We start from the raw sequence: 57,671 nt of genomic DNA, 5'->3' as shown, positions 1-57,671 counted from the left end.
TCAATAGCAGCAACGCGGTAGCCATCCTCAGTCGCACCACCCAGGGCCAGGTGAACTGTATCCACATCCTGGGCAAGCTGTTCTTCAACCGCAAAAGGCAGCGCCTGGCGTATAAACCGGGCCTGTCTGGCCGGAATGTCCGCAAAACAGAACAGGGCTTCGTCACCGGGTATCAGCCCGATCAGACGAACCCCTTCAAGGGAATTCCGGCTGAGCGCGTCCTCGATACTCTCCCTGGTCTCATCCTGGCCACTGGCCTGCAGTTCACCACTGGCATCGAGCAATACCCAGTCCAGCCGCAACTCTCCAGCGGTAGGGTCTGCACTGCCGGGCAACGGCCTGGCATAAAGATGGTATGACATAGCGTGCGTCCTTGTTCTATTCCTCGGACACCCCGAAGGGCTCCTTGGTTATTCTGTGCTTCTGACCGGTATCACGATGGACCACCGACAGCTCGCCTTCGCTGCTCCGGTACAGGGTGCTGACCAGGTTCACTACGCGGTCATCCCGGGTTATCCGGGAGACTACTTCGAAAAACTCAGAACGCACCTTCAGGCCCTGGGGTCTTAGCCCCAGGCCGGCGAACTCGGGCAAGGCGGTAAAGTCACCCGTCGTCAGGAACCGCTCCTCTTCCCGTCTTTCCACGACAGCCTTGGCCTGGGCATCGGTGATCTCCTGATGCAGAGAGCGGATGACCGGGACTGAGGCCATGTTAACATTGATACCGGTTCCCGAAACCGGAAGTGCCGCAACATGTGGACGTAGCAACTGGTAGGCCTCTTCGGTCATGCCTTCGATCAGACGCAACTCGGTCACACTGGCGAAGGGCTGGTTGCCCGCCCGGTACGCCGGGTCTTTCATCAGGTACTGGCCGTCTTCTGCCCCATAGGCCGAGACTGGCTCTTCGTCAGGGTCCACCCAGTCCACCAGGGCGTCCACATGAACGTCGGTAACCCCCAGAACCATCAGTAGGCGCATCAACCGGTCACGGGTCAGTTGATCAATAGCCCCGGCGGGATTCACCAGATCATTGAGATTGATTCGGCCGGACAGGTCATCCACCTGGACCTCCGCCACCCCACCTTCATCCAGTGGCAGCACGGCGGCATAACGCCACCAGACTTCATCAGGACTGTCCACCAGTTCGTTATTCTCCCGGTCGGTCCTGAGATCCTGAAAGAGGACCTGCTTGGCAAAAGCTTCCGCCCCCAGGGCCACGTTATAGCCCTGGGTCTGGGCCAGAAAATGCCCGGCACGGAATACCCTGACGCCCTGCTGCTTGACCATGCCCGCTGCCATCATCACCACCAGCGCCATGGACAGCAATACCATGATCAGCGCCATACCACGCTGGCACCGACCCGGACCAGTGATGGCCCCTGCTGGCCTCATGCCCCCCCTCCCTGATTCCCGGGTGGCGCCAACCCCTGCCCGGTCCCGGCGTCAGAATCATCCCCGTCGTCGTCCTGGTCGCCCTCACCGTTCTCATCCTCTTCCTCATCGGGCTGATTGCCCTGGGTAATGGCCGTTTGCACCGCAGAGACGTCGAACTCAGGCATGAGAAAAAGGCGTGTCAGTTCACCAAAACGCTCGTGCTCCAGGGTCACTTCCACCGCCATGGGTAGCGGAATGACCGGAGCGCCAGGCCCACCGGGAGTTCCCTGGTTCGTCGGAGGCCAGTCTTCCTGCCAGTCCCGGTTCTCGTCCAGAAAGCGAACGGTGAAAGCCGTCACCCGCTCAAGCAGCAACTGGTCCCGGCTTTCGTCTTCCTGGGCCTGGTCAAGCATGACCCAGTAACGACGGCGCACTTCATCCCCGGTGAACTCCCAGGCACTTCGCTGTAATTCACTGCGTTGCTTGCCCAGCGGGTTACGCCACCCCTGGCGGGTTACGCTGAGCACGAAGGATTCCCCGACGGAGGTGAGAGCCGGCTCGTAGTCGCCGTAGATGTTCCTAACCGGACGGCTGACCACCTGACGCAAGTCCCGTTCAAGTAACAGAAAGGTTTTCTGGAGGCTGTCAAACTCCCCCGATACCTCGTCCACACGGTCCCTGGCGGTCACCACGCCGGACAAGACCTGCCAGATGCCGAGGCCAATCACGGCTGTAATAGAGACCGCAATAATGACCTCCATCAGCGTAAAGCCGGTCTGCCGGTTCCGGGAGCGCACCGGGGTCGGTACGCCAGGAGCGCCCGGACCAACACTCACAGGGTCTGCTCCGGGTCCCGCAGGAACCCCGACAGCGTCTGCAGCTGAACCGGCTCACCCTGGTCACGGTACGCCTCGACACGCACCTCCACACGCCGCATGCTGTCTTCGTCGGTATCTGAAACCTCGGTGACCACTCGCCACCGGCGACCCGCGTAGTCCACCTCCTCGCTGTTCTCGGACACCGAAGGAAATTCTTCCTGCAGTCGTACTTCGTTCATCCGGTTACCGGCGATCCAGGACGCCAGGGTCAGATCCCGGGTGCGCTCGAAGCTCCCCAGGTACTGGCTGCCCACCTGGGATGCGGCAGTGGCGATAAGCCCGAAAATCATCAGTGCCACCAGCACCTCGATTAACGTGAAACCCTGTTGTCGCATCAGAAGTCGTCCGTGTCCGATGGCGTTTGCAGTTCGATTTGATCCAGCCCGTCAGCAACCAGACGGTAGCGCTGGTCCGGAGAGGGGGTCGCCAGGAATTCCAGTTCAAACGGGGTGGTTTCGCCACTGGAATAGAACACAATATCCGGCTGCAAACGCCCTTCGCTGTCTTCGTCATCATCGCGGGCCATGGCGGGAATATCGTCTTCGCTGAACAGGGTGACACTCATCCACTCCGGAAAGTCGCGCCCCCGGAACAGACGTTCACTCTCGCTGCGCCACTGCTGCTCCTGTTCGTTATAGACCAGGAAGCGGTAACCCTGTTCGTCCACCACCAGGCCCAGCTCCTCGTTGTTGAGAATGGCCTGCTCTGACGCGGTCTGCATCAATACGTAAAGCTCGCGGACCTTGCTGTTCATCTCCCGCTGTTCGCTGCCGCCACCCAGGTTGACGATGGCCAGCGACGCCAGCAGGCCCACCAGAACCAGCACCACCAGGATCTCAATCATGGTGAAGCCGGCCTCGGCAGGCCGTCGGGGAGCGATCAGCGCCACGGCGTCAGTCGAGGTCGTGAACGCTGATGTCCGCGGCGTCGCCGTCACCGCCTTCCTGACCGTCGGATCCCAGTGAGTAGAGGTCATAGGCGCCTTCGGCACCCGGGCTCTGATACTCGTAAGGGTTACCCCAGGGGTCTTCGGGGACGTTCTTCAGGTAGCCGTCCGGGTTCCAGTTCTTGGGTTCCGGCGAACCGCTGGGACGGTCAACCAGTGCCTCAAGGCCCTGCTGGGTGCTGGGGTAGTGACTGTTGTCCAGACGATACAGGTCCAGGGCATTGGCGATATTGCTCATCTGGGTCTTGGCAATCGTAACCTTGGCCTGATCACTGCGCCCCATGATGTTGGGGGCGACCACCGCCACCAGCAGGCCCAGAATGACCATAACCACCATAATCTCGATGAGGGTGAACCCTCGCTGGTTGCGTTGTTTCATCGTTGTGCTCTCTTTCATTGTGGTTCCAGATTGCTTTGCAGTTTCAGGTTTCGAAGGATCTTTTGTTGTTGTTTGGCTCTGGCACGCAAACCGGGTAGCGGTTCACCCCACCAGATTACTCATGTTCAGAATCGGCAGCATGATGGCCAGCACAATAATCAGCACCACCACCCCCATCACCAGCAGCATCATGGGCTCGAACAGTCCTACCATGGCGGCGATCTTCGACTGCAGGGTGTTCTCCTGCATCCGGGCGGTGCGTTCCAGCATGCTGTCGAGTTCACCGCTGGCCTCTCCGGAGGCAATCATGTGCAGCATCATCGGCGGGAAGTAGCCAGTCTGCTCCAGCGCCTTGTTCAGGCTGCCGCCTTCCGACACCGTCTGGGCCGCATCCCGCAGGCGGCCCCGGAGATGATCGTTGCCCAGTACCTCTCCGGCAATGCGCATGGCCTCCACCAACGGCACGCCACTGGTGGTCAGAATACTGAGCGTGCTGGCATAGCGGGCCGTATTGACACCGCGAACCATGCCCTTCAGTAACGGCATATCCAGCAGCGCCTTGTGAAAACGGCGGCGGTTGCCCTCGGCCCGCAGGGAAAAACTGAAAGCGACGCCACCAAGCACAGTTGCCAACAGCAACCAGACGCCGTAACTGGACAGAAAGTCAGAGGCCGACAGCATGGCCCGGGTAAGGGCGGGCAACTCCTGCCCCTGCTTGACGAACACCTCGATGATATCCGGTACCACGTAGGTGAGCAGGAACACGACAATTGCGATGGCCACGAAGGTCAGAATAATCGGGTAGATAGCCGCCAGCTGAATCTTCTGACGGGCTTCCTGGCGGGCCTCGGTGTAATCAGCCAGGCGATTGAGCACCAGGTCCAGATGCCCCGCATGCTCGCCCGCAGCCACAGTAGACCGGTAAAGCCGGGGAAACGCCCGGGGAAACTCGCCCAGGCTGTCGGCCAGGGTGTAGCCCTCCATAACCTTGGCCCGGATCGCAATCAGCATGCCTTTCATGGCCGGTTTTTCCGATTGCTGGGCGGCGGCCGAAAGGGCCTGCTCGATGGGGATACCGGACTGGATCAGGGTGGAAAGCTGCCGGGTAACAAGGGCGAGGTCAGAAGCGCTCAGGCTGCCCCGCCGGCTGAACGAACTACCCTTGCTCCGTTTTTCGGTGGCGGGCTCCACCGCCAACGGTGCCATGCCCTTGTCCCGCAGTTGCTGGCGAACCGCCCTGGCACTGTCCGCCTCGATAACGCCACTGGCCTGCTTGCCGCGCCGGTCCAGCGCCTTGTAATCAAAGGCTGGCATCAGCGGCTCCGATGGGTCACACGGAGGACTTCTTCCACCGTGGTCACACCGTCAAGGATCTTCTGGACGCCATCGGCATGGATGCTCGGCCCCGCCTCCCGGGCGACCTTCTCCAGATCCAGCTCCCCGGCACGCTTGTGGATCATGGAACTCATGGCATCGGTGATCTCCACCACCTCATAGATACCGATACGGCCCTTGTAGCCCAGGTTGTTGCAGTGCTCGCAGCCCGTTGCCTTGTAGATTGTCGGTGGGCTGGCCGGGTCGGCCTGGATGAACTCACACTGCTCGGCCGACGGCAGATAAGGCTCCCGGCACTCCTGGCAAAGCACACGGACCAAGCGCTGGGCCACCAGTCCCACCAGGCTGGAGGAAATCAGGAAAGGCTCGATACCCATATCCATCAGCCGGGTGATGGCCCCCACCGCCGTATTCGTGTGCAGGGTGGAGAGTACCAGGTGACCGGTGAGACTGGCCTGGATGGCGATCTCGGCGGTTTCCAGGTCGCGGATCTCACCAATCATCACCACATCCGGGTCCTGACGCAGAATGGCCCGCAGGCCGCGGGCAAAGGTCATGTCCACCTTGGTATTCACCTGGGTCTGGCCAATACCCGGCAGGTTATACTCGATCGGATCCTCGACGGTCAGTATGTTGCGGCTGCGATCGTTGATTTCCTGCAAACCGGCGTACAGTGTGGTGGACTTACCGGAGCCGGTCGGACCGGTGACCAGCAGAATGCCGTAGGGCCGCTTGACCATCCTGCGGAGCAATTCCAGGTCACGGCCTTTCATGCCAAGCGATTCCAGCCGGATGTTACCGGCCTGCTTGTCGAGCAGACGCAACACCACCCGTTCACCACTGGCAGACGGCATGGTGGAAACCCGGATGTCCACTTCACGACCGGCCACACGTAGCGCAATACGCCCGTCCTGGGGCACACGTTTTTCGGCAATGTCCAGCTTGGCCATAACCTTGATCCGGGATACCAGCAGTGGTGCCAGGGCCCGTTTCGGCTGGACCACTTCACGCAACACACCATCCACCCGGAACCGGACCACCAGGCGCTTCTCGTAGGTTTCGATATGGACGTCCGAGGCGCCGGTCTTGACCGCTTCGGTGAGAATCGCGTTGATCAGCCGGATAATCGGTGCGTCGTCTTCCTGCTCCAGCAGGTCTTCGGTCTCCGGCACCGATTCGGCCAGGGAGGCCAGGTCCATGTCATCGCCGATGCCCTCCACCATCTGCATGGCTTCGGCGGAATCGTTCTGGTAGGCATTATTGAGCGCCTCATCGAATGCACCGGGCTCAATGGGCTCGAAGGTCGCCCGACCGCCACTGATTCGGTTGGCTTCAGCCAGGGCACTGTGAGGGGCACCGGGGCGAACCAGGATCACAGGCTCACCGGAACGGTTGCGGGTCAGAATGACCCCGTTACGTTTGGCGAACGTGAAAGGAAGGCGTCCCAGCGGAGCATCCTGCGGCTGGATTTGCGTTTCAGTAGTCAAGGCAGTCCCCGTGTTTCGTTCAGAACCGACGTCAGGAGGGTTGGACCTGTCTTCCCGAACACCGTTCCACTTATTATTCCCTGTAGGTGTGAAGGCTACCACAGGTTTTGGCGCCCCCTGAATAACTCAATACACTATAATCGGCAACAGGATGTTACATTGTGATGAGCGTTCAGGACCTCGGAAATTGTAGCCAGCAGCCTCCGCCCATCCGGGGATAAAACGGGCAAGTGGCACCATGCCGGAGGTTTTAAGGAAGAAACATCGCATCGCGTGAGCCCAGACGGCGCCCGGCCCCTGGCAAGGGCCACCCGTGCCATGCGATACGGCCAAGTACGTTGAAATAAGGATAGCCATGTCTGCTCTTAACGCCAGACTTCCCATGATCACCGCACTATTGCTCGCCGTTGCCATGGTTGCCACGCTAGCCTGGCAGGGCTACCGGTTCTGGGAGCAGGACCAGGCCCTGAAAAACGCTCCGGCGAGAGCCGAGCCAGCACGCACCGCTACGCCGCAGAGGCAGCAACCCCAGGTTCCCCTGGCCAGTATCGATATGTTCGGCCGTGCCGATCCCGAGGCTCTCACTGCTGACCAGGATACGGAAGACCTCCCCGAAACCAATCTCCGCCTTTTCCTGCGCGGCGTACTGGCCGGCACAGAGGAACAGCCCGGCAGCGCCCTGATCGAGGATGACAGAAACCGTACTGAGGTCTATATCATTGGTGATGAACTGCCGGGGAATGCCAGGCTTCGCTCCGTGCATGCCAACCGCATTATTATCGAGCGCAGTGGCAAGCTGGAGAACCTCTACTTCCCCGAAACACAAGACTCCCGGGGCATGGAGCTGGCCGCCATCGAAAACGGGGCTCAGCCTGTCCAGACCGTCGGCGACGGCCAGGACCAGAACGCCGGCCAGCCCCGGGCCATGGCATCACCCCAGGCCACCGACGAGCGTCGCCAGCAGATTCGCCAGCGGCTGGAACAACTCCGTCAACGGCTGAAGGACCAATAACGATGAGGTAGCCCCATGGCAATCACGCGGCAGGCGGCCAGACGCAGTTCCCTGCTTCTGGTCATCGTATTCGCCGCCGCTACTACCGCCTTCGAGTTGGGCTCCGATCTCCTGCAGTACATCCAGCAGGAATATGGCCTTGAGGCACGGGCAAGGCTGGAAAACTGGGAACGCCTCCACAAGCTTGCCGAACCCGCCCCCATCCGCCGTCAGGTCCAACTGGTCAACTCTTTCTTCAACCGCACGCCCTTCGTCAGCGACCTGCAGCACTGGGACCAGGAAGACTACTGGGCCACCCCGGTGGAAATGCTGGCTACCAACGGCGCCGACTGCGAAGACTTCTCCATTGCCAAGTACCTCACCCTGCGCTCCCTCGGAGTGCCGGACGACCAGCTTCGTATCGTCTACGTCAAAGCCCTGGAACTCAACCAGGCCCACATGGTCGTCGCCTGGTACCCCACCCCCGATGCCGACCCGCTTATACTCGACAACCTCATAAACCAGATTCGTCCAGCGTCGGAACGTGACGACCTGGAACCGGTCTACAGCTTCAACGGTGAAGGTCTCTGGCGCATCCGTGGCAACCGAAGCAAACGTTCCGGCGACGCCGAACAATTACGCCACTGGCGCTCGCTGCAGGAACGTCTCATCGACGTCCTCAAATGACCCATTCACTCCCGGAAGCAACACTTGCGCGGGAATCAGACTTGGTTTACGTTAACGTAAACTGCACAAGAACAAGACTATGGCTTCACCAAGGCAATACACCATCAGCGACCTGGCGCGGGAATTCGACGTCACCACCCGGACCATCCGCTATTACGAAGAATCCGGCATGCTCAGCCCTGCCCGTGACGGCCAGACACGTCTCTACAACGATGCTGACCGGGTCAAACTCAAGCTCATCCTCCGGGGCAAACGCCTGGGCTTCAGCCTGTCCGAATCCCGGGAGCTCATCGAGATGTACGACCCGGATTCCGATAACCGGCATCAGATCAATGCGTTGCTGGACAAAATAAATAAACGACGTGAACAACTGGAAGCCCAGCTCCACGATATCCGACTGATGCAGGAAGAACTGGACGAGGCCGAAACCAAGTGCCGGGAGGCACTTGGTGAAACCTGACTAATCAGCTAACTCCCAACTGACCAGAGGCACAATAACAATGAGCCAATACACCACCCTCAACTTCAACCACGGCGAAACCCTGGACACCCTTCGTGACCAGGTCCAGCGCTTTGCACAGAACGAAATCGCCCCGGTTGCCGACAAGACCGACAGGGACAACCAGTTCCCCAATGACCTCTGGCCCAAGCTGGGTAGCATGGGCCTGCTGGGTATGACCGTCAGCGAAGAATACGGCGGCAGTAACATGGGGTACCTGGCCCACGTTATCGCCATGGAAGAAATCAGCCGGGCCAGCGCCAGTATCGGACTCAGCTACGGGGCCCACTCCAACCTCTGCGTCAACCAGATCCACCGTAACGGCACCGAAGCCCAGAAACAGAAATACCTGCCAAAACTGGTCAGCGGTGAACACATCGGGGCGTTGGCCATGAGCGAGCCCAACGCCGGTTCCGACGTTGTCAGCATGAAACTGAGGGCAGACAAAAAAGGCGACCGTTACTTCCTCAACGGCAGCAAGATGTGGATCACCAACGGCCCGGATGCCGACACCTACGTCATCTACGCCAAGACCGATCCCCAGGGCGGCCCCAGGGGTATTACGGCCTTCCTGGTGGAGCGAGACTGGAAAGGTTTCTCCCGCGGCCCCAAGCTGGACAAGCTGGGTATGCGTGGATCCAACACCTGCGAACTGATCTTTGAAGATGTCGAAGTGCCGGAGGAGAATATCCTCGGCAACGAAAACGAAGGGGTGAAAGTTCTGATGTCCGGCCTGGACTACGAGCGCGTCGTTCTGTCAGGCGGCCCCACCGGCATCATGCTGGCCTGCCTGGATGTGGTCGTACCCTACGTCCATGAGCGCAAGCAGTTTGACCAGCCCATCGGCGAGTTCCAGCTCATACAGGGCAAACTGGCGGACATGTACACCGAGCTGGCAGCCAGCCGCGCCTACTTGTATGCCGTCGCCCAGGCCTGCGACCGGGGCGAAACCACCCGCAAGGACGCCGCCGGCGCCATTCTCTATACCTCTGAGCGGGCCACCAAAATGGCGCTGGAAGCCATCCAGATACTTGGCGGCAACGGCTACATCAACGACTACCCGACCGGTCGCCTGCTGAGAGACGCAAAACTCTACGAGATTGGCGCCGGCACCCAGGAAGTCCGTCGTATGCTGATCGGCCGCGAACTGTTCAAGGAATCCAACTGAGGTTGCCATGGCAATTATCCACAGCACGATCAATGCCCAGTCGGATGAGTTCCGGCAAAGAAAGGAAGCCATGGAGGCCCTGGTGGACGACCTGGCCCGTCGGCTGGAACGGGTCGCCCAGGGAGGCGGCAAGGAAGTCCAGGAACGCCACCGCAGCCGCAACAAGCTGCTGCCCCGTGAGCGGGTCAACCGCCTTCTGGACCCGGGCTCACCCTTCCTTGAGATCGCCCCCCTGGCCGCAGACGGCGTCTATGACGACGACGTTCCCGCTGCCGGCATTATTGCCGGTATTGGCCGGGTTCAGGGCGTGGAATGCCTGATTGTCGCCAATGACTCCACCGTCAAGGGCGGCACCTATTACCCCCTCACGGTAAAGAAGCATATTCGCGCTCTCACCGTTGCCGAGGAAAACCACCTGCCCTGCATCTACCTGGTGGATTCCGGCGGCGCCAACCTGCCCCAGCAGGACGAGGTTTTCCCGGATGCCGAGCATTTCGGGCATATTTTCTATCGCCAGGCCAACATGTCTGCCAAGGGCATACCCCAGATTGCCGTGGTACTGGGGTTGTGCACCGCTGGCGGCGCCTATGTGCCCGCCATGGCCGATGAAAGCATCATGGTAAAGGGGCAAAGCTCGATCTTCCTGGCCGGCCCGCCCCTGGTGAAAGCCGCTACCGGCGAGAATGTATCCGCCGAAGAGCTCGGCGGTGCAGACGTACACTGCAATATTTCCGGGGTAGCCGACCACCTGGCCCACACCGAGGAAGAGGCCCTGGAGCGTGCCCGTCGCTGTATCGCCAACCTTAACCACGAAAAGCAGAACCAGCTGACCACCAAGCCCGCCAAAGACCCGCTCTACGACCCCGGCGAACTCCACGGGGTGGTGCCTGCCGACCTGCGCACGCCCTACGATGTTCGCGAGGTCATCGCCCGCCTGGTGGATGGCTCCGAATTTGACGAATTCAAGGCCGGTTATGGCACAACGCTGGTATGTGGCTTTGCCCACCTGTACGGCCATCCGGTGGGTATCGTGGCGAACAATGGCATCCTGTTTTCGGAGTCCGCCCTCAAGGGAGCGCACTTCATAGAACTCTGCAGTCAAAGGGGTATCCCTCTGATATTCCTGCAGAACATTACCGGTTTCATGGTCGGCAAACAGGCTGAGCACGGCGGCATCGCCAAGAATGGCGCCAAGATGGTGACCGCCGTGGCCTGCGCCCGGGTGCCCAAATTCACGGTGATTATTGGTGGCAGCTTTGGTGCTGGTAACTACGGTATGTGCGGCCGGGCCTACAACCCCCGTTTCCTGTGGATGTGGCCCAATGCCCGTATTGCCGTTATGGGCGGTGAGCAGGCGGCTGGCGTGCTGGCGGACGTAAAGCGTGCAGGGCTGGAGCGTAAGGGCAAGAGCTGGAGTGGTGACGAAGAGCAGGCGTTCAAACAGCCGATTATCGATCAGTTTGAAGAGCAGTCCAGCCCCTACTACGCCTCGGCCCGGCTTTGGGACGACGGAGTGATTGACCCTGCCGACACCCGCGACGTTCTGGGCCTGGCCCTCACCGCTTCCCTCAATGCCCCGGCCGAAGACACGCGCTTCGGCGTCTTCCGGATGTAAGGAGATCAGCCATGAACCCATCTGCCGTTATCAGTACCACCGACAGCCGTGGCGTTACCCGGATTACCCTGAACCGGCCGGACAAGCGCAACGCGTTCGACGACCGCATCATTGCGGAACTGACCAGCGCCATCCAGGCGGCCGGGGCCAACCCGGATTGTCGCGTTGTGGTGCTTGCGGGGGAAGGTAAGCATTTCTCCGCTGGCGCCGACCTCAACTACATGAAACGCACCGCGGAACTCACCCAGCGGGAGAATGTGGAAGACGCACAACGCCTGGCGGGGCTGATGCAGGCCCTGGACCGGCTTGACCGACCCACCCTGTGCCTGGTGCAGGGAGCCGCCTATGGTGGCGCACTGGGCCTTATCTGCGCCGCCGATATTGCCATCGGTACCGAGAACAGCCAGTTCTGTCTCAGCGAGGCAAGGCTGGGCATTACACCCGCCGCCATCGGACCCTATGTGGTGCGTACCCTGGGCCAGCGGCATGCCCGCCGATACTTCCAGACTGCCGAGGTGATCCGGGCGGGGCGAGCCCTGGAACTGGGCCTGATCCATGAGTGCGTCCCCGAAGATCAACTCGTCAGCAAGGCTGAAGAACTCATCACTGCCCTGCTCCGTAACGGCCCGGTCGCCATGGCCGCCGGAAAGGAACTGGTATCCGCCGTCTCCGGCGGCGCCGTTTCCGACGAGATTATCCAATACACCGCCGAAGTCATCGCCCGGCTGCGCACCGGCGATGAAGGGCAGGAAGGCCTGGCAGCCTTTTTCGACAAACGGACTCCAGACTGGGCGGTAACCTCATGAGCAACAAAATCACTTCCATACTGGTCGCCAACCGGGGCGAGATTGCCCTGAGAATCTTCAGGACCGCAGAAGCCATGGGGCTGAGCACCGTGGCCGTCTACTCCGACGCCGACGCCAATGCGCCCTTTGCACTGGAGGCCGATACCGCCCTGAACATCGGGCCGGCGGAAGCGGCGAAGAGTTATCTGAACATCGAGAAAATCATCACGGCAGCCCGCACCAGCGGCGCCGACGCCATTCACCCGGGTTACGGTTTTCTCTCAGAGAATACCGACCTCGCCGCCGCCTGCGAGAAGGCCAGCCTGCGTTTTATCGGCCCCCCTGCCAGCGCCATCGCCGCCATGGGCTCCAAGAGTGCGGCCAAGGCCCTGATGGAAGAGGCTGGTGTACCCCTCGTTCCCGGTTACCACGGTGATTCGCAGGACGCGGATGTCTTCAGTCGGGAAGCAGAGCGCATCGGCTACCCGCTATTGATAAAAGCCAGCGCCGGTGGCGGCGGCAAGGGTATGCGTGTGGTCCGGCATGCCTCCGAACTGCAGTCAGAGATCGAAGCCGCTCAAAGGGAAGCCCAGTCTTCATTCGGTGACCCCAAGCTGCTGCTGGAACGCTACCTGGAAACGCCCCGGCACGTTGAAATCCAGGTGCTGTTCGACCAGCACGGTAGCGGCGTCTACCTGTTCGACCGGGACTGCTCGGTTCAGCGCCGTCACCAGAAAATAATCGAGGAGGCGCCGGCACCCGGCATCCCGGACGACGTGCGCAAGGCGATGGGTGAGGCCGCCGTACGTTGTGGTGAAGCCATCGGTTACGTTGGCGCAGGCACGGTGGAATTCCTTTACGAACCGGAAAGCCACGAATTCTTCTTCATGGAAATGAACACCCGCCTGCAGGTGGAACACCCTGTCACCGAGATGGTCACGGGGCTCGACCTGGTGGAATGGCAGATCCGGGTGGCCAATGGAGAGCGCCTGCCCTGGCGGCAGGAAAACCTGCGCTTTCAGGGGCACGCCATGGAAGCCAGGGTCTACGCGGAAGATCCGGACAACGGGTTTCTCCCACAGACGGGACGACTGCATACACTCCATGAGCCCGCAGAGAACGACGTTGTTCGTGTCGATTCCGGCGTACGGCAGGGGCTGGATATTACTCCATGGTACGACCCCATGTTGGCCAAGGTGATCACGTTCGGAGAAGACCGGGATGAGGCCAGGATCAACCTGATCGAAGCCCTTAATCGCTATCACACCGACGGCGTGGTGCTGAATACGGATTACGTGAGCCGGGTGCTGCGACATGAAGACTTTGCCGCAGCGCGGTTAACCACCCGGTTTGTGGAGATCCACGAGGAAGCTCTCGCCAAACCCCTGTTTTCGCCCTGGGCACGCAAGCGCCTGAGCCTGGTGGCCTGGCTCAGGGAGGTGGGCGCCCTCACCCACCGCGGCAGCCGGGATGTCTGGGGCCGGCTGAGCGGCTTCCGCACTGGAGACAGCCATTGGCAGCCCTTCGAGCTGGACCTGGATGGTGATCGTCACCACGGTCACTACCAGGTGCTGCGGGTGGGCAACGTCTACGGCCGCCTCACCGTATTGATGGAGGATGAAGAGACCCGTATCCGCTGGGGCCGGATGGATGACGGAGCCCTTGAGGTGCGCCTGTCCGGCCGCCGGATCCGTCTTGATGGCGCCTCAAGGGGTGACGAGCTTGCGGTATTCGCCGACGCCGCCACCTGGAAGGTCAGGATCAATCATCCGGAAGTGGCCCAGGGCGCTGCAGCTGATGAGACCGAGCTGACCGCTCCCATGCACGGCCGGGTAACAGCGATACTCTGCAAGCCTGGAGAATCCGTCAAGGCCGGCCAGGCGCTGCTGACCATGGAGGCCATGAAAATGGAACACACCCTGAAAGCCGGCTTTGACGGTACGGTGGAGGCTGTTCACTGTCAGACAAACAGTAACGTGGAAGCAGCCCAGGTACTCATTACCCTGGCAAAGCCGGAGCACTGACCATGGCAGACAATACCGTAACCCTGGTGGAAGTGGGTCTTCGCGACGGGCTCCAGAACGAGAAAACCCCGGTGTCCCCAGTGCAGCGGGCGGAATGGTTCAATGCCCTGGTCGCCGCTGGCCACCGGCGCATTGAGGCCGGCAGCTTTGTCTCACCCAAATGGGTGCCCCAGATGGCAGGGACTGACGAGGTGATGTCCCTGATTCGCAAACCTGCCCATGTGACTGCGGAAGTCCTGGTGCCAAACCAGAAAGGCCTTGAGGCTGCGTTGCAGACCTCTGCCGAGGTGATGGCCGTGTTTACGGCCGCGTCCGAGAGCTTTAACCGCAAGAACATCAACTGCTCTATCGAGGAGAGCATAGAGCGGTTCCGGCCCGTGGTTGAAGGCGCCAGGGCTGCCGGTCGACGAGTCCGGGGCTATGTTTCCTGCGTGGTGGGCTGCCCCTACGAGGGCCGTATACAGCCCTCGCAGGTAGCCCATGTTACCCGGCGCCTGCTGGACCTGGGCGTGGATGAGATTTCTCTCGGCGACACCATTGGCGTGGCCCGGCCCAGAGAAATCCACGCCCTGCTCGACGCCATCATCCCCGACACGGGTACCGATATCCTTGCCCTGCACTGCCACGACACCTATGGCCAGGCCATCGCCAATATCACCGCCGGGCTCGAGCGTGGCATCCGCATATTTGATTCTGCCGTGGCCGGTCTGGGGGGGTGCCCCTACGCCAGGGGTGCCACCGGCAACGTAGCCACCGAAGATGTGCTTTACCTCCTGGAGGGGGAAGGCTTCGTAACAGGCGTCGACCTGCAGAAGGTCGCTGACCTGGGCGCTTCAATATGTCAGGTCCTGGCCCGGGACAACCCCTCTCGCACCGGCAAGGCGCTGACGGCCTGATTCCTGACACAGGCCGCAGCGGAAAAGGCTACAGGGCCCCAGTAAATTTTACCGAGGGCTCGTCCAACGTATCGCCAGAGATTTTTACCTAGCTTCGCATGCCAGCGCGGTTATTCCGGCAGGGCCCTGAAACAGCCGGGAAAACTGCATCCCATTAAATCGGGTTAATAGCGCTGGCCACTGGCCCACCTTTCGCAACGTATCTCCCCGGGCGTGCCTCTCCAGCCTGTGCTGAGGGGCCCGGTTTCCGTTAGCTCCCCGCTCTGTATACAAGGCTTCCGGGTGCTGACGATTCTGACAAAGTATTGAGGAGACGACATGATGTTCAGGAAACTCGTACTTCCCACCGCACTGCTGACCGCCCTGGCTGTAAGCCCGGTAATGGCGGAGAACTCCGGTGATACCGGCGGCAGCAAGGCCGAGCGTCAGCAGGAAATGCAGACAGGTAAGGAGGGTTATACCGCAGGGTCCGATATGGGCAAAGAGTCAGCCCAGTCCTTCGATGAACTGGACAAGAACCAGGACGGCAAGCTCGACGAGGACGAGCTCAACGCCTGGGGCAGCACCGCTGCCGGTCCTGATTCCTCCGGTGAAGCCGGCTCAGCGAAGGCAGAGAAAATGCTGGAGCGGTACGACCGGGACGGCGACCGTTCGCTCTCCAAGGAAGAAATGGAGCAAGGACCCAGCAGTACGAAAGCCACCGAGTAACAGCGACAAAACTCCACGGGGTGGCGCTTCCCCGCCACCCCGTCAAGGCGCCGGTCGCTGGTACTGCCAGTTGGGATAGCCTGTATCCCCTGCTCTACGCTTCCTCGGCATTGCAGGTGCCGGGATGTATACCGTCAGCCTGCTCATACTGCCTGAGTCGGTTGTACAACGTTTTCAGGCTGACACCGAGAATGTTGGCCGCTTTCTCCTTTCGGCCGCCATATTGTTCCAGCGTGGCGAAAATCAGATTTCGTTCCACTTCCGCCACGGAGGCACCCACCTCCACGGTGATTGTCTGGTTGTGCCTGCGCACCCTGTCAGCGGGATACGTGACGTCCGGTGGCAACTCGGCACGGGAAATCACCCGATCGGCCATTATATACGCTCGCTGAATCACGTTCCGGAGCTCCCGGATATTGCCGGGCCAGCGGTGATCCTCCAGTGCTGCCAGGGCATCTTCCGTAAACCGCTTATGTTCACCATCAGCCACATTGAACTCACCGAGGAAGTACCTGGCAAGGTCTGCGATATCCTCCCTGCGCTCACGCAGCGTCGGTATCTCGATGGGAAAAACCTGGAGCCGGTACAACAGGTCCGGACGCAATTTTCCGGAAGCCACTTCCTCTTCCAGGCAACGGTTGCTTGCAGCGATGATACGAACATCGGTTTCCCTTTCCTGGTCGCCACCCACCCGGACAAACCGGCGGCTTTCAAGGACCCGCAACAGTTTGACCTGTAACTCGACCGGCATTTCGGTCACCTCATCCAGGAACAATGTTCCCCCGTCGGCCTGCTCAAACACCCCCCGGTGGCTTCGCAGGGCGCCGGTGAAACTGCCCTTTTCATGGCCAAACAGTTCACTTTCGATAAGCTGGGGCGAAATGGCACCGCAGTTAACCGGCACAAACGGCCGGTCCGCCCTCAAGCTGTTGAAGTGTATGGCCTGGGCTGCGACTTCCTTGCCCGTACCGCTTTCGCCCGTCAGCAGGACAGTGGCGTTAGTGGGCGCGACCCGGTAGACCTGCGACAGTACTGCTCTCATCGCAGCAGACCGGCCCGACAGACTCCCCGCCGAACCCACAGCAGGTGGCTCCAGCGCTATGCTGGCCCCTGGCGGAGAAACGAAGCCGGTAACAATGGATTCCTCACCCCCGATAACTGACGTTCCGTATTCGATAAGACTCATTGCCTTCTCTCCTTAGCTGGTAGTCAGCAAGTCACCTGGACTACAGGATCTGAAGGGCCGTGCCAACAAATCTCAACTCGGGTGTTTCATGAACCCGGGATTACCTTTTACTCAGATTACTGATAACGCACATTTCCCGGTGAATTCTTTACTAGGCTGAACCCTAGGATGGGCCGGATCAGCGGCCGGTTCCAGTGGAACTCAGAATGTTTTACCAGTGGAACCGGCACGGCGATATAACCTGTGATAACCCGGCCAGCTTCCACGCTCCGTTCAGCCAAAGGAGACTGCCATGCAACGCCTGAAACAGATCGGTCTTTCAAGCCTCGCGGCCACCGCGATACTCCTGCCTGCTAGCCCGGCAATGGCGAATGAATCCTTGAACGTTGAAATTCACAAGGTCACCACAGAAGGTCAGGGTGAAACCATTGGTACCATACGCCTTGAGCAAAACGAGCACGGGGTGTTGATGGTGACCGATCTCAAAGGCCTGGGGCCCGGCCCCCATGGATTCCACCTCCATGAAAACCCCGATTGCGGTCCGGCCACCAAGGACGGTGAAACGACTCCTGCCGGCGCGGCCGGTGGGCATTACGACCCGGAAAACACGGGCGCCCACAAGGGGCCGTTTTCGACGGATGGCCATTTGGGTGACCTGCCCAGGATCCACGTTGGCCAGGAGGGCGAGTCCGAACAGACCTACCTGGCACCGCGGTTGGAACTGAACCACTTCAGAGGTCGGTCTCTTGTCATCCACCAGGGCAGTGACAACTATTCCGACGATCCCCAGCCACTGGGGGGCGGCGGTGCCCGGGTTGCCTGCGGTGTGGTACCGGAAAGTTAACTCTCACATTGTCCGGTCATGACGGTAAGGGAAGTCGTGAGCACTAACGCCCGACTGAGCGAGTATCAGCGGAAACGGGATTTCAGCCGAACGGCAGAACCCGCCGGCACCGTCCGTGCCGACGGTGGTACCGGACAATATATCATGCATATGCATGCCGCCAGCCATGACCATTTCGATCTCCGCCTGGAGCAGGACGGCGTTCTGCGCAGTTGGGCCCTGCCCAAGGGCCCGAGCCTGGCGCCGGGTGAAAAGCGCCTGGCGGTGGAAGTGGAAGATCATCCTCTGGACTACGGCACCTTCGAAGGCGTTATTCCACAGGGTGAATACGGTGGTGGTACCGTCATGCTCTGGGACAGGGGGTTTTGGAAACCCCTGAAGAATCCCACGAAAGACCGTATCGATTTTGAGCTCCATGGTGAGAAGCTTAACGGTCACTGGACGCTGGTTCGCATTCGGGACAGGAATCGCTCTGGCAAACGCGCCGGTCGGAACTGGTTACTGATCAAACGCTCCGATGAAAGCATTCCGGAACCGGAGGATATTAGTGTCGTGACCGGACGAACCATGGCGCAGATCGCCCGGGAAGAGGCGCCTGACGATGGAGAATCGAAACCGGAACCCGCGGAGCTGACCAATAACCGTCGCCGGAAACTGACCGACGCGCCATCGGTCCAGCTTGCCACCCTGGTCGATACACCACCCGAAGGCGAGTCCTGGCTACATGAACTCAAGTTCGATGGTTACCGGCTGCTTGCGCAGATTGACCACGGTGAGGTTACCCTGACAACCCGTAACGGGAAGGACTGGACTCGTCGCTTTCCCGGCCTCGTCGAGGCGTTACAGGACCTGCCAGTGACCTCCGCCCTGATCGATGGTGAAGTGGTGGTGCCGGAACCGGACGGCTCCACCAGTTTTCGCAAGCTGCAGGAATACCTCTCTGCCGGCAAGGCCAATAAGGCCAGGTCATCGCTGGTACTCCAGGCTTTCGACCTGCTCTACCTTGACGGGTATGACTTGCGCAAAACGCCCCTCATCGAGCGCAAGGAAACTCTCAGGCTGTTGATCCCCCCGGATCCTGACGGCAAGGGGCGAATCCGTTATTCGGACCATATCCGCGGCCAGGGGCCGGCCTTTTTCCGGCAGGTATGCGAAATGGGCCTGGAAGGCATGGTCTCCAAGGACAGCCAGGCAGCGTACCACCCGGGCCGGCACCGAAGCTGGCTGAAGACCAAGTGTGTACAGCAGGACGAGTTTGTTGTTGGCGGCTTTACCCGGCCTTCCGGGACACGCAATGGTTTTGGTTCCCTTCTGCTTGGCGCTTGGGACGGCGACCGGCTCATCTATGCCGGGCGTGTGGGGTCAGGCTTTTCCGGTCAGCAACTGGCAAGCCTCCACAAGACACTGAGTGCCCTGTCCCGAAAAACCTCCCCGTTCCTCGACAGGCCGCCCTCCCCCGCTGGCGTGCATTGGGTCACGCCAAAGGTCGTGGTGGAAGTGGAGTTCAGCGAACGAACCGGCAGCGGCGCCCTGCGCCACCCCGTATTTCGGGGCGTGAGAGAAGACAAACCCGCCAGCGAGGTCAGAATGGACAAGTCCAGCCAGGAGCAGTCCGGTACCGGAAAACCCCGGAAACCGGACAGAACAACCCGTTCCAGAACAAGTAAAGGAACCGATCCGGTTATTGCCGGTGTCACCATTACCCACCCGGACCGCATCCTTTACCCGAACCAGGGTATCACCAAGCTCGATGTTGCCCGGTATTACGAGGCGGTGCACGACCAGGTACTGAGGCACCTGGCGCGACGCCCCCTTTCCATGCTGCGTTGCCCGGAAGGGATCAGTGACGAGTGTTTTTTCCAGAAGCACCCTGACCACGCCTTTGCCAGCGACGTCCCCAGAATCGAAATCGCGGAAAAGCAGGGTGGTCACTCTACCTATCTTTACGTGGAATCAGCCAGTCATCTGGTTGCGCTGGTTCAGTACGGCGTGCTTGAGCTTCACCCCTGGGGCTGCACCATCGACAAGGTGGAACAGCCGGATACCCTGATCTTCGACCTGGACCCGGGCACCAACGTGAGCTGGCGGGCTATTGCCCGGGCAGCAACCAGCCTGAGGGAACGCCTGGACGAACTTGGGCTTACCAGTTTCCTCCAGGCCACCGGAGGCAAGGGGTTGCACCTGATCGTACCGATCAAACCAGAGTGGGAGTGGGAGGAAATAAAGGCATTTACCCTTGGTATCGCCCGGGCCCACGCCTCAGACGACCCCAAAGCCCTGACCACGAACATGTCGAAGGACAAGCGCCGGGGCAAGGTTTTCATCGACTACCTGCGCAATGGCCGGGGCAACACCAGTATCGCCCGGTACTCCACACGGGCGCGGGACAACGCCACCGTCGCCACCCCTTTGCGGTGGGACGAGCTCACCCCCGGCGCCACCGCCAATCGATACACGGTCAGCAACCTTCGGCGCCGTCTCAGTGCCCTCAAGACAGACCCGTGGGAAGGCTACGAAGGTGCACGAAACACGATACCCAGATCCTTGCTCGAACAATACCTGGAGAAAAAATGATGGGCCCCACCGACCATTCATCGGAACCAGGTAGTGACCGCCAGTGGTGGATAACCGATGGCCCGGAGCACTGCGTTATCTGTGAAGGTTCCGTGCATGCGGAGATGATTACCTGGTGCACGGTTTGTGACCGGGGTGTCTGCGCCTGGTGCCTTAACGAAACAGACTCCGACAAGGGCTTAATTTGTCCTGACTGTGCACAGGAGCATGAGTAGTGGCCGCAAGAGCAATCTGGAAGGGTGTGCTCACGTTCGGCGGCGTGGAGGTCCCGGTAAAGCTCTATTCCGCGGTAGAAGACCGCAACGTCCGGTTCCGTTTTCTCCATCGCAAGGCAAGGCAGCCGGTGAAGCAGGCCCTGGTTAACCCGGACAGCGACACCGTCGTGCCCTGGGCAGAAACCCGACGGATTTTTCGGAGTGATGAAGGCGCCCAGGTGCTCCTGGATTCCGACGAACTGGAGGAACTGAAGCCAGAGCCTTCCCGCACTATCGACGTCCTCAGTTTCCTGCCCCCAAAAGCCATAGACCACCGGTGGTACGACCGCCCCTATTACCTGGGCCCGGACGGCGCCGACGACGCCTACAGCGCCCTGATCGGGGCTCTGGAGGGAAAGCAGCGGGAGGGCCTGGCTCACTGGGTCATGCGGCACAAGGAATACTACGGCGCCCTGCGCCTGTATGACGGCTACCCTGTGTTGATGTCATTACGGTTCCGCGACGAAGTCATAGACGTGTCCGAACTCAGGCCGCCAAAGGGCAAGGCGCTGGACAGGAAAGAGCTTTCCATGGCCAGGCAGCTGATCGACATGCTGGAGGCCAGTTTTGAACCAGAGGCGTACCGTGACGAGTATCGGGACCGGGTGCTGGAAATGATCGACAGCAAGGGCAAGGGTAAGCGGGTCAAGCGTTCGCCCCCGTCCCGCAAGAAATCGACGGGAGATCTCAGGGCAGCGCTGGAAGCCAGTCTCAGGGGAGTCGGAAATGGCAAGAAGAAAAGCACGGGACAAAAGGCAAAATAATGGCAACGACCAGCATCAACACCACCCCCGCCCCTTCTGGTCCGGGGTGATCGCCTTTGGCCTGGTGAGCCTGCCGGTGTCCCTGTTCCCCGCTAACCGCGGCAAGCCGGTACGCCTTGGCATGGTGGATGTCGAGGGAAACCACCTGCGGCGCAGATACTTTAACGAGGAAAAGAACCAGATGCTGGAGGCGGAGGACCTGGTCAGGGGGTATCCCACAGGGGACAACGAGTTCGTGTTGATAGAGGACGAGGACCTGGAAGCCCTCGCACCAGAAAAGACCCGCGAGATCGACCTGCAGCGCTTCGTACCCCTGGACGAAATCAACCCGGTGTTCTTTGAGAGGGGATATTTCCTTGCCCCGGACTCGGACACGACCAAGGCCTATCGCTTGTTGGCCAAAGCCCTGGAAGAGACAAAGCGGGCCGGTATTGCGACCTTCGTGATGCGGGACCGGGAATACCTGATTGCCATCCTCTCCGAGGGTGGGATTCTCAGGGCGGAAACCTTGCGCTTTCATGACGAGATCCGCTCGCCCGAACAAGTGGGGCTGCCTGAGGAGCTACCCGAACCTGCCAAGCAACAGTTGCAAAAGACCCGCAAGGCTATCGAGGATCTCTCCCGCAAGACTTTCGATCCCGACAAGCTGGTAGAGACCCAGGTCCGCCGTTTGCGTGAGTTGATCGATCATAAATTCGCATCTCATGAGGACGTCCTAACCGAAGAAGTACCGGAAGAGGACCAGGAACCCGACAATGTGGTCGACCTGATGCAGGTGCTCAAGGAACGCCTCGAGGGGCAGCGCGGCGGCGGGCAGAAGCATTCCGGACGGGAATCCGGCGGGCCGGATAATGACCTCAGTCGAGACCAGCTCTACGAGAAAGCCCGCCAGGAAGGCATCACAGGACGCAGCAAAATGACCAAGCAGGAACTGATCGAGGCCCTGCGCCAGGCGAGTTGAGCCGCCCTGATCGGTAAGAAATACAAAGAAAGCGGTAAATATGCAGGGTCTGCCCTACTGGGAGAAAACTCCCCGACTTTAACTTCCGACGGCGCCTTCAGTATCCACTGCCGGACCACCTGATTTCCCTGCCTTTCCCGTACGTCCACAGTGCCTGCTTACCATGCCTTCATCTTGCTTTATCTGGCGCAATCTTCGCAGCACTCGCTGATGTCAATGGAAAAGCCAACTGACTTCCCGGGAGGATGATATGGCACATGAAAAATACGCTGACTGTATCCGGGCGTGTAATACCTGTGCAGATGCCTGTGATCACTGCGCCGTTGCCTGCCTGAATGAAAGCAATGTTTCCCACATGGCACGCTGTATCCGGCTGGACATGGACTGCGCAGCACTCTGCCGGCTCGCCGCGGGCTATATGGCCAGGGACAGCGAATGCGCAAGCATCCTCTGCCGGGCCTGCGCCGATATTTGCGATACCTGCGCAGATGAGTGCGAAAAACACGATCACGACCATTGCAGGCAGTGTGCGCAGGCCTGCAGGGAATGCGCCAGGGCATGCCGTGACATGGCCGCCTGAAAATTGCTCAAACATCAACCAGGGAGAAACACGATGCCCCACCGTACCCCGAAAACCTCTGCCGCGTCCGGGTCAGGACTGCTGCTGGGGGCCCTCGCCCTTTTGGGCGGAGCCAGCTGGTACCTGAAACACCGGTCGGATGAGCGCGCCCTTTCCCGACGACAGCGACTGCCCGCACCCGGCAGTACCGGTCCTTCTTCCACTTCGCTGAGTCCCTCCTGGCTATTGGGTGGGCTTGGTGCCGGGGTGGCAGGTGCCGTGGTGGGTGCATCGGGACTGAAACAACGCCACCGCACGGACGCCCGCAAACGACCTGGCGATGTGCACCTTTCGGGGCATGTGACGATCCACCGTTCGCCGGAAGAGGTTTACCAGTTCTGGCGAAATTTCCAGAACCTGCCCTCGGTGATGAGCTTCATTGAGCGGGTGGAACCCATGGAAGGGAACGTTACGCACTGGGTCGCCAAGGTGCCTGCGGGGCAGGCCATCCAGTGGGATGCAGAGACCGTCGATGACCAGCCAGGGCGGCGGCTGGCCTGGCGCTCACTGGAAGGTTCCGATTTGCAGACCTGGGGAACGGTAATCTTTGAACGCAGTGAGAACAATCTCAGCACGGATGTCTCGGTGTCATTCAACTTCAGTCCCCCCGCCAACGGTGGCGGGTCAGTGAGCCAGTATATCCAGGGACTGGAAAACGCCATCCTTAACCGCAACCTGCGAGAGCTGAAGGCGCGGCTGGAAGCTGGAGAAAACCCCTCCTGAACACCACATTCATGGCGATGGAAATTCTGACAAGGCTTCGGCCTTGCCCTTTTTCCTGGCGAGGGTCCCGTGGTTACCCCATGATCCGGGATGCCCACTCGGGCACTTCCTTCACGAAAATTTGCCAGGCACCGTCCTTCCAGGAGGCAATCCGGACATAGGGTTTGACGGTACTGGAGTTGTCCACCAGGTGAAGTTCGTCCGCCAACCCCACGGAATCGCGGATATTCGAGAAGGTTCTCGGAACGCGGCTGTTTACCTTCGACTCGGGAACATGGTGACCACCGGCCTGCACACGGGACGCAACCCGCGCGTTGTGCAACCCGGTATCGCCCAGGTGGAAATAGAAGATGTGGATGCGGAACCCCGCCGCCTTGGCGGTGGCAATGAAGTCGAGCTTGGACGGATGTGAATACACCGTCTCGAAGCAAAAGGTCTGTCCTTCCTCAACCAGCCGGAACCGTTCTTTCTCGGCAATCAGGGCGGCTTCGTAGCTATGGGCTTCCGGCTCAGCCGGCCACAGTGTACGGGCGATGTTGTCCGCGTTGATAAGGGGGATGTTTCTCGGCTTTAAAAAACGTTCGTAGAACGTTGATTTACCGGCGCCATTACCTCCAGCCAGCAGCCAGAGCTCAGGCTGCATGGTCCTGGCCGCTCAGGGGCTCAAAGCGGCCATTGCGGAACTGCCCGGTAATTTTCTGCCCATCCGGATAAATCGCCTCAAGGTAACCGGGACGGCGTTCAGAGGCCTGGTAGACGATACGGCCACTGGCAATATGCCGGGACAGCTCACCGGACTCACGGTCCGCCTCTACGTCTGCCCAGATATCGTCACTGGTGGCCGGCTCCGGCAATACTGGCTCTACCCTCACCCTGCGTATGCCCTGACTGATGGCAATCAGGTCTTCGGCGCTGACCTCGCCGGCGACCGCTCGGCCGATCTCGGCCCAGAACTCGATCTGTTTTGGCGTCGAGCGTCGCTGAACCTGTGCCTCGGCTGCCGCGTGGCGTACCAGGGTGTCTTCAAGCCGGACGGGAGTGGTCATGGAACCTCCTGACATTTTGGATAACCTGATTCAGGTTACCACACATGTTGCGTTTTGCAACAGCGTCTCAACCGTTACCGATAACACCACGCGAGCTTCGACTGCCTTTTTGGTGGTCAGCACTCTATACTGCCCCCACGACCATTCCTGGGGACCACCCGGGCGGACCTGGCTGGCGACTGATACCAGTATGTCCCTCCGGACCAGGCCAGAATTATGACAAATACCACCAAAAGGCTCTATGAAGGTTCCAAAGCGATTACAACCACTGGTAGATGACGGTCTGGTAGATGAGGTTCTCTACCAGCTGATGAGTGGCAAGGAGGCACAGGTCTACGTGGTACGTTGTGCCGGCCAGCTTCGCTGCGCCAAAGTCTTCAAGGAGGCACAGAAACGCAGCTTCAAGCAGGCGGTGGAGTACCAGGAAGGTCGCAAGGTTCGCAACAGCCGGCGTGCCCGGGCCATGAGCCGGAAAACGAAGTACGGCCAGAAGGAACAGGAAGACGCCTGGCTGAACGCCGAAGTTGATGCCCTCTATAGACTGGCCGCAGCCGGCGTGCGGGTACCCGAGCCCTTCGGCTTCGTGGACGGTGTTCTATTGATGGAACTGGTGGCGGACAGCAACGGCGAGGCTGCACCACGACTCGATGACGTCACCCTGACCCCGGAACAGGCCCGCGACTATCACGGTCAGATCATCGCCGATGTTGTGCGTATGCTCTGTGCCGGGCTGGTTCATGGTGACCTGTCGGAATTCAACGTGCTGGTAGACCCGGAAGGTCCGGTTATTATCGACCTGCCCCAGGCCGTGGATGCCGCCGGTAACAACAATGCCGAACGCATGTTCCAGCGGGATGTGGACAACATGCGCCGTTACTTTGGCCGCTTTGCCCCGGAGCTGTTGGAAACCGACTATGCCGGTGAAATCTGGGCATTGTACGAATCCGGCAGACTGCATGCCGACAGTAAACTGACCGGCCAGTTCGTCCGCGATGAAAGCATCGCCGATGTCAATGAAGTGATGGAGGTCATTGCTGCCGCCACGGAGGAAGAGCGGGAACGCCTCGAACGGCAACAGGACGCGGATGACGATTCCTGACGCCTCTCGCGGTCCTCACCAGGCCAGCCAGATAACATGGCGGGCCCCCTTGCCTGGCCGGTGTGCGCGTACCGTTACCGGCTCCACGGAAAGCCCGGCCCGTTTGAGCCGTTCTGTAAACGCGGGATCCTGGCCGGCAGACCAGTAGGCCAGGATTCCATCCGGCGTCAGCGCTGCCTGCGCTGCAGCAATGCCCGGGGTGGTATAGAGCCAGTCGTTCTCTTTCCGGGTCAGGCCTTCCGGGCCATTGTCGATGTCCAGCAGGATGGCATCCCAGGCCCCCGGCGACATCCGGATCAGCTCAACCACATCACCGATATGTACCCGGGCCCTCGGATCGTTCAGCGGGTACCCTGCCGCACTGCCCAATGGCCCGCGATTCCAGGTTTCCACCTCCGGCACCAGTTCAGCCACGGTAACCTCAGCTTTCTCCCCCAGGGCGCCGAGCGCTGCAGCCAGGGTAAACCCCATGCCCAGCCCTCCGATGAGAACCTTCGGTGCGGGGTTATCCACGAGGCGTTCGCAGGCCAGGGTCGCCAGCGCATCTTCCGACCCATGCAGACGACTGTTCATCAGCTCACCCGGACTACCTGCAATCTTGATGGAGAACTCGTCGTTACGCTGCAGCAACCGCAGCTGTGTTCCCTTGCCGGGAATAATGGCGGTGCCAAGCTGCTCAAAACGGGCCATGGGTTACCTCGGTCAAATCAGTGGGGAATAACGAGGAAGGCAGATTACACGTCTTCCCGGGATAAAACCTCATCCAGTGATGGCGGATAGCTACCGGATCGAACGTGAAGTACCACTGGTACTTTATTAAGCTCAGATTTACTGACAAGATCAGCAGGATTTCAGGCAGCCAGTAAACACCAGCAAGGGAACCCTCATGCGCAGATGGAACGGCTGGGGTGATGACAATGTCCGGCCAGAACTCCCGGCCAGCGGCCTCACCCACCTCAAAGAAAGAACAGGAACCGCCCAACCACTCCCGGACGCCACCCTGGAGGACGTACTCCAACAGGTGCCCGGGTCTCGCCTCCCCGACCATCCGCTGATCAACAAGGACCCCGAGATCCGGGTCCGCCACGCCCGCGGCCAGAGCCTGCCGGACTGGCTCGCCATGCGCAGCGGTAAATTTGAAGTGTTTCCGGATGGGGTTGCCGAACCCGAAGCCGGGGGACAGGTCCGGGAACTGCTGGAACTGGCCGTCAAAGAAGGCTTTACAGTCATTGCCTACGGCGGCGGCACCAGCGTTGCAGGCCACATCAACCCCGTAGCCGGCAACAAGCCCGTACTGACCCTCAGTCTGGCTCGCATGAACCGCTTGCTGGATCTGGACCCTGAAAGCCAGATTGCCACGTTTGGCGCGGGCACACCCGGCCCCTTGGTGGAGTCACAGTTGCGGGCCAGGGGCTATACGCTCGGGCATTTTCCGCAATCCTTTGAATTGTCTACCCTTGGTGGCTGGGTGGCGAGCCGGTCAAGTGGTCAGCAATCCCTTCGCTATGGTCGCATAGAGCAACTCTTTGCCGGCGGCACCGTCGAGACCCTGCAGGGCACATTGACCATACCCACCCTGCCTGCTTCCTCGGCGGGCCCTGATGTCAGGGAGATGGTGCTGGGTTCCGAAGGACGACTGGGAATCATCACCGAAGCCAGGGTTCGCGTTACTCCCCTGCCCGAACGGGAATCGTTCCACGTGCTCTTTTTCCCGGACTGGCACACGGCACGGGAAGCCGCCAGGCATATGGTTCAAGGCAGGCTGCCCTTATCGATGCTGCGATTGAGCAACCCCACAGAAACGGAAACCCAGCTTGCCCTGGCCGGGCACCCTGCGAAAATCCGCATGCTGGAGCGGTATCTGAGCCTGCGGGGCGCCGGCGCCAACAAGTGCATGATGACCATTGGCGTGACCGGCTCGAAGCGACAGTGTCGTTTCGCGCTGAACGAGGCCCGGCGCTGTTGCAAAGCGTTCCACGGCGTTTACCTCGGTTCCGGCATGGGGCGCAAATGGGCGGAGAATCGCTTCGCCATGCCCTACCTGAGGGAGAGCTTGTGGCAGCAGGGTTATGCGGTAGATACCCTGGAAACCGCCACTGACTGGGACAACGTCGATTACCTGATGGGTAAAACCGAGGAAAGCCTCCGGCATGGCCTGGCGGACGAGAATCAACCGGTTCATGTATTCAGCCATCTGTCACACGTCTATCCCCAGGGCAGCAGTATCTATACCACTTACGTCTTCCCGGTGGCCGAATCCTACGAAAAGACGCTGGGCCGATGGCAACAGCTAAAGCACACCACATCAGCAGTCATTGTGGAAAACCGGGGCACCATTTCCCACCAGCATGGGGTCGGCAAGGACCATACGCCCTGGCTACATGTGGAAAAGGGCGAAACCGGCATGCTCGCTCTGCGAGGCCTTATCACCACATTTGACCCCCAGGGTTGCCTCAACCCGGGCACCCTCTTGCGTGAGCGCCGGGTCCGCCCCGGAGCCGGCAAGGAAAGTGGCTGATGACTCTGGAAGATCTGTCTCCCCATTACGATCTCATCGTCATCGGTGGTGGCATCACTGGTGCAGGGATTGCGCTAGAAGCGGCCTCAGCAGGACTGAATAGCCTGCTGGTCGAGCAGAAGGACTATGCCTGGGGCACATCGAGCCGGTCATCCAAGATGGTCCATGGCGGCCTGCGGTACCTGGCCAGTGGTCATTTCAGGTTGACCCGGGACGCGGTAAGGGAACGCCAGCGCATGCTGGACGAGCTGCCCGGGTTGGTTGACCCCATGCGCTATGTGATGCCCCATTATCGCAAGGGCTTCCCGGGTCCCTGGCTGTTCGACAAGGTACTGTGGCTGTACGACCGATTCTCCGGCAGGCGTTACCGGCACCGTATTGACCACACCGAAATCCTGCAATGGCTGCCGGGCATAGCAACAGAGGGGCTTAAGGCAGCCACTGGGTTTACCGACGCCGTCACGGAGGATGCCCGGCTGGTACTGCGGCTGCTGGCCGAGGCTCAACGCAAAGGCGCTGTTATCCGCAACTACACCCGTGTTACGGCTCTCCAGCGTCCGCCCCACGAGCCCTGGCAGGTCACCCTCGAGGATCACCACCCCGTGCCCGGCTCAAGCCGGACGCTGACCGCAAACGCCGTGATAAACGCCACCGGTGCCTGGGCCGACCGCCTGTGGCAGACGCCCCACCCGAACGAACGCATCCGACCACTCAGGGGAAGTCACCTTATCCTGCCCTTCCACCGGCTGCCGGTATCAGTGTCACTTACTCTCCGCCACCCGGAAGACCGTCGCCCGGTATTCATTTTCCCCTGGCTCGGTCATACCGTGGTGGGCACCACCGACCTGGACCATACCGATGACCTCGACCAGGAGCCAAGGATCAGTGAGCAGGAAGTGGAGTACCTGCTGGCGGCGATCAATTCGGCCTGTCCAGAAGCTAGGGCCGGTCGGCAGGATGTTCTTTCCACCTGGGCGGGCGTCCGGCCTGTGGTTACGGAAGGTCGCGACAAAGCACCGTCCGGCGAGAGCCGGGAGCATGTGGTCTGGGCTGAGGACGGCCTGATCTCAGTGGCCGGCGGCAAGTTGACGACCTGGCGGGTTATCGCCCGGCAAGTCCTGCTCACCGCCAGCCCCTGGCTGGACGGCCTGCAACTCACTGACGAGCGGCAACGAACCTTTCCTCCGAATCCGCCCCTCGTCCGACCGCGGGAAATCGGCCACCTCACCTGGCGCCGCCTCCAGGGTTATTACGGCCAGCTGCTGTCCGAGGTTCTGGCGGCAGGCCCCCTGGAACCGATTGCTGGCACTCCATACCTGTGGGCAGAGCTACATTGGGCTGCAAGGGCCGAGGGCGTGGTGCACCTGGATGACTTGCTGATACGCCGCACCCGTCTGGGGCTACTGACCCCGGAGGGAGGCGATCACCTGCTGGAAGAAGTCCGGCAACGGCTGCAGCCTGAACTGAACTGGTCGGATGAACGCTGGCAAAATGAGACAGACAGTTACCGGGCGCTGTGGCGCGAGGCATTCGCCCTGCCTGCGGAGAGTGCATCGCCATGACCTCTGCAGATAAAAGCCGTCCACTGATCATGGCGATTGATCAGGGGACCCAGAGTGTCAGGGCGCTTCTGTTCGATCCCTCAGGCCGCCTGGTGGGCCGGGGACACCAGCCCATCGAGCCCTATTTTTCGGACCAACCCGGTTGGGCGGAGCAACACCCCGAGTATTTCTGGCAGCAAATGGGCGAGGCCTGCAAGCTGTTATGGAGCAGTACCCACGCCAGCCCCGGCCAGGTCAGGGGGGTGACCCTCACCACACAGAGGGGTACGGTTGTCTCCCTGGATGGCGCCGGCAACCCCCTTCGCCCGGCAATACTATGGCTTGACCAACGTCATGCCGACGTCGACGGCCCCGTGCCCGGCCCCTGGGGATGGCTGTTCCGTGGGCTCGGTCTGAGCGAAACCATTAAACAGTTTCGCCGCAACGCCCAGGCCAACTGGCTGGCCCGCAACCAGCCAGATCTATGGCACGCTACTGAGAAATACCTGTTGCTATCCGGGTACCTCACCTGGCGGCTGACTGGCAACTACCGGGATTCCACCGGCAGTCAGGTGGGGTACCTGCCCTTCGACTACAGGCGCCAGCGCTGGGCAAGCCCGCGAGATTTCAGATGGAAGCTGATGCCGGTACGCCCCAGCCAGTTGCCTGAGCTGGTCACACCGGGCAATTCACTGGGACCACTGACTCCGGAGGCAGCCGCCCACCTGGGTGTGGCCCCCGGCCTGCCCCTCATTGCCAGCGCGTCCGACAAGGCGTGTGAAGTCCTCGGCAGTGGCGGCACGGGGCCGGACGTCGCCTGCCTGAGCTACGGCACCACGGCCACCGTCAATGTGACCAGCCGGCGATATATGGAAGCTGTGAGACTGATGCCTCCCTATCCTTCCGCCCTGCCCGGCCACTATTCCTCTGAAGTAATGATCTACCGCGGCTACTGGATGGTGAGCTGGTTCAAGCGGGAGTTCGGCCTGCGGGAGCAACGAATTGCAGAGAAGCGGGGTATTGCGCCCGAAGTTCTGTTCGATGAACTGGTCAATACGGTACCACCAGGTTCCATGGGCCTGATGCTTCAGCCCTACTGGTCGCCCGGAGTACGGCATCCCGGTCCGGAAGCCAAGGGAGCCATGATTGGCTTTGGCGACGTGCATACCCGGGCGCATATCTACCGAGCCATGCTGGAAGGGCTGGCCTATGCACTCCGGGAGGGCAAGGAACGCATCGAAAAGCGCAAAGGTAGCCCGGTAACAACACTGCGGGTTGCCGGCGGCGGCTCCCGCAGCAATGCCGCCATGCAGCTGACCGCAGACATTTTTGGTATGCCGGCGGGTCGCCCCGGCACGCCGGAGGCCTCCGGTCTTGGGGCGGCCATGGTCGCCGCCGCCGGGCTCGGGTTTTACCCATCCGTGACCGCAGCGGCCGAAGGAATGGCCGCAGCGACAGACGTCTTTCAGCCAGATCTGGAAGCCAGCGCCCTCTACAATCAGCTTTACCTGGAAGTCTATCGTCCGATGTACCGGCGCCTCGCTCCCCTCTATCGCAATATTCGCCGGATCACGGGTTACCCCGGATAACTGAGTCAGATCAAGTCCGGATCAGGTTGTTCTGACCAACCTGTAGAACTGTTATACACTCCTGACATCGTCCAATCACTTAAAGAGCCATGTCCGGAACCGCGCCGCCTGGGGATAAAGCAAATACACTGCTTGCCGTACCACAGTTTATCGGCCTGTTGGCGGTCATGGGGGTGCTGCACCTGATCGCCAGGGAACAGTTTCTGCTGTTCCACACACTGGTTGAGCTGCTTCGTATCCTAGTGCTGGGAGGGCTGTTTGTGCTCGCCTGGCACACCCGCCACTGGGCGGATAATCATTTTCTTCGTGTGGTGGGCATTGCGGCGGTTTTTATTGCCGGCATGGAGCTTTTCCACACCCTCTCCTACCGCGGCCTGGGACTCGTCGGTCCTGACCATGGCAATCTGCCAACCCAGCTCTGGATGGCCTTTCGGCTTCTGGAAGCCAGTGCCTTCCTGTTGGCGGCATTACCGGCGGGGCGGTCCGTATCCCCTGGCCGGGTCCTGGCCGGGTATGCAAGCGCCACCCTTGTGCTGGGGGGCCTGATCTTTACCGGCATGTTTCCGGATGCCTTCCGGGAGCCCGGCGGACTCACGGCGTTCAAGGTCAATACGGAATACCTGATCGCCACGACTTTCGCCGTTGCCATGGCCTTGCTGTTTGCCCGCAGGAAACGGTTCGATGCCCAGGTCCACTGGCTGATTCAGGCGTCACTGGCGTTCAACATTTTGGCAACCCTGTCCTTTACACGTTATGTCAGCGTCTATGGACTGGCCAACGAGGTGGGCCATTATTTCCTGCTGATCTCGGTCTACCTGATTTACCGGGGCGTTCTGGTCACCGGACTGGCCACGCCGTACCAGATCATGTTCCGCGACCTGAAACGTCATCAGGAACACCTGACTGAGCTGGTCAACGAACGCACGGCGGCACTGCAGCAAAGTGAACAGCTCAACCAGTCCTTTGTGGAGAACTCCCCGGCGATACTCATACTCCATGACCGGGATGGCCGCATCACGCTGGCCAACCCGGCCTTTGAGGCCCTCGCCGGGAAACCGGCCAGCGAGATTGTTGGGCACTACCCCCGTGACATCATTGCGCCGCAGATTGCCAATGCTATCGAAAGGAATAACCTGGCAGCCATTGCCGCTGGCAAGGCGGTACTTGCCACGGAAGCGGTCACGCTGGACAACCGACAGCGGTTGTTCGAGGCAGTTCACTTCCCACTGTCTGACCCCTCAGGCCAGGTTTCCGGCACTGGCGCAATAGCGACGGAAGTCACCGAGCAACGACGCCTGCAGGCCAACTACGAGCTGATGGTGCAGGCTTCCATGGACGCCCTGGTACTGCTGGATGATCGGGGTAACTTCGTCCAGGTCAATCCGGCAGCGCTGGCCCTTACCGGGTACAGTGAGTCCGAGCTGCTAACCATGAACCTGGAAGATATCGATGCCGGCAGTCATCCCGGTGGCATCGGTGAACGGCTGAAACAGATTGGCAGCAACCGGTCCGGCCGGTTCGAATCCTGCTGGCAGCACCGAAACGGTCAGGTGCGCGAGGTGGAGCTGAGCGTCCAGGTCTTTGATGGCATGGTGACCAACGGATTTTGCGCCTTCGTCAGGGACATCAGCCAGCAGCGGGCGGACCTTCGCCGCATCGAGTTCCTGGCCCGGTACGACGCACTTACCGAGCTACCCAACCGCGCCCGGTTCGAGGAGCTGGCCCAACAACGGCTTCAGCGTGCCGGACAGACCGGGCAGCAGGGCCTGCTCGTGTACATCGACCTGGACAACTTCAAGGACATCAACGATTCCCTTGGTCATTACATGGGCGACGCACTGCTGCGCACCATCGGCCAGCGTCTTCAGGCACTCGCTGATCCGCAACGGCTATTCGCCCGGTCCTCGGGTGATGAGTTTATTGCGCTGCTGGAAGTGGGCTCTGGCGAAGCGGCGATGGCGACGGAACTGGCCCGGATACAGCAGACCGTGGTGGATCCTGTGAGTGTAAACGGCCACCAGCTGCTGACGACGGTTTCCGTCGGTGTGTCAGTGTTCCCCGAGGACGGCCAGGACTTCACTACCCTATACCGTAATGCCGACACCGCCATGTACGCTGCCAAGGAAAGCGGCCGCAACACCTGGCGCCGGTTCGACAAGGCCATGCAGGAAAAGGCGTTTGAGCGCCAGTTGCTGCTTGCCGAGCTCCGGGGTGCGCTGGCGCGGGGCGAGCTTTTTATCCACTACCAGCCCCAGTTCAACCTTGCCAGCCGGGAGCTGGTGGGTGCCGAGGCACTGCTGCGCTGGCAGCACCCGGAGCTGGGCCTGGTGTCACCCGCCCGGTTTATTCCCATTGCTGAAGAAAGCGGGTTGATCGTGGACATCGGCGAGTGGGTGTTGAGGGAAGTCTGCCGTCAGGGGCGGGCCTGGAAAGAGGCGGGCCTGCCGCCGATCACCCTGGCGGTAAACCTGTCAGCCATTCAGTTCCAGCGCCCGGGCCTGTCTGCCGCCGTCGCGAGAATACTGGACAGTACAGCCTTTGACGGACGTTTCCTTGAGCTGGAACTGACCGAATCGGTTCTGGCCGGCGATGAAGCCCGGGTGGCAAATACCATCACCCAGCTCAGGCAATACAACGTCCAGGTCGCCATTGATGACTTTGGAACCGGCTATTCCAGCATGGCTTACCTGAACCGGTTTGCCGTGGACAAGCTCAAGATTGACCAGTCCTTCGTTCAGGGTATGGAGACCGACCGAAACAGCGCTTCTGTGGTGACCGCCATCATACGGCTGGCCCACAGCCTCGATCTGCGGGTTATTGCCGAAGGCGTTGAAACGGAAAAGCAGGCGCAACACCTGGAACAACTGGACTGTGACGAGGTACAGGGCTATCTCTTCAGCAAGCCTGTGGCCCCCGCCGCCTTCGCGGACCTGCTGGAAGCGCTGACCACCCAGGAGTGAACCCGGCCGTTCAGGCAGGCAGTTCCCGCGCCAGGCCGAACACGCCTTCGACGTCTCCCCCTACGACCACCGGTACAAACAACAGGCTGAAGCGCCGTGGTTCCTTGCCAAAATTCTGGAAGGTGAGCCTGACCCCGGACGGGGTCAGGCCACTGAGCGCCTGGTTGTAGGCATGTTCCAGCATGCCAAGGTCATCTGCCGGCACCGTGGTTTCATTGATCAGCTCACGGAAATCCATGCCGGCCAGTCGGTTTGCCCCCATACCGAGAATTTCCGCCGTGGCCGCGTTCATGCGCTGAAACCGGTGCTCGCGGTCGATAACAAATACCGGGTCCGGGTTCCGGTCAATCAGGGCCCGCAGGCGCTGACCTTCAGCTGCCAGCTTCCCTGCCCGCTGCTGTTGCTCTTCCATCAGGGCCCGGGCGTGCATGGCAACAAAGGCCAGCAGCAGACCAAAGACCAGGATGGCTGTGGGCAGGAGCCCCATGCGACCCGGTTCACCGGTGGCTGCCAGGGTAAGCACCCCGGCGTTGTCACCGAGGCTGAAGGACCTGGTGGCCAGGGCAATCCGTCCGGACGATGCCGGTAACCCGGATACCGCCAGCTCTCCCTTGGGTCCGGCCAAGCGCACGCCCAGCCCCCCATGGTCAGCGGGCAACTCCTGTTGAATCAGAACCTGCAGGTCCAGCAGTGCGACGAGATACTGCTGGCTGCTGTCTGCCGGGCGGGTGATTACCAGCAGCCGCTCGGGGTGCCGGTTATCCGGAACCAGCCAGGAGCTGGTCTCGCTGCGCTCCGGAAACAAACGGACCCAACGAAGACCATCATCTTTCAATAGCTGGTTTTCCAGCCACAGGGTCAGGTCCGGGTCATCGGAGAAGCGCCAGTTTTCCCGCGCCCGTTTATTGATTTTCAGCAGCGCCCGAAACCCCGGATGGTCCGAAAACAGGATGCGTGAGTCCCGCACCAGGTCATCGTTCCCCATGCGGTCGTCAAGACGGGCCCAGCTGTCCACCAGGCGTTCCAGCATCAGGGCCCGATCATCCAGCGCGCCCTTGAGGGAGCCGGCATAGCCATCCAGCCATTGCGTGGCCAGTGACCTCCGGGACTGCTCCTGGGCGTGGGTGGCCTGATAGGCCAGGAAGAAAGTGACAACAATGGCGCACAGGCCCAGCACCATCACCGAACGTGACAGTCTCAGTTTATCCGTGCCCCCCTGACCAGTGCTTGCCAGCCAGAAAGCGCAACCAAGGCCAATGGCGGCAAATGACCCGAGGTGAGTGGCCTGCCCCCGCAGGGTTTCCAGGGCGCCTCCGGCCCCGATATCGGAAGCACCCGCCAGCGCCCCCACTCCGAAGGCCACGCCCAGGGTGCCACCAGTCCGCCACAGCAGGCGCCCAGACCTGCGCTTGTTGCCATACCAGCAGCAAAACGCCAGCAGGATCATGATCAGGGCGGGAACCACCGCCAGCAGGTAGGGTTCTCCTGGCACCCCCTGCTGCCAGGCCGGTGACAATAGCTGGAAGAGCGCACTGGCTGCACCATAGATGGCAAGCAGGGCCGGCAGTATCAGCCGGCCAAGGCGGTCGCCCAGCAAGACAGCACCCAGGGTGGCACTGGCCATGGCTACCCCGATAGCGCCCCCAGGGGACAGCTTCCACACCTGGGACACCGGATAGTTCGGCAGCAGCATCAACAGCAGGGTCAGCAAGGCAACCGACAGGCTGCTGGTGACGATCAGATACAATGCCACCTGCCGGGACAGATTGTTGGTTATTCTCATGGGCCCGTTTCCATCTTCGGATGACGGGTGCCGTTCCGATCTGGCACCTGTTCCTGTCAGCCTGTCGGACCTGGCGCCAAGCTGCTGCAAATCCGACAGGCTACAGCCTGATGATGAACAAGTTACTGAAAAAATAAGCCTATGTCTTTATTCAGTCACTTACAGGCCAGGCCACAATGTCAGTTTCTGTGAAATCGTGACGGGATCGCCATCCCGTCACGCTGGTCACGGGGTATCGACAGACACCCACCGCCCTGAGCTGTAGCGCTCAATGCCATCGCCGGCAAACCGGTGCAACAATACCCACTGATTGTCCACCAGTGCCATTACATCCGGCTGGCTGCGGACGGCGGCTTCCAGTCGGTCTCCGGGTGCGTCCACCACCACCGTCAGTCGCAGCGGTTCATGGCGCCAGTAGGTACCATCGTGGACCGACTGCAGCGGCAGGCCGATCCGCAGGTCCGCCCCTGCACCTTCCACCACGCCCAGGTTGCCGCCGACCACCGAGTGCAGCAGTTTGTTGCCGGAGCCATAGACCTCCGGTTCTGTCACCGAGGCGAAGTACTGCTGGTTGATCCAGTTGGCCACCACCATGGGCGCCGCCAACAGGCTCTTGAGAATGGTGCCATCCTGGTCCTGTTGCGGCTCGTATTCGTGAAGGAATACCCGCCCACCCAGGTCCGTACCACGGGTGCGACACCGGGGCGCAAAGATGATGGCGGCGTTGTTTGCCAGCCCCCACTCCGGGCGCACTTCCGACCAGTCCCTGGTGCGGGTTTCCATGGCGGCCTTCAGCGCCTCATCAGCCGTGCCATTCAGCTTCAGCGGCGTTGCCCGTTCTGCCCGGGCCGCCCGGGCGGCCCGCTCAAGGCCTGACACCAGCTGCTGCAACTGGCGGACATGGGTCTCGGAAAGTTTTTCCGCATCCAGCAGGGTGACCTCGTCCGTTACCGTGCAATGTTCTGCCGCCACCGCACGGGTCTGATCCGGAATAAAAATCTGCTCGTCCTGCAAAGCCTGCCTCACTGCGGGGTCGTTAAACAATTCGGCGGCCAGCCGGGCACTGACAGCGCCACTCTGGCCACCGCAGGCTCCGCAATTCAGTCCGGCTTCATTGGGATTGTTATCGGTGTGACTACCGTGCCCCACAAAGGCCACCAGTGGCGCGAAACCACGGGTCAGGGACATTCCCCGCAACATCCCGGCCACCAGCCCGGCTTTTTCCCTGTCAGACAGGGGCGCGTGTGTGTGCCTGTGAACCAAGCGACCAGCTGACCTTCGCCCCGCAACGGAACGCTCGCCAGAGTCATGGCCCTGTTTCAGGCTGTCCCGAACCAGCTTCCAGGCCCAGGCCAGCCCGGTAGTTTCCACCAGGCTAAAGGTGGACAGACTGCCGTACTTCGCCTTCCTCACCGAAGAGCGAACCAGTTCCCTCTCATCAAGACGCCTGCTTTCGGCCGTGTCATCGTCACCATTGCCCAGGGTTTCGATCAATTCATACGAGGCCGGCAACAACCCGGGCAGGTGCCGCTGAGGCCGGGATGGCCCCAGGGCCTGATGGCTGACCGACAGTCCGAAAAACCCGGCAAAGCCCAGAGTCTGCACTGCCGGACAAGCCCGCTCAAGGTGACGGCGTAACACCTCAGAGCGCACATCAATGCAGAAGACCGCCTGCACCTCCGTTTCTTCGTCAGCTTCACCCTGCCCTGATGTTGATTTCAGTGTCTGCCAGAGGCGCCGCTGATAACCGCTTTCATAGGCCCTCTGCCAGACCCAGAGCAAACCCGGCTCGGTGCTGGCCGGCGTCAGTCGCGCCCTGCTCCTGGCGCGAAACCACTGTTCCCGGTGCGCCGGTGTGCTGCATTGCAGCGCCAACCACTCCCACGCCAGCAACACGGTCAACAGCTCACCGCAACGATCCGATGTAGAGCCTTCCAGGGCTGCTCGCCAGTCCTCGCCCCGGCACCAGGATGCCCAACCGTTGAGATGAAGCAGCAGGCTGTGAGCGATGGCCATGAGCTCTTGCTCCGTAACGCCAAGCGCATCCACAATCACCCAGAGAGCTTCTGTTCGATCCCCCGGGAGCTCAGTCAGGTATTCCCTGGCCCCCCTGAGGCCTGTACGGCTATCCAGAGACCAGTCCTTGCGTGACACCATCAGCCAGTACCGGTACAAGTCGGGGTTCCCTTCCGGTGAGGTCCATTGGGACTGGCGGGAATCGAAAAACCCGGCGCATACTGAAGCAATCTGGCGCTGGACCGCGTCAACCACTGCTGCCCCGGCCTCCTCTGGCGAATCAAAAGTATTCAGTATTAAGAGCCGGTCTGATGTAGCCGCGGCGTGCTGACGTGACAGCCACTCCTCATGGAACCGGACATCGCCCGCGACCCCCAACTCATCCATGCTGGCTCGCAGATCACCGTCACTGATCCGGCCGCCGGCCCTGGCCTCCCGGTAAAACGCCGCAGGCATCAGGATGGAAAAGCCTCCTCGTGCCGCCAGAAGCCGGTCAGCAGAGCTGGCCAGCAGATGTCTCATCCCCCAGAAGGGGTTTACGGCAATCCACTGGTCCAGGGGCCAGACCGGAGCTACCAGCTCACAGGCTCGGGCCACTACCTCCTGCAACCTGTCCTGCTGGGCGAGGGACGATTTCAGCGCCGGATTCGGGTCGCTCATGATCTTTCCTCCCGGGTGAATGGACGATGGGGAACCTTGTGGAACATGGCCGGAACCCGAAGGGCCCCGGAAGCCAGACGCCGGGTCAGGCGATCAAGGGGCTGTTCCAGGTAGAGACCGTAGCCAAAGTGCACCTTGAGCTCCCGGGCCAGCGGATGGTGCGGTGCCAGGGACACCAGCAGTGAGGCAATAACCAGGGCAAGGAGGATTCCCCCCCCAGCGCCATAGGCGGCCGCCGGCAGCACGAACCCGGGGTGTGCGGGTACTGCCGGTCCGATCACCAGGTGGCAGAGTACGTACACCGGCACCAGCATGACCGCCAGCCCGGTCAGTTTCAGTCGTGCCAACGGAGAGGACGCCGCCGGTATACCCAACGTAGCGGCAGCCACCGCAAACACCAGCAATGCCCCCAGCAGAGCGTTGTGTTCCACGATCCGGGGTGCCGCAACCAGCATGGCAGCAGCAACTGCAGCGGCGCCCAGAGCCCACAGCACCCGGGTTGGCCGGTCAGCATCCGGGAATGGTAGCCTGGAGGTAACCACCACGGTGCGGCCGGAGGCCAGGAAGGAGTGCGCCTTGTAAAGCGAGTGGGCCAGCAAATGCAGGAAGGCGAGTGTGTAGGCGCCCATACCGATCTCGAACAACATAAATCCCATCTGGGCGCAGGTGGACCAGGCCAGTGCGTGTTTCACAGAGGTCTGGGTCATCATGGTCATGACCGCCACCAGCGCGGTGAGGCCACCAACGACCAGCAGGATCATGTGGCCGGCGGTGAAGCCGTCGAACAACGGAAACAGCCGCAGCCAGAGAAAACCGCCCAGATTGATCACACCGGCGTGAAGTAATGCTGAAACCGGTGTGGGGGCTTCCATTACCCGGATCAGCCAGCCGTGGAACGGGATCTGGGCGCACTTCAGTGCTGCCGCCAGAGCCAGTGCCACCGAGGCCAGGGTAAGGATTCCGGTGTTATCGATACCGCCGCGACTGATGGACAGCATGTCAGGAAGGTGGAAAGTGCCGTAGTGCATATAAAGCAACACCACGCCGGCGATAATCAGGCTGTCACCAATGCGGCTGACAATGAACTTCTGGACCGCAGCCATGCGTGCCTCAGGCCGGTCCCGGTACAGTGTCAGCAGATGATGCAGTGCCAGAGATATACCGATCCAGGCACCGGCCAGCACCAGCAGGTGACTGGTGAAAACCAGTACCAGAACGCTGCCGATAACCACCAGGAACCAGGGCAGGAAACGGTCACGGCCCGGGTCGCCGTTCAGGTAAGTGCCGGCAAACCGGAGAATCACCCAGCCAATGAACGACACCATCAGGGCCATCCAGACACTGATGCCATCGGGGTATAGCCCGAGCTGGCGACCTGCGTCGGTGACCATGGTACTGCCCGAAAGCGACTGGCCGACGACCGCGCCCGCTGCCAGCAGGGTCACCCCCATCGCTGCCACTAACAGTTGACCGGACAACCGCCAGCAGTGATCCAGTTTCAACGGGTTACGCAGCCACCCGGACAGGGCAGCCACGGCAAACAGGGATACGACAAGCAGCAGCCACGCCGCCAGCACAACCAGTGATGCAATCTCTCCGAACGAACTCATAAGTGCTACCTCCTGATGAGGAGCACTTTGCGCTTTTCTATTCAATATAAAAAATGGTTTATAATGATCTTATTGTTCACAAATAGAGAACAATTTCCGATGAAGCTCAACTACCACCATCTGTATTACTTCTGGCAGGTTGCCCGTACCGGGCATCTCACCCGGGCAGCCAATGCCCTGCACATCTCCCAGTCGGCCCTTTCCGGACAAATCCGGAAGCTTGAAGAAAGCCTGGGCCATGATCTCTTTATTCGGGAGGGGCGGCGCCTGAAACTGTCGGAGGCGGGTCGGCTGGCCTTTACCTACGCCGAAGACATTTTCCGTCAGGGTGAGGAACTGGCCGCGCTGTTCGCCTCCGGTACGCGACCGAACCGGGAAGTGCTGCGCATCGGTGCCGTCGCCACCCTGTCCAGGAACTTCCAGGAGGCCTTCCTGCAGCCATTGCTGGGGCGCGAAGACCTGGAACTGAGTCTCCAGAGTGGCCACCTGGACGAACTTCTCCGGCGGCTGTCGGCCCACCGCCTGGATCTGATCCTGGCCAACCAGGCGGTGCAGGGGGATGACCAGAACCCCTGGCGTTCCCGGCTGATTGCCAGGCAGTCGGTGAGCATTATCGGCCCCCCCGGGCTGGCGACGCGGGATGGTTTCCCGGCTATGCTGGCTGATCGCGCACTGTTGGTACCGGGCGCCGACAACAGCATTCGCCAGGCGTTCGACCAGCTGTGCGACTACCACCGGTTCCAGCCGCGGATCGCCGCCGAGGTGGATGACATGGCCCTGATGCGCCTGCTGACCCGGGATACCGGTCACCTGGCGATCCTGCCACCCGTGGTGGTGAGGGATGAGTTGCGTAACGGCAACCTGGAGGATTACGGCGCCCTGCCCGGGGTCCATGAGGAGTTCTACGCCATTAACATCCGGCGTCAGTTCGAGACCGAGACCATCCGGGAGTTGATGGCGCAACCAGCGGACAGCTTCCTGAGTCTGAATTCGATCTCGCAGGGCCGCACATAAGACCTTTCAGGGCATCCTTTAGCCGGGCCACGACCAGACGGGAACCGTCCTGAATCAGGGCTGCGACCAACCCTGCGCCCGTCCCGGGAGAGGCTTGACTCACCGGACCTGGCTAGAAAATGACCCCACACCAACCTATGCTCGTATAAGGGATAGGCATATTGGCTTCTGCTTTTTGAATCGATGTTTGGAGTTAAAAACAATGCCGGATAAGCACAGGCCGAAAACCCGGGGTTCGTCTGGATTTTACAATGAGCAGCCACAAGCGTCCCTCGACCAGAGCGAGAGAAAATTCCATGAACTGATAGAAAGCCTTCCGATGGTCGCTGTTCAGGGCTACAACAGGAAGCGTCAGGTTATCTACTGGAACGAGGCCAGCACGCGTTTATATGGCTACACCCGTCAGGAAGCCCAGGGCATGTTACTGGAAGACCTGATCATTCCGGATTATATGCGGGAGGGTGTGATAAGGGCGCATAACAACTGGCTGACAAATAATGTCAGTATTCCCGCAGAAGAGCTGGAACTCCAGCATAAGGAAGGCCACCTGGTCCCTGTCTATTCCAGTCATGTAATGATCAAGCAGGATACCGGTGAATGTGAAATGTTCTGCATTGATATCAGCTTGCAAGAACAGAAAAAAGCCAGAGAGGAGTTGTACAGGAACGCAACCTTTGATGATTTGACCGGACTGCCTAACCGGCGGTTTATGGAAGCCGAATTGTCAGCTCGCCTTGAGGAGGCATCCCGGCTGAGGCGGGAATTGGCAGTGGTATTCATTGACCTGGACAATTTCAAGCTGATCAATGACACCCTCGGCCATCATAAAGGGGACACACTGTTAAAAGCGGTGTCGGAAGCTCTGAGAAAAGAAATTCGTGGCGCTGACCTGCTGAGTCGCTTCGGTGGCGATGAGTTTGTCCTGCTTCTGTTCGATTTTGACGGACCGGAAGGTATTCACGAACTCCTGTGTCGCCTGATCGGCGCCCTTGATCGTGGGTTCACCCTCGATTCAGACCGGTACCAGGTAACGGCCAGTTTCGGTATCAGCCTGTTTCCCCGGAATGGAAGGACGAGCGCTGAGCTGATGGGCAACGCCGATGCTGCCATGTACCAGGCCAAGGAGAAAGGCAAAAACAATATCTGCTTTTACACACCCGACATCAATGACCGGCTGATTCACTATCAGGGTACTACCGGCATGCTGCGCCGGGCGATCGACAGCAACACCCTGCAACTCCACTTTCAGCCGCAAATCGATCTGATGCATGGTGGCATGAGTTCCTGTGAAGCACTGCTGAGATGTTTCGATGAAAACGGACAGGCGGTGTCTCCAACGGATTTTATACCGGTCGCCGAGAAGTCGGGGTTGATACACCGGATTGGCAACTGGGTCCTCGAAGCCGCCTGTGAGCAACTGAAAGCCTGGCAGGGCACCCTCCTCGAGAACATACGGATCGATATCAACCTGTCGGGAAAACAGTTGAACAACCCCCATCTGGCGGACCAGATACTGCAGACACTTCAACGTTATCAGCTGGCCCCCGAACAATTGGGCCTGGAACTGACGGAAAACGAAGTCTTTGGCAGCGACAACGGACAGATCAGGCAGCTTGAACGATTGAAGGGTTCCGGTGTTCATATTTCTATCGACGACTTTGGAACCGGTTACTCTTCATTGGTGTACCTGCGCAAACTACCTGTCTGTAGTATCAAAATTGACAGGAGCTTTCTCCACCACGCCATGAGCAACGAGAGTGATATGGCCATCATGAGGGCCATGATCACGGTGGGGCATTCGCTCGGTTTGAGTGTAGTGGTCGAAGGTGTCGAGACGAGCAGCCAGGATGCCGTCGTCAGGAATCTGGGCTGCGATCTGGCTCAGGGCTTTCTCTACGCGAAACCAATGCCGGCAGCTCAGATGCTGATATTCCTGGCAGAACTCAAAAGCTGACAGCTCCATCCAAAACGCTCACCATCCATTCCGGGCCTTTTCGGGTCAGAAGGTGCGGGCAAAGACGGCCGATGAGGGGCTTTCGCAGGACCTGAGCGATTCAACCTGATTAAAATCTACAGGATGCAGGCATAGAAATAGGTAAAAATGGAGGCGCGGGTCGGAATCGAACCGGCGTACACGGAGTTGCAGTCCGCTGCATAACCACTCTGCCACCGCGCCGGAAAAGCCATTCGAAGGGGCTTTCTGCTCTCAGGTGGGCGTTGAGAGACTTGGATCTTGCTTTCCAACCGGCGAAACCGGAGAGAAATTGGAGCGGGAAACGAGATTCGAACTCGCGACCCCAACCTTGGCAAGGTTGTGCTCTACCAACTGAGCTATTCCCGCTCTTTGTCTGGAGGCATTGCCTCGTCAACGGCTGGGTATTCTACGGATTCCGGTTCCGCCGTCAACACCTTTTTAACAAGTTTCTGTTTTGTCAGGTATTGTGGCGAAAATTCAGACAGCACCTTTACGTCCAATCCGCTATGATTCAGGCATCAGTCATCTTTCTGAACGGGAGTGATGGATGCCGACAGCCGGCAACCTGACCATTGAAAGGGATACCCTGGTTCTCAGCAAGGACTGGGTTCTGACGCATTTCGGTGAGCTCAGATCACAGGTTCACGAGGCCCTGGCAAATCCTGACACAGGCCACCGCTCTGTCGACTGGTCCGGGCTGGGCCAGCTCGACAGCGCCGGTGCGATGCTGATCGCCGAGTTACTGGGGAGCGAACGCCTGGTTAAGCTGGCCGAAGCAGACGCGTCAATGGCACCGGAACGCCGTGAGCTTCTGCTCACCGTGGCCCGGGCCACCTCGGGACTTGATGCCGGAACCAGTCGGCAGACGCCGGGTTTGCGGGAAGCCCTGGCTGCAGTGGGCCGGGGTATGGCCAGCTTCTATCAGGACCAGAAGCTGCTGGCGGGATTCATCGGTCAGACCCTGGCCACCCTCATGTCAGTGCTGCCCCGCCCCGGGCGCTGGCGGCTCACCTCGCTGGTGGCCCACGTCCAGTCCACCGGTCTGGACGCGCTCCCCATTGTCGCCCTGCTGACCTTTCTGGTGGGTGCGGTGGTGGCCTTTCTGGGTGCCACCGTCCTGGAAGACTTCGGCGCCACCATCTATACCGTACATCTGGTCTCCTACGCCTTTCTGCGGGAGTTCGGGGTCGTGCTGGCCGCCATTCTGCTGGCGGGTCGTACCGCCAGCGCCTATACCGCACAACTGGGCTCCATGAAAGCGAATCAGGAGGTGGACGCCCTGCGGGCCACCGGCCTGGACCCGATGGAGATGCTGGTACTGCCCCGGGTACTGGCAATGGTGATCAGCCTGCCTTTTCTGACCTTCGTGGGCATGTTGTCCGGCATTCTGGGCGGTATGCTGGTGTGCGTCCTCAGCCTGGATATTTCTGTCACGCAGTTTCTGACCATCCTGGAACGGGATATTGCCCTGAACCATTTCCTGGTGGGGCTTGGCAAGGCGCCGGTGTTTGCCTTCGTGGTGGCGGTCATCGGCTGCCTGGAAGGACTCAAGGTCAGTGGTAGCGCCCAGTCGGTCGGTGAACACACCACCTCCAGCGTGGTGCAGTCCATTTTCATGGTGATCCTGCTGGATGCCATCGCCGCCCTGTTTTTCATGGAAATGGGGTGGTGATATGGAGGCGTTGATCGAAGTAAGGGGACTGGTAAACCGTTTCGGGGACCATACCGTCCATGATGGCCTGGACCTGAACGTTTACCCGGGCGAGATCCTGGGTGTTGTGGGTGGTTCCGGCACCGGAAAATCCGTTTTGTTGCGCAGTATCATCGGTCTGCAGCAGGCCAGCGCCGGCACCATCCGGGTATTCGGTCAGGATCTGCAGGCGCTGTCTGCCCGGGAGCGTTCGAAGGCCGAGCAACGATTCGGGGTGCTGTTTCAGACCGGTGCCCTGTTTACATCGCTCACCCTGCAGGAGAACGTCGCCCTGCCGCTGATCGAGCACACAGGGCTGCACCGTAGCGATGCCGAGCACCTGGCCCGGATGAAACTGGCCCTCACAGGCTTGCCCCCTCAGGCGGCATGGAACTACCCTGCGGAGCTGTCCGGGGGAATGGTCAAGCGCGCGTCCCTGGCCCGGGCCCTGGCCCTGGACCCGGAAGTGCTGTTTCTCGACGAGCCCACTGCCGGCCTGGACCCGATCAGTGCCGCCGGCTTTGACCGCTTGCTCCGGACCCTTCGCGATGCCCTTGGTTTCAGCGTGTTCCTGGTTACCCATGACCTGGACACCCTCTACACGACCTGTGACCGGGTCGCGGTGCTGGCCAGGGGTAAGGTGCTGGTCGCAGACACGCTGGACCGGGTGGAAGACAACCCGGACCCCTGGATACAGGACTACTTCCACGGCCCCAGGGGCCGTGCCGCCGCAAACGCCCACCAACGCCTGACCACGGAGGACCACTGACATGGAACCCAGGGCCCACCATGTATTGATCGGTCTGTTTACGATTGTCACCATTGCCGCCATCCTGCTGTTTGCGCTCTGGCTGGGCGACCCGGAAGGCAACCGTGAATACGCCTGGTACGAGATCGGCTTTCGCCAGGGGGTCAGTGGCCTGTCCGAAGGCAGCCCGGTGCAGTACAGCGGAATCGAAGTGGGCGATGTGTCCGAGCTCAGGCTGGATCCGGAGAATCCCAGCCACGTGCTGGCGCTGGTGCGTGTCTACGAAGACGTACCCGTCAGGGAGAACACCAAGGCCTCCCTGAGCCTTGCCAATATTACCGGTGCCATGACCATTCAGTTGTCCGGCGGCAGCCCGGACAGCGACATACTCAGGGGTAACCGGCAGAACCCACCCTATATTCAGGCCGAACCTTCCCAGCTCAGCGCATTAATGAGTAACAGCGAAAACCTGTTCCGGCGCGCTGACGATTTCCTGACCAATGCCAATCAGTTCCTGTCAAAGGAAAACGCCGACAATCTCACGGCAGCACTGGAGAACCTGCATACTGCCTCGGATTCGCTGGTAAATGAGCGGGACAACCTTAACCGCGCCCTGATAGCAGTCTATGAAGCTGCAGCGCGGGCCGAACAGACCTTTGAGCGGTATGAGCGGCTGGGGAATTACCTGGACAGCCTGCTTGACCAGGAAGGCAGGCCAATGCTCGCTTCCGCCCGCACAGCTGCAGAATCCCTGGAAAAGGCCACCACGAGGATCGATACCCTGGTCGCAGCAAATGAGGGTTCTGTTGGCCAGGGCCTGCAGAGCCTGGGCGAGCTGGCGCCGGTCATGCAGGAACTCCGAACCACCCTGCGCAATCTGCGCCTGCTGACACAGAGACTGGAAGAAGACCCCGGCAAGGCGCTGCTGGGTCAGGACCCGATTCAGGAGGTATCGCCATAATGGTTTGTCGCCGTTTTCTTCCAGGTGTATGGAAAGCCGCCGGTGTCATTGCCCTGGCGTTGTCACTTACCGCCTGCAGCGTTGCCCTGTTTCCCGAAAAACAGCCTCAGCGCCAGTTCACCCTGCCCTATCACTTCGAAGCCGACGCGGCGTCCGGGCAAGCCCCAGACAGTCTGCCTGTCCTCAAAGTGGAGCGCCCCCAGGCCACCGGCCTGTTCGGTGGCAAGCGCATTGTGCTTGAGACCCGGCCTAACGAGTTAGCTGCCTACGGCGCTGTGCGCTGGGTGAGTGATGCCCCTGAACTCTTGCGTAATCACCTGGTGCGGGCATTGCGGAGCGATAAACGGCTGGGCACTGTCGTCTCCGACACCAGCGGTGCCGGCAGCCAGATCACCCTGAGCTCCTCCCTGGAGGAATTCCAGGAAGACCGCACCGGAGACCCGCGCCAGGTTCGCCTCTATCTTCAGGCTCAACTGGTGGAAAACGGCAGTCGCACGGCCCTGGCCACCCGGGAATTTCGCATTACCATACCGATGAATGGAGAAGCCTCGACAGGCTCGGTAGAAACGTCGGTAGCCGCTTTCGGCCGGGCGGCTGACCGGCTCTCCGCTGAACTGACGGACTGGGTGGCAGAAACCCTGGGTGATTACTGATGCTGGCCCTTGTCCGGGAACAGGTCCGGCCAGGCGGCCTGCAGATAAAGCACCATGGACCAGAGTGTAAGTACCGCAGCCAGGTAGAGCAGCCCGGTGCCAAGCCAGGCAATGATGACTCCCGGCGGGACGGCCAGCAGCAGGATAATTGACACCATCTGCGCCGTGGTCTTGATCTTGCCGATGTAGGACACCGCAACACTGGCGCGGCTACCAACCTCGGCCATCCACTCCCGCAATGCCGAAATAACGATCTCCCGGCCGATAATGACCATGGCCGGAATGGTGAGAATAAAACTGGCATGCTCCTCGATCAGTACCGTCAACGCCACGGCCACCATCAGCTTGTCCGCCACCGGATCCAGGAACGCCCCGAATGGTGTCGACTGGTCCAGCTTGCGGGCCAGGTAACCATCCAGCCAGTCCGTGGCTCCTGCCACGGCAAAAATCGCCGCGCTGACCACATAGCGCCACTCCACGGGAAGGTAGAAAATCACTACGAAGACCGGAATCATCACGATACGGGACAGGGTGAGGATGTTTGGCAGATTCATGGATTCCTTACTCATCGTGTAATGCGGCATAAATGGATTCAGCCAGGGCCTTGCTGATGCCCTGAACCTTGGCGATTTCATCGACTCCGGCATCTCGGAGGGTTTTGACGCTGCCAAAATAACGGATCAGGTCCCGGCGGCGCTTGGGCCCTACCCCTTCGATACCTTCCAGGGTGGACTGCCGGCGCTTCTTGTCCCGTCGTGCACGATGTCCGGTGATGGCAAACCGGTGGCTCTCATCCCGGATATGCTGGATCAGATGCAAAGCCGGAGAGTCAGGCGGCACCCGGAAGACCCGACCGGTCAGGGCGTCGATCAACTGTTCCATACCAGCCCGCCGGGTCACGCCCTTGGCCACGCCAATTAACGGGATATCCCGGATGCCCAGCTCCTCGAACACTTCCCGGGCCATTCTCAGCTGGCCCTTGCCGCCATCAATCAACACCAGGTCAGGACGTTTGCCGTCGCCGTTCACCATGCGGCGATAGCGGCGCGTCAGCACCTGTTTCATGGCGGCGTAGTCATCACCCCCGGTAATGCCTTCAATATTATAGAGCCGGTAATCGCTCTTGAGCGGGCCATTCTCGTCGAAAACCACGCAGGATGCGACCGTGTTTTCCCCATGGCTATGGCTGATGTCAAAACACTCCATGCGGGAGGGCGTTTCCGTCAGGTCCAGCAGGTCACGCAGGGCCAGCAAACGCCGGTACACGGTTTCCTTGCTGGCAAGGTGGGTCATCAGGGTCTGGCGGGCGTTGGTCTGGGCCAGTTCGAGCCATTTGCGACGCTCACCACGGACGTTCTGCCGGATCCGGGTCTCCCGTCCGGCCTGGTCGCTGAGGGCCCTTGCAAGCAGCTCCTGTTCATCCGGCAAGGTGGTCACCAGTACATCCCGGGGAATCTCCCGCCGGGTAGCGCTGCCGAAATAGAACTGGCCGAGGAAAGCCGCCAGCAGTTCGGCGTCGGTCTGTTCCAGTGAAAAGCGGGGGAAATAATCCTTGGTGCCCAGCACCCGGCCTCCCCTTACTATGATCACCACCACACAGACAATACCCGCATCCTGGGCCATGGCGATGACGTCCGCGTCACCACCCTCACTGTCGATGGCCTGCTGTTCCTGTACATGGCGCAGGTGATTGATCTGGTCCCGGCAGGCCGCTGCCTTTTCAAATTCCAGGTTAGCCGCCGCCTGCTCCATGGTATCCATCAGGTCACGGATAATGGCCGGGTTCTTCCCTTCCAGGAACATGGTGGCGTGGCGCACATCTGCCTGATACTCCTCCGGGGTAATATACCCCACACACGGCGCGGTGCAGCGGTTGATCTGGTACTGAAGACACGGCCGGGTTCTGTTTCTGAAATAACTTTCAGAACAATCTCTTATGCGGAATATCTTCTGCAGAATATTAAGACTTTCCTTGACCGCTCCCGAACTGGGATAGGGGCCGAACCAGGTGCCCTGCCCCTTCCGGGTGCGCCCCCGGCGGAAGGTCAGTGACGGGTAGTCTTCATGACCGGAGAGGTAGATATAGGGGTAGGATTTGTCGTCCCGGAGCAGGATATTATACGGCGGCCGTTCAGACTTGATAAGGTTCTGTTCCAGCAGCAACGCTTCGGTTTCACTACCGGTAACCGTCACTTCGATATGTCGTATACGGGACACCAGGGCCGCCGTCTTGGGGGCCAGCCCGGACTTGCGGAAATAGCTGCCTACCCGCTTTTTCAGGTTGCGGGCCTTGCCCACGTAAAGCATGTTACCGCCGTCATCATACATGCGGTAAACGCCGGGCCGTTCCGTCAGCTGTTTGAGGAATGCCTTGCTGTCAAAACCCTGGTCCTTGGTCTGCTGTGGTGGATTGTCAGACCTTGTCGGCATCAAGCAACCCGAATCGAACCGCCATGAGCGCCAGTTCCACATCGCTGGAGATCTCCAGCTTCTCAAAAATGCGGTAACGATAGCTGTTGACCGTTTTCGGGCTCAGGCAAAGCTTGTCGGAAATGTCCTGCACCTTCTGGCAGTCCACCACCATCATGGCAATCTGCAACTCCCGCTCGGACAGACGATCGAATAGCGACTCGTCCTGGTCTTCAGCGTCACCACCGAGCTGTTTGAGCGCCATCTTCTGGGCAATTTCCGGGCTGATATAGCGTTGGCCGGAGTGGGCCTTGCGGATAGCACGAACCATCTCGTCGAGGTCTGCGCCCTTGGTGATATAGGCGGTGGCGCCAGCCTGCATTACCCGGGTGGGATAGGGGTCGTCGGCACACGCCGTCACCACAATGACCCGGATGGAGTCATCCAGGCGCAGGATTTTGCGGGTAGCTTCCAGACCGCCAATGCCCGGCATACGAATGTCCATCAAAACGATGTCGGGGCGTCGCTGTCGAACCGATTCGATGGCGGCCTCCCCTGACGAGGCTTCGCCCACTACCTCAATATCCGGGTTGTCGGCCAGCATCCGGGTGATTCCGGAACGAACCAGATCATGGTCGTCTACAACGAGTACGCTGATCAATGTTCACCTCTCGCTACCAGTCCCGCTGAACGGAACACCGGACAATGCGTCGATATTCAACAATGGTTTTCGGCGATTGTACCGCCTGCCGGAATCAACGAATAGCCTGCACATCAATATCTTCCCATGTGGACCTCTGATTCCATCCCCGACCATCACCATGCATCGATGAACTGGTCACTCCGGTCATATCCCTGACGACTTTCCGCCGGCGTCGATTCCAGGCCCCGGATCACCCAGCGACGGGTTTCTGCGGGGTCGATGACCGCGTCGATTTCCAGGAAGCTGGCCATGTTCATGCCCTTACCATGCTCATAGGCCCTGGCCACCATCTTTTCAAAGGCCGCCTGCCTCTCGTCGAGGTCGGCAATGGCCTCCAGTTCCTTGCGAAAACCGAGTCGGACCGAACCTTCCAGGCCCATGGCACCGAACTCGCTGCTGGGCCAGCCGATGGTGAACATGGGGGAATGGAAGCTTCCGGCCGCCATGGCCTGGGCTCCCAGCCCATAGCCCTTGCGCAGCACCACCGTGAAAAACGGTACCCGAAGCTTGGCAGCGGTAACAAACATTCTCGAAACATGTCGTACCGTGGCTTCGCGCTCAGCGTCCGGTCCTACCATGAAACCTGGTGTGTCACAGAGGGACAGCATCGGCAGCCCGGCAATATCACACAGTTGCATGAACCGGGCGGCCTTGTCACCGGAAGCCGCGTCGATTGCCCCACCCAGTACCGCCGGATTGTTGGCCATCAGGCCAAACGGACGCCCTTCGATCCGCACCAGTGCCGTGACCAACCCTGGCGCGAACTCCTGGCGGAGTTCCGTTACCGAGCCTTCGTCTGCCAGTGCACGGATAACCTGACGGATATCGTAGACCCGCAACCGGTTCTCCGGAATCAGGTGACGTAGCAGGCGCTGGTCTTCTGCGTTCCATTCTGGCGTGTCACCCTGCAGGTAGGCCAGGTACTGTTTGGCCACTGCTACCGCCTCGGCTTCATCCTCCACAATGATGTCGACCACCCCGTTCGGCCCCTGCACCGACACCGGCCCCACCTCTTCGGGAGTGAAACGGCCCAGGCCGCCGCCCTCGATCATGGCGGGACCGGCCATACCGACCGTGGCGTCCCGGGTCGCGATAATCACATCGCAACAGCCCAGCAAGGCCGCGTTACCGGCAAAACAGCGCCCGGAGACAATGCCAATCAGGGGCACCCGGCCGGAAAGCTTCGCCATGGCCGTAAAGGTATGGCAGTCCAGCCCCGCCACCCCGACATGATCGGTATCCCCGGGGCGGCCCCCGCCACCCTCGGCAAACAGCACCAGGGGCAGCCGCCAGCGGTCTGCCAGTTGCAGCATGCGATCGGTTTTCTTGTGGTTCATCATGCCCTGGGTGCCGGCAAAGACGGTGTAATCGTAGGACATCACCATGCAGCGGGCCGCTTCCGGCCCTACCCGGTCGCGGTTGACCGTGCCGATTCCGGCAATCAGTCCGTCCGCCGGACTGGATTCCATCAACTCGTCCATGTCGACCCTTCGCCGGCGGGCGGCAAGGGCAAGGGCTCCGTACTCCGTGAAACTGCCCTCGTCCATCAGGTCCAGGATATTCTCCCGCGCCGTACGCTGACCGGTCTTGCGTCGTTTGGCGACCGCCTTCGGCCGTCGGTGATCCTGCAGGCGGTCGTGGCGGTCGAGCACATCCGCCAGATCATCACGAATCCGTTCCAGGTCCCAGCTCTCTTCCGTGATGACATCTTCGGCCACAGCGCCATCCGTCGACAGCTGGAACACAGGTTCACCTTCCCGCAGGGTCGAGCCTTCGCCGGCCAGAATCGCCGTAACCTGGCCTGCCGCAGCGGCCTTGACCTCAAACTCCATTTTCATGGATTCAACAATCGCCAACAGCTGCCCGGGAGCGACTGTGTCGCCGGAGGACACGGCAACCCGCACCACCGTGCCCTGTACTGGTGTGGAGACCACGGCCTGTCCCTCAGGCAACTCCGGGGCATGGGACACCGATTGCTGTTCCCGGGACCCGGCCTGGTGCAGTTCCTGTTCAAAGAAATAACGGGGATGGGCGTCGTCCCGAGCATCGACGAGCTGTGCCATTCGCTCTTCCACCAGGGTGGTCGTCACCGACCAGTCGGCCATCTCCGGCAGGCGGGCCAGGTTACGAAGAAATTCCAGGTTGGTATCGATGCCTTCCACCCGGAACTCGCACAGCGAGCGGTAGGCCTTGCGCATCAGCTCCTGCAGGGAGCCCTGGCCGGACACCACCAGTTTTGCAAGCAGGGAGTCATAGCCACCGGTGTTCTGGTAGCCGGCATAACCGGCGCCGTCTACGCGAATTCCCGGTCCGCCCGGTGGCTCATAGACTGAAAGGGTACCGGATGCGGGCATGGCCTGGCCGTCAGGCCCCTGGGTCTCCATATTGATTCGTACCTGAACTGCACTGGCCGCGCCCGGTTCGAGAGGGGTACCGGTCAGGCCAAGCTCGGCCAGGGTCTTACCGGAGGCCAGTGCCAGCTGCAGGGCAACCAGGTCCTGGCCGCTGATCATCTCGGTAACCGTATGCTCAACCTGCAGGCGTGGATTGGCCTCCATAAAGACGAAGTCACCGGAATCAACATCCAGCAGGAACTCGATGGTTGCCAAGCCCTGCAACCCGGCCGCACGGGACATGGCCAGAGCCGCATCAATCATTGCCGTGCGCTGATCTTTGCCCAGGTGGGGCGCAGGCGCCAGCTCTACCAGCTTCTGACGCCGGCGCTGAAGACTGCAATCCCGGTCCCACAGGTGGGTTACCGCACCGGTTTCGTCGCCCAGCACCTGTACCTCAATATGGCGGGCGTTAGCCAATAACCGCTCGGCATACAGCGAGTCATTACCGAAGGCACGCTGCGCCTCACGCTTACAGGCCTGCCAGGCGGGTTCCAGTTCATCGGTATTGAAAACCGGGCGCATGCCACGCCCACCACCGCCAGCCACGGCCTTGAGCATCATACCCGCGGAATTGCCATGGTCGGCTTTAAGCTGCCCCAGGAATGCCTCAGCCTCGCCCAGGGTGAGACCACCATCGGTTCCCGTAGCCAGGGGCACCCGGCACTCCCGGGCGAGGTCCCGCGCCCGGGCCTTGTCACCAAGCAATGACAGGCAGCCGGCGGAAGGACCAATAAAGGCCAGGCCGGCTTCATCGCAAAGGCGGGCGAAGTCCGGATTCTCGCTCAGAAAGCCGTAACCGGGATGAATGGCATCGCAGCCTTCCGCCCGGGCCAGCTTGACCAGCTGGGCAGCGTCCAGGTAGGCCTCCACCCCCTGCCCGCTGAGCACCACCGCGTGGTCCACCCGGCGGACGTGGAGGGATTGCGCATCGTCCGGCGCATAGACGCCGACAGAACGAATTCCGGCCTCGGAAAGACTACGGGCAATACGGATGGCGATCTCACCACGATTGGCAATGAGGACACTGCGAAAACTGGCCATGAGCATGCTTCCATTTATTGTTGAACAGCCGCCGGCGCCCTCCGTGACAATAAGGAAAGCTGCCGGGTTTTCGGAGAGTCATGATAAAGGGGAAACCCCATCAACTGAACCGGCTACGGGTTATAACGTTCCATGCACCAGATTTATAGCCCAGGGGGATGGTCCAGCCCGGCAGAGTTCTCGACGGGATCAAACCAGACCACCAGGTCACCACGACGGACAGCCGCCAGTACCCGACTCTGCTCCTGCAGGGGGCTTTCCTGGTCATTCAGGCCGTGGTATCGGGTGCAGTACTCCTGCACCAGGCCTTCCAGCTGATCCTCGGTAAGCAGTGCCGTGTCGACAACAAAGGGTTCCTGTCGGGGGTCCTGTTGCGGCGTTTTCTCGGTCTCGTCCATGGGTGCAGCTCCATCAATAAAGATTGGCGGCCATGATAACGGAACCGGGCGGCCCTGTGGCAGATCAGGCCTCCTGAACGTGGAAGCGGGCCCCGATCTCGCGAATGGAACCGGACTCCAGTCGCAGGGCATCACTGACGTCCCGGGTCTGCGCCACCGACCCCACCAACAGGTCAGCGCTCTCGGTAAGCGTGCGGGAACGCCTGCCAACCCGTTCGATATTTTCACGCTGGGCAAAGACAGCTCCGTCAATGTCTTCACTAAGCGTGGCGAGGCGCGCAAAGTGTTCATCAAGATGCTCAAGATGTGTTCGCAGCTGCATGAGTTCAGAGCGGTTTTCATCCCCGGCCGTGCGCATTGCCTGCAGGCGACCCTCTATGCGCTTAACATTGTCCACCAGGTCGCTCACCCACTGGCGGATCTCTCCGGTGGAGTCCGAAGTACGCCGGGACAGTGTGCGAACCTCATCTGCAACGACCGCAAAACCGCGACCATGTTCCCCTGCCCTGGCCGCCTCAATGGCTGCGTTCAGTGCCAGCAGATTGGTCTGTTCCGCAATGTCAGCGATCACACTGACGACCTGTTCCACGTTACCTGTAGAGGTCTCCAGCACCTGTATGGCCGCGGACACCTCACCAATCACCGCTACCGTATGTTCCGCCGCCTGCTCGGAGCGCTGCAACCCGTTCTGCACGCCATGATTCCCCTCAAGCGCGGTGGCGATGGTTCCCCGGGAGTCCCTCGCTGCCTCCTCTACCCGATTGGCCTGGACGGCAATCTCCTCCATGGACCCGGACACCTCGTCAATTTGGTTCCGCGTTCTGACTGACGCCTGCTGCACAGTTTCCGCCTGTTCCTCCAGGGTGCGGGCACGGGCATCCAGGGAGGCTGCAGCGTGGCGAATGTCATGAATGAACCCGGCAAACCGCGTTACCAGGCCATTGATGGCAGCTCCCACACCGGCAACCTCATCGCGCCCTGATATCTCGGGGGCCCGTCGCAGGTCCGAGTCGGCCTCCATCTGACGCAGGGCCCGTTCGGTGTGGCGCAGACGAAGAATCACTGTATGCCGAAGCCACAGGGTCATTCCCAGCACCAACAGCAGAAACATCAGTGACCCGGCCAGCAGGTAGCTCCCCTGACGGTCCATAAAGGAAAGCAGTCCGGCAGCACTGGCCTGGATGGTTTCACGACGCTTGAGCTGTTCCTCACGGATGGCCAGCAACAGCGGTTCCACGGCGGGCATCAGCCGGAAATCCACCACCTGGCCCACCTGATAGTATGAGCGGGCTCCAATGCCCTCCGATATGGCCCCCAGCAGTTCCTGAACCCTGCCGAAATCCTCCTGGTACCCTCCTGCCCAATCGGAAAGTCCCGGATTCCCGGTTATTGCCCGCCAGTTCCCGGGCAGGGCGACCTCCAGATCGCTGAAGACTGTGTCAATCTCATCCCACAGGAGTAGCTGTGCCTTGGTCTTGTAGGAAAGGTCCTGGAGCTGGCGTAATGACTCGTCCAGTGCCGCCAGCTGCCAGCTCTGTGCCAGCTCCTCATTGACCAGGGAGTCGGTCGCCCGGGAAGACTGGGCGATGATCGACCAACTGACTGCACCGAGTGCCGCCAGGGCGGTCAGGGCAAGAAAGGCGAATGCGAGGATACGGGCGCGAACAGTGGCAAACATGGCAAACTCCGGGTCAGAAGCAATGCAGGCACCCTAAGTCGCCTATATGACAGGCTGGTTTCAGAACCAGTGCAACCGCCCGGTTTATGGTGAAAAATTGTAACAATCGGTAGGTACCAAACAACAGTAGGCAGACGCAGGCAGGCGCGGTATGATTGGCCGTTTTTCCGAGGCTATTCAGAACACCCATGAGCGCCGCACTGTTTCGCCAGACCCTACCCATCCTCTTCGGTTACCTGCCCCTGGGTATGGCTTTCGGAGTGCTGTTTACGGCACAGCTTGATTATGCCTGGTGGTACGCACCGCTGATGGGAATCACCATCTTTGCCGGTGCCGGTCAGATACTTGCCGTGAGCCTGATCGCCGCCAGTGCAGGCCTGCTCGAAGTCTTCGTTGCCATGTTTGTGCTTAACGCCCGCCACCTGTTCTATGGCCTGTCACTGCTGGGCCAGTTCCGCGGGGCCGGCTGGCGCAAGCTGTATCTGATTTTCGGACTGACCGACGAAACCTACTCCCTGCTCACCAGCCGGCCCCGCACGGGCACAAGGGAAGAAGAGCAACGCAATGATTTCCTCATCACCCTGTTCAACCAGATCTACTGGGTAGTGGGGTGCGCCGTGGGGGCGCTTCTGGGGGACAATATGGTCTTTGACAGTACCGGGATCGAGTTCGCGCTCGTGGCGCTGTTCATCGTTCTGACCATCGAGCAATTCAAAGCCCTGGGGGAGCAGTTTCCACTGTGGACCGGCGCCCTGGCCGCAGCCGTTGCCGTTGCCCTGCTGCCATCCGCCCACCAGCTGATCGGTGCCGTGGTTCTAGCCACGGGCACGCTACTACTGCAATATCGCTGGCGCAAGAGCCACCGGGAAGGACCAGCCCATGGATAGCACCACCTATATACTCGCCTTTATCGCGGTGGCGACCGTGGCGACTTTCATGACCCGGGTGATCCCGTTCCTGTTCCTTTCCCGGCACCATGAGCACCCGTTGCTGCTGCACATTGGCCGCTACCTGCCAGCAGCGGTGATGGCCCTTCTGGTCATCGTGTTTCTGCTACGCTCGGCCACCTGGACGGCCCCCGCCTTCGGCGCTGACGCCCTGGTCCCGAGCCTCGTTGTGATCCTTCTGCACCTGTGGCGCCGAAACGCCCTGCTCTCCATCGTAGCCGGCACTGCTGTCTACATGGCCATCCAGCAAACGAGTGTGTTCAACCTGTAACCAGCGCAATATTTTTTCCGCCCAACGGTTGCCAAGCCCACAAAAAACCATTAAAGTTTGCGCCCTCAAATGAGCGACGAGATCGCTGATTTGGAACAGTTTATTGGAGAGGTGGCCGAGTGGCTGAAGGCGCACGCCTGGAAAGTGTGTATACGTTAATAGCGTATCGAGGGTTCGAATCCCTCCCTCTCCGCCAATAACAAACCCCAGCAGAAATGCTGGGTTTTTTTATTGCCGGCTCGGTCGGTGACCGTCCAGGGACCGGCCA

Annotated in this window: 49 protein-coding genes and 3 tRNA genes (1 of these 52 running past the window's edge); 29 read left to right on the top strand and 23 right to left on the bottom strand. The window is 60.5% G+C overall.

Annotated elements, in window-relative coordinates; all coding sequences use genetic code 11:
• From gspL to gspE, 8 genes are all read right to left on the bottom strand, one after another.
• Positions 1-362 carry the beginning of a type II secretion system protein GspL gene (gene gspL, locus ACESMZ_RS07045; RefSeq protein WP_372957568.1) on the bottom strand. 937 nt of this gene lie to the left of the window's left edge, so the window shows 362 of its 1,299 coding nt (coding positions 1-362); the start codon lies at positions 360-362; its stop codon lies beyond the left edge, outside the window.
• Positions 363-378: 16 nt separating this feature from the next.
• Entirely contained in the window at positions 379-1,392 is a 1,014-nt protein-coding gene (gene gspK / locus ACESMZ_RS07040) for a type II secretion system minor pseudopilin GspK (RefSeq protein ID WP_372957567.1), read from the bottom strand.
• A complete protein-coding gene (gspJ, locus tag ACESMZ_RS07035; RefSeq protein ID WP_372972404.1) occupies positions 1,389-2,210 on the bottom strand; it encodes a type II secretion system minor pseudopilin GspJ in 822 nt (273 codons plus the stop codon). Before gspJ ends, gspK begins: the two co-directional genes overlap by 4 nt.
• Positions 2,207-2,587, bottom strand: a complete 381-nt coding sequence (gspI, locus tag ACESMZ_RS07030; protein ID WP_372957565.1) for a type II secretion system minor pseudopilin GspI — start codon at positions 2,585-2,587, stop codon at positions 2,207-2,209. The genes gspJ and gspI overlap by 4 nt, the downstream gene beginning before the upstream one ends.
• Positions 2,587-3,141: a type II secretion system minor pseudopilin GspH gene (gene gspH / locus ACESMZ_RS07025; protein ID WP_372957564.1), complete on the bottom strand. Its 555-nt coding sequence runs from the start codon at positions 3,139-3,141 to the stop codon at positions 2,587-2,589. Before gspH ends, gspI begins: the two co-directional genes overlap by 1 nt.
• 4 nt (positions 3,142-3,145) lie before the next feature.
• Positions 3,146-3,577: a type II secretion system major pseudopilin GspG gene (gspG, locus tag ACESMZ_RS07020; protein WP_372957563.1), complete on the bottom strand. Its 432-nt coding sequence runs from the start codon at positions 3,575-3,577 to the stop codon at positions 3,146-3,148.
• A 102-nt stretch (positions 3,578-3,679) separates the two neighbouring features.
• Positions 3,680-4,891, bottom strand: a complete 1,212-nt coding sequence (gspF, locus tag ACESMZ_RS07015; RefSeq protein ID WP_372957562.1) for a type II secretion system inner membrane protein GspF — start codon at positions 4,889-4,891, stop codon at positions 3,680-3,682.
• Positions 4,891-6,399, bottom strand: coding sequence for a type II secretion system ATPase GspE (gene gspE, locus ACESMZ_RS07010; RefSeq protein ID WP_372957561.1), 1,509 nt, complete (start codon positions 6,397-6,399; stop codon positions 4,891-4,893). Before gspE ends, gspF begins: the two co-directional genes overlap by 1 nt.
• Positions 6,400-6,754: 355 nt before the next feature.
• Here gspE and ACESMZ_RS07005 point away from each other — a divergent pair, with 355 nt between their 5' ends.
• From ACESMZ_RS07005 to ACESMZ_RS06965, 9 genes are all read left to right on the top strand, one after another.
• On the top strand, positions 6,755-7,411 hold the full coding sequence (locus ACESMZ_RS07005) for a type II secretion system protein N (protein ID WP_372972403.1): 657 nt from the start codon (positions 6,755-6,757) through the stop codon (positions 7,409-7,411).
• A 15-nt stretch (positions 7,412-7,426) separates the two neighbouring features.
• Complete coding sequence (locus ACESMZ_RS07000; protein WP_372957559.1) at positions 7,427-8,077, top strand: transglutaminase-like cysteine peptidase; 651 nt, start codon at positions 7,427-7,429, stop codon at positions 8,075-8,077.
• A gap of 79 nt (positions 8,078-8,156) precedes the next feature.
• A complete protein-coding gene (locus ACESMZ_RS06995; RefSeq protein WP_372957558.1) occupies positions 8,157-8,537 on the top strand; it encodes a MerR family transcriptional regulator in 381 nt (126 codons plus the stop codon).
• A 40-nt stretch (positions 8,538-8,577) separates the two neighbouring features.
• Complete coding sequence (locus tag ACESMZ_RS06990; protein WP_372957557.1) at positions 8,578-9,744, top strand: isovaleryl-CoA dehydrogenase; 1,167 nt, start codon at positions 8,578-8,580, stop codon at positions 9,742-9,744.
• A gap of 7 nt (positions 9,745-9,751) precedes the next feature.
• Positions 9,752-11,359, top strand: coding sequence for a carboxyl transferase domain-containing protein (locus ACESMZ_RS06985; protein ID WP_372957556.1), 1,608 nt, complete (start codon positions 9,752-9,754; stop codon positions 11,357-11,359).
• An 11-nt stretch (positions 11,360-11,370) separates the two neighbouring features.
• Positions 11,371-12,165 carry an enoyl-CoA hydratase-related protein gene (locus tag ACESMZ_RS06980; RefSeq protein ID WP_372957555.1) on the top strand — a complete coding sequence of 265 codons (795 nt, stop codon included), beginning with the start codon at positions 11,371-11,373 and terminating at the stop codon, positions 12,163-12,165.
• Positions 12,162-14,168, top strand: a complete 2,007-nt coding sequence (locus tag ACESMZ_RS06975; protein ID WP_372972402.1) for an acetyl/propionyl/methylcrotonyl-CoA carboxylase subunit alpha — start codon at positions 12,162-12,164, stop codon at positions 14,166-14,168. The genes ACESMZ_RS06980 and ACESMZ_RS06975 overlap by 4 nt, the downstream gene beginning before the upstream one ends.
• Before the next feature lie 2 nt (positions 14,169-14,170).
• Complete coding sequence (locus tag ACESMZ_RS06970; RefSeq protein WP_372957553.1) at positions 14,171-15,064, top strand: hydroxymethylglutaryl-CoA lyase; 894 nt, start codon at positions 14,171-14,173, stop codon at positions 15,062-15,064.
• A 318-nt stretch (positions 15,065-15,382) separates the two neighbouring features.
• A complete protein-coding gene (locus ACESMZ_RS06965) occupies positions 15,383-15,772 on the top strand; it encodes an EF-hand domain-containing protein (protein WP_372957552.1) in 390 nt (129 codons plus the stop codon).
• Between the two features lie 94 nt (positions 15,773-15,866).
• Here ACESMZ_RS06965 and ACESMZ_RS06960 read toward each other — a convergent pair whose 3' ends face one another.
• A complete protein-coding gene (locus ACESMZ_RS06960) occupies positions 15,867-16,958 on the bottom strand; it encodes a sigma-54 interaction domain-containing protein (protein ID WP_372957551.1) in 1,092 nt (363 codons plus the stop codon).
• 301 nt (positions 16,959-17,259) lie between these two features.
• Between ACESMZ_RS06960 and sodC the strand changes: the two genes are divergently transcribed.
• The 6 genes from sodC to ACESMZ_RS06930 all read left to right on the top strand — a co-directional run bounded on the left by sodC (position 17,260) and on the right by ACESMZ_RS06930 (position 23,697).
• The gene (gene sodC / locus ACESMZ_RS06955) at positions 17,260-17,802 is read left to right on the top strand and encodes a superoxide dismutase [Cu-Zn] SodC (protein ID WP_372957609.1); all 543 of its coding nucleotides are present in this window, start codon (positions 17,260-17,262) and stop codon (positions 17,800-17,802) included.
• 36 nt (positions 17,803-17,838) lie between these two features.
• Positions 17,839-20,376 (top strand): DNA ligase D, encoded by a 2,538-nt coding sequence (ligD, locus tag ACESMZ_RS06950; protein ID WP_372972401.1) that lies wholly within the window; start codon positions 17,839-17,841, stop codon positions 20,374-20,376.
• A gap of 214 nt (positions 20,377-20,590) precedes the next feature.
• Positions 20,591-21,394 carry a Ku protein gene (locus ACESMZ_RS06945; RefSeq protein ID WP_372957549.1) on the top strand — a complete coding sequence of 268 codons (804 nt, stop codon included), beginning with the start codon at positions 20,591-20,593 and terminating at the stop codon, positions 21,392-21,394.
• Positions 21,357-22,355: a Ku protein gene (locus ACESMZ_RS06940; RefSeq protein WP_372957548.1), complete on the top strand. Its 999-nt coding sequence runs from the start codon at positions 21,357-21,359 to the stop codon at positions 22,353-22,355. The genes ACESMZ_RS06945 and ACESMZ_RS06940 overlap by 38 nt, the downstream gene beginning before the upstream one ends.
• A gap of 250 nt (positions 22,356-22,605) precedes the next feature.
• A complete protein-coding gene (locus tag ACESMZ_RS06935; RefSeq protein WP_372958650.1) occupies positions 22,606-22,935 on the top strand; it encodes a four-helix bundle copper-binding protein in 330 nt (109 codons plus the stop codon).
• A 33-nt stretch (positions 22,936-22,968) separates the two neighbouring features.
• On the top strand, positions 22,969-23,697 hold the full coding sequence (locus ACESMZ_RS06930; RefSeq protein WP_372972400.1) for an SRPBCC family protein: 729 nt from the start codon (positions 22,969-22,971) through the stop codon (positions 23,695-23,697).
• A 73-nt stretch (positions 23,698-23,770) separates the two neighbouring features.
• Here ACESMZ_RS06930 and ACESMZ_RS06925 read toward each other — a convergent pair whose 3' ends face one another.
• On the bottom strand, positions 23,771-24,340 hold the full coding sequence (locus ACESMZ_RS06925) for an AAA family ATPase (RefSeq protein ID WP_372958648.1): 570 nt from the start codon (positions 24,338-24,340) through the stop codon (positions 23,771-23,773).
• Positions 24,330-24,743, bottom strand: coding sequence for a TA system antitoxin ParD family protein (locus ACESMZ_RS06920; RefSeq protein WP_372958647.1), 414 nt, complete (start codon positions 24,741-24,743; stop codon positions 24,330-24,332). Before ACESMZ_RS06920 ends, ACESMZ_RS06925 begins: the two co-directional genes overlap by 11 nt.
• 241 nt (positions 24,744-24,984) lie before the next feature.
• Here ACESMZ_RS06920 and ACESMZ_RS06915 point away from each other — a divergent pair, with 241 nt between their 5' ends.
• Positions 24,985-25,842, top strand: coding sequence for a PA4780 family RIO1-like protein kinase (locus tag ACESMZ_RS06915; RefSeq protein ID WP_372958646.1), 858 nt, complete (start codon positions 24,985-24,987; stop codon positions 25,840-25,842).
• 15 nt (positions 25,843-25,857) lie between these two features.
• Here the strand turns inward: ACESMZ_RS06915 and ACESMZ_RS06910 are convergent, their stop codons facing one another.
• Complete coding sequence (locus tag ACESMZ_RS06910; RefSeq protein WP_372958645.1) at positions 25,858-26,532, bottom strand: spermidine synthase; 675 nt, start codon at positions 26,530-26,532, stop codon at positions 25,858-25,860.
• A 196-nt stretch (positions 26,533-26,728) separates the two neighbouring features.
• Here ACESMZ_RS06910 and ACESMZ_RS06905 point away from each other — a divergent pair, with 196 nt between their 5' ends.
• The 4 genes from ACESMZ_RS06905 to ACESMZ_RS06890 all read left to right on the top strand — a co-directional run bounded on the left by ACESMZ_RS06905 (position 26,729) and on the right by ACESMZ_RS06890 (position 34,450).
• Positions 26,729-28,360, top strand: a complete 1,632-nt coding sequence (locus ACESMZ_RS06905; protein WP_372958644.1) for an FAD-binding oxidoreductase — start codon at positions 26,729-26,731, stop codon at positions 28,358-28,360.
• Positions 28,360-29,922: a glycerol-3-phosphate dehydrogenase/oxidase gene (locus ACESMZ_RS06900; RefSeq protein WP_372972399.1), complete on the top strand. Its 1,563-nt coding sequence runs from the start codon at positions 28,360-28,362 to the stop codon at positions 29,920-29,922. The genes ACESMZ_RS06905 and ACESMZ_RS06900 overlap by 1 nt, the downstream gene beginning before the upstream one ends.
• Positions 29,919-31,490: an FGGY-family carbohydrate kinase gene (locus tag ACESMZ_RS06895; protein WP_372958642.1), complete on the top strand. Its 1,572-nt coding sequence runs from the start codon at positions 29,919-29,921 to the stop codon at positions 31,488-31,490. The genes ACESMZ_RS06900 and ACESMZ_RS06895 overlap by 4 nt, the downstream gene beginning before the upstream one ends.
• A gap of 89 nt (positions 31,491-31,579) precedes the next feature.
• Positions 31,580-34,450, top strand: coding sequence for an EAL domain-containing protein (locus ACESMZ_RS06890; RefSeq protein WP_372972398.1), 2,871 nt, complete (start codon positions 31,580-31,582; stop codon positions 34,448-34,450).
• Between the two features lie 10 nt (positions 34,451-34,460).
• On the opposite strand, the gene ACESMZ_RS06885 is transcribed toward ACESMZ_RS06890, so the two are convergent.
• The 3 genes from ACESMZ_RS06885 to ACESMZ_RS06875 form a co-directional block, all read right to left on the bottom strand.
• Positions 34,461-36,233, bottom strand: coding sequence for a PAS domain-containing protein (locus ACESMZ_RS06885; RefSeq protein ID WP_372958640.1), 1,773 nt, complete (start codon positions 36,231-36,233; stop codon positions 34,461-34,463).
• 225 nt (positions 36,234-36,458) lie between these two features.
• Entirely contained in the window at positions 36,459-38,909 is a 2,451-nt protein-coding gene (locus ACESMZ_RS06880; RefSeq protein WP_372958639.1) for a YbcC family protein, read from the bottom strand.
• A complete protein-coding gene (locus ACESMZ_RS06875; RefSeq protein WP_372958638.1) occupies positions 38,906-40,519 on the bottom strand; it encodes an NADH-quinone oxidoreductase subunit L in 1,614 nt (537 codons plus the stop codon). The genes ACESMZ_RS06880 and ACESMZ_RS06875 overlap by 4 nt, the downstream gene beginning before the upstream one ends.
• A 99-nt stretch (positions 40,520-40,618) precedes the next feature.
• On the opposite strand from ACESMZ_RS06875, the gene ACESMZ_RS06870 reads away from it, so the two are divergent.
• Positions 40,619-41,533 (top strand): LysR family transcriptional regulator, encoded by a 915-nt coding sequence (locus tag ACESMZ_RS06870; protein WP_372958637.1) that lies wholly within the window; start codon positions 40,619-40,621, stop codon positions 41,531-41,533.
• A gap of 94 nt (positions 41,534-41,627) precedes the next feature.
• Positions 41,628-43,487, top strand: a complete 1,860-nt coding sequence (locus ACESMZ_RS06865; RefSeq protein ID WP_372958636.1) for a putative bifunctional diguanylate cyclase/phosphodiesterase — start codon at positions 41,628-41,630, stop codon at positions 43,485-43,487.
• Between the two features lie 148 nt (positions 43,488-43,635).
• On the opposite strand, the gene ACESMZ_RS06860 is transcribed toward ACESMZ_RS06865, so the two are convergent.
• Both ACESMZ_RS06860 and ACESMZ_RS06855 read right to left on the bottom strand, forming a co-directional pair.
• Positions 43,636-43,709, bottom strand: a tRNA-Cys gene (locus ACESMZ_RS06860).
• An 89-nt stretch (positions 43,710-43,798) separates the two neighbouring features.
• Positions 43,799-43,874: transfer RNA gene (locus tag ACESMZ_RS06855), tRNA-Gly, on the bottom strand.
• Positions 43,875-44,055: 181 nt separating this feature from the next.
• Here ACESMZ_RS06855 and ACESMZ_RS06850 point away from each other — a divergent pair.
• From ACESMZ_RS06850 to ACESMZ_RS06835, 4 genes are read left to right on the top strand one after another with little or no spacing between them, the layout of a single operon-like run.
• Positions 44,056-45,180 carry an MlaE family ABC transporter permease gene (locus tag ACESMZ_RS06850; protein ID WP_372958635.1) on the top strand — a complete coding sequence of 375 codons (1,125 nt, stop codon included), beginning with the start codon at positions 44,056-44,058 and terminating at the stop codon, positions 45,178-45,180.
• Between the two features lies 1 nt (position 45,181).
• Positions 45,182-45,967, top strand: coding sequence for an ABC transporter ATP-binding protein (locus ACESMZ_RS06845; protein ID WP_372958634.1), 786 nt, complete (start codon positions 45,182-45,184; stop codon positions 45,965-45,967).
• Between the two features lies 1 nt (position 45,968).
• Positions 45,969-46,907 carry an MlaD family protein gene (locus ACESMZ_RS06840; RefSeq protein WP_372958633.1) on the top strand — a complete coding sequence of 313 codons (939 nt, stop codon included), beginning with the start codon at positions 45,969-45,971 and terminating at the stop codon, positions 46,905-46,907.
• Positions 46,907-47,560 carry an ABC-type transport auxiliary lipoprotein family protein gene (locus ACESMZ_RS06835; RefSeq protein WP_372958632.1) on the top strand — a complete coding sequence of 218 codons (654 nt, stop codon included), beginning with the start codon at positions 46,907-46,909 and terminating at the stop codon, positions 47,558-47,560. The genes ACESMZ_RS06840 and ACESMZ_RS06835 overlap by 1 nt, the downstream gene beginning before the upstream one ends.
• Here ACESMZ_RS06835 and pgsA read toward each other — a convergent pair.
• The 6 genes from pgsA to ACESMZ_RS06805 all read right to left on the bottom strand — a co-directional run bounded on the left by pgsA (position 47,554) and on the right by ACESMZ_RS06805 (position 56,185).
• Positions 47,554-48,114, bottom strand: a complete 561-nt coding sequence (gene pgsA, locus ACESMZ_RS06830) for a CDP-diacylglycerol--glycerol-3-phosphate 3-phosphatidyltransferase (RefSeq protein WP_372958631.1) — start codon at positions 48,112-48,114, stop codon at positions 47,554-47,556. The two genes, ACESMZ_RS06835 and pgsA, sit on opposite strands and share 7 nt — an antisense overlap.
• Before the next feature lie 7 nt (positions 48,115-48,121).
• The gene (uvrC, locus tag ACESMZ_RS06825; protein WP_372958630.1) at positions 48,122-49,990 is read right to left on the bottom strand and encodes an excinuclease ABC subunit UvrC; all 1,869 of its coding nucleotides are present in this window, start codon (positions 49,988-49,990) and stop codon (positions 48,122-48,124) included.
• Positions 49,974-50,630, bottom strand: coding sequence for a UvrY/SirA/GacA family response regulator transcription factor (uvrY, locus tag ACESMZ_RS06820; protein ID WP_372958629.1), 657 nt, complete (start codon positions 50,628-50,630; stop codon positions 49,974-49,976). Before uvrY ends, uvrC begins: the two co-directional genes overlap by 17 nt.
• 155 nt (positions 50,631-50,785) lie before the next feature.
• Positions 50,786-54,115 carry a carboxyl transferase domain-containing protein gene (locus ACESMZ_RS06815; protein WP_372958628.1) on the bottom strand — a complete coding sequence of 1,110 codons (3,330 nt, stop codon included), beginning with the start codon at positions 54,113-54,115 and terminating at the stop codon, positions 50,786-50,788.
• Between the two features lie 137 nt (positions 54,116-54,252).
• Entirely contained in the window at positions 54,253-54,507 is a 255-nt protein-coding gene (locus tag ACESMZ_RS06810; RefSeq protein WP_372958627.1) for a hypothetical protein, read from the bottom strand.
• A 64-nt stretch (positions 54,508-54,571) separates the two neighbouring features.
• Positions 54,572-56,185: a methyl-accepting chemotaxis protein gene (locus ACESMZ_RS06805; RefSeq protein WP_372958626.1), complete on the bottom strand. Its 1,614-nt coding sequence runs from the start codon at positions 56,183-56,185 to the stop codon at positions 54,572-54,574.
• 188 nt (positions 56,186-56,373) lie between these two features.
• Between ACESMZ_RS06805 and ACESMZ_RS06800 the strand changes: the two genes are divergently transcribed.
• The 3 genes from ACESMZ_RS06800 (at position 56,374) to ACESMZ_RS06790 (ending at position 57,599) form a co-directional block, all read left to right on the top strand.
• Positions 56,374-57,072 carry an AzlC family ABC transporter permease gene (locus ACESMZ_RS06800; RefSeq protein WP_372958625.1) on the top strand — a complete coding sequence of 233 codons (699 nt, stop codon included), beginning with the start codon at positions 56,374-56,376 and terminating at the stop codon, positions 57,070-57,072.
• Positions 57,065-57,403: a branched-chain amino acid transporter permease gene (locus ACESMZ_RS06795; RefSeq protein WP_372958624.1), complete on the top strand. Its 339-nt coding sequence runs from the start codon at positions 57,065-57,067 to the stop codon at positions 57,401-57,403. Before ACESMZ_RS06800 ends, ACESMZ_RS06795 begins: the two co-directional genes overlap by 8 nt.
• Positions 57,404-57,508: 105 nt before the next feature.
• Positions 57,509-57,599 (top strand) — tRNA-Ser (locus ACESMZ_RS06790).
• Positions 57,600-57,671 lie beyond the last annotated feature (72 nt).

Source organism: Marinobacter sp. (genome assembly GCF_041690615.1).
In the GTDB taxonomy this organism is placed as follows: Bacteria; Pseudomonadota; Gammaproteobacteria; order Pseudomonadales; family Oleiphilaceae; genus Marinobacter.
The sequence above is the reverse complement of the archived record's forward strand: the minus strand, read 5'-3'. Positions and strand labels throughout refer to the sequence as shown.

What these genes read in the sequence shown, in the direction of transcription:
- gspG (WP_372957563.1), bottom strand. Translation starts at nt 3,577, where the DNA reads ATGAAACAACGCAACCAGCGAGGGTTCACCCTCATCGAGATTATGGTG.
- ACESMZ_RS06885 (WP_372958640.1), bottom strand. Translation starts at nt 36,233, where the DNA reads ATGAGAATAACCAACAATCTGTCCCGGCAGGTGGCATTGTATCTGATC.
- pgsA (WP_372958631.1), bottom strand. Translation starts at nt 48,114, where the DNA reads ATGAATCTGCCAAACATCCTCACCCTGTCCCGTATCGTGATGATTCCG.
- ACESMZ_RS06960 (WP_372957551.1), bottom strand. Translation starts at nt 16,958, where the DNA reads ATGAGTCTTATCGAATACGGAACGTCAGTTATCGGGGGTGAGGAATCC.
- ACESMZ_RS06920 (WP_372958647.1), bottom strand. Translation starts at nt 24,743, where the DNA reads ATGACCACTCCCGTCCGGCTTGAAGACACCCTGGTACGCCACGCGGCA.
- ACESMZ_RS06980 (WP_372957555.1), top strand. Translation starts at nt 11,371, where the DNA reads ATGAACCCATCTGCCGTTATCAGTACCACCGACAGCCGTGGCGTTACC.
- ACESMZ_RS06870 (WP_372958637.1), top strand. Translation starts at nt 40,619, where the DNA reads ATGAAGCTCAACTACCACCATCTGTATTACTTCTGGCAGGTTGCCCGT.
- ACESMZ_RS06930 (WP_372972400.1), top strand. Translation starts at nt 22,969, where the DNA reads ATGCCCCACCGTACCCCGAAAACCTCTGCCGCGTCCGGGTCAGGACTG.
- ACESMZ_RS06975 (WP_372972402.1), top strand. Translation starts at nt 12,162, where the DNA reads ATGAGCAACAAAATCACTTCCATACTGGTCGCCAACCGGGGCGAGATT.
- ACESMZ_RS06835 (WP_372958632.1), top strand. Translation starts at nt 46,907, where the DNA reads ATGGTTTGTCGCCGTTTTCTTCCAGGTGTATGGAAAGCCGCCGGTGTC.
- ACESMZ_RS06840 (WP_372958633.1), top strand. Translation starts at nt 45,969, where the DNA reads ATGGAACCCAGGGCCCACCATGTATTGATCGGTCTGTTTACGATTGTC.
- ACESMZ_RS06850 (WP_372958635.1), top strand. Translation starts at nt 44,056, where the DNA reads ATGCCGACAGCCGGCAACCTGACCATTGAAAGGGATACCCTGGTTCTC.
- ACESMZ_RS07000 (WP_372957559.1), top strand. Translation starts at nt 7,427, where the DNA reads ATGGCAATCACGCGGCAGGCGGCCAGACGCAGTTCCCTGCTTCTGGTC.
- ACESMZ_RS06940 (WP_372957548.1), top strand. Translation starts at nt 21,357, where the DNA reads ATGGCAAGAAGAAAAGCACGGGACAAAAGGCAAAATAATGGCAACGAC.
- ACESMZ_RS06895 (WP_372958642.1), top strand. Translation starts at nt 29,919, where the DNA reads ATGACCTCTGCAGATAAAAGCCGTCCACTGATCATGGCGATTGATCAG.
- ACESMZ_RS06925 (WP_372958648.1), bottom strand. Translation starts at nt 24,340, where the DNA reads ATGCAGCCTGAGCTCTGGCTGCTGGCTGGAGGTAATGGCGCCGGTAAA.
- ACESMZ_RS06985 (WP_372957556.1), top strand. Translation starts at nt 9,752, where the DNA reads ATGGCAATTATCCACAGCACGATCAATGCCCAGTCGGATGAGTTCCGG.
- gspI (WP_372957565.1), bottom strand. Translation starts at nt 2,587, where the DNA reads ATGCGACAACAGGGTTTCACGTTAATCGAGGTGCTGGTGGCACTGATG.
- ACESMZ_RS06995 (WP_372957558.1), top strand. Translation starts at nt 8,157, where the DNA reads ATGGCTTCACCAAGGCAATACACCATCAGCGACCTGGCGCGGGAATTC.
- ACESMZ_RS06910 (WP_372958645.1), bottom strand. Translation starts at nt 26,532, where the DNA reads ATGGCCCGTTTTGAGCAGCTTGGCACCGCCATTATTCCCGGCAAGGGA.
- ACESMZ_RS06880 (WP_372958639.1), bottom strand. Translation starts at nt 38,909, where the DNA reads ATGAGCGACCCGAATCCGGCGCTGAAATCGTCCCTCGCCCAGCAGGAC.
- ACESMZ_RS06905 (WP_372958644.1), top strand. Translation starts at nt 26,729, where the DNA reads ATGCGCAGATGGAACGGCTGGGGTGATGACAATGTCCGGCCAGAACTC.
- ACESMZ_RS06800 (WP_372958625.1), top strand. Translation starts at nt 56,374, where the DNA reads ATGAGCGCCGCACTGTTTCGCCAGACCCTACCCATCCTCTTCGGTTAC.
- ACESMZ_RS06970 (WP_372957553.1), top strand. Translation starts at nt 14,171, where the DNA reads ATGGCAGACAATACCGTAACCCTGGTGGAAGTGGGTCTTCGCGACGGG.
- ACESMZ_RS06900 (WP_372972399.1), top strand. Translation starts at nt 28,360, where the DNA reads ATGACTCTGGAAGATCTGTCTCCCCATTACGATCTCATCGTCATCGGT.
- ACESMZ_RS06805 (WP_372958626.1), bottom strand. Translation starts at nt 56,185, where the DNA reads ATGTTTGCCACTGTTCGCGCCCGTATCCTCGCATTCGCCTTTCTTGCC.
- ACESMZ_RS06810 (WP_372958627.1), bottom strand. Translation starts at nt 54,507, where the DNA reads ATGGACGAGACCGAGAAAACGCCGCAACAGGACCCCCGACAGGAACCC.
- ACESMZ_RS06875 (WP_372958638.1), bottom strand. Translation starts at nt 40,519, where the DNA reads ATGAGTTCGTTCGGAGAGATTGCATCACTGGTTGTGCTGGCGGCGTGG.
- ACESMZ_RS06845 (WP_372958634.1), top strand. Translation starts at nt 45,182, where the DNA reads ATGGAGGCGTTGATCGAAGTAAGGGGACTGGTAAACCGTTTCGGGGAC.
- ACESMZ_RS06965 (WP_372957552.1), top strand. Translation starts at nt 15,383, where the DNA reads ATGATGTTCAGGAAACTCGTACTTCCCACCGCACTGCTGACCGCCCTG.
- gspF (WP_372957562.1), bottom strand. Translation starts at nt 4,891, where the DNA reads ATGCCAGCCTTTGATTACAAGGCGCTGGACCGGCGCGGCAAGCAGGCC.
- ACESMZ_RS06890 (WP_372972398.1), top strand. Translation starts at nt 31,580, where the DNA reads ATGTCCGGAACCGCGCCGCCTGGGGATAAAGCAAATACACTGCTTGCC.
- ACESMZ_RS07005 (WP_372972403.1), top strand. Translation starts at nt 6,755, where the DNA reads ATGTCTGCTCTTAACGCCAGACTTCCCATGATCACCGCACTATTGCTC.
- ACESMZ_RS06815 (WP_372958628.1), bottom strand. Translation starts at nt 54,115, where the DNA reads ATGCTCATGGCCAGTTTTCGCAGTGTCCTCATTGCCAATCGTGGTGAG.
- uvrC (WP_372958630.1), bottom strand. Translation starts at nt 49,990, where the DNA reads ATGCCGACAAGGTCTGACAATCCACCACAGCAGACCAAGGACCAGGGT.
- ACESMZ_RS06915 (WP_372958646.1), top strand. Translation starts at nt 24,985, where the DNA reads ATGAAGGTTCCAAAGCGATTACAACCACTGGTAGATGACGGTCTGGTA.
- ACESMZ_RS06990 (WP_372957557.1), top strand. Translation starts at nt 8,578, where the DNA reads ATGAGCCAATACACCACCCTCAACTTCAACCACGGCGAAACCCTGGAC.
- ACESMZ_RS06795 (WP_372958624.1), top strand. Translation starts at nt 57,065, where the DNA reads ATGGATAGCACCACCTATATACTCGCCTTTATCGCGGTGGCGACCGTG.
- ACESMZ_RS06935 (WP_372958650.1), top strand. Translation starts at nt 22,606, where the DNA reads ATGGCACATGAAAAATACGCTGACTGTATCCGGGCGTGTAATACCTGT.
- gspK (WP_372957567.1), bottom strand. Translation starts at nt 1,392, where the DNA reads ATGAGGCCAGCAGGGGCCATCACTGGTCCGGGTCGGTGCCAGCGTGGT.